This is a genomic window from Pseudomonas sp. Ma2-10, from assembly GCF_054330215.1.
Genome location: NZ_JBTEYL010000013.1, coordinates 1 through 57,671, shown reverse-complemented (window position 1 = coordinate 57,671; position 57,671 = coordinate 1). Strand labels below are relative to the sequence as shown.

Below are 57,671 nucleotides of genomic sequence, written 5' to 3'. Positions count from 1 at the left end.
TCAAGCCCAATATTCGGCCTGTAATAATAGCAAGCTGGTCGAGATCATTATTGATTGTGCCAAACAGGCTCACCTGATCAGGGCAGTCAAATATGCGGATCCAGGACATCTGAAAAAAGTGGAGAGGGATCACCTGGCGATTTTGGCGGCGATGAGCGGCACTGATCGGCAAGCGTTGATCGAAGTGGTGAAAGCACATTTGCCGGACTCTCCCAATGCTTATATTCGTGCTTACGAACAGCGCTATGGGACGCTCCACGACAGTGTTTAGTGAGGTCTGAGAAAACGCAGAGCTAGGGGAGGGGGCCGTTTCGGGGTTCGGTTAAACACTGCGCAGCAACCCTCGTGTACTTGCCTCGACCGCAGATATCTCGCCATCGAGCTCGCTTACGGGCTCATCAAGTGCGTGCAGGTCATTCGTCAAACCGTTATCTGCATCTTCTAGGCCGCCGTCGATTCGATTGGCAACGCTGTAGATTCCAGGCTTCCTTTCGATGGATCAGGCTGCGCAGCGGTCGCCAGAATCTAAAACATCAAAAATGTCCAGCCGATATCAATACGCTGGCACTCATATTAATAACTCACACACAGTGAGACCCTGTCGACAAAAAGCAACTTACCTTTATTTAATTATTAAATAATCAATCGTCAGACGATTTGCGCAAATCGCCCTCTAATAAACAATATTTCGACAGCGCAGGCATTGTTTTCGGGCACTTTCAGGAACAGCTCAATTTGACGTCAAAAAAAAGCTAGACGTTTGATTTCGAATTGTGTCAGTTTTCTTTCGCCTTCATTGGGCGAGTGATAGGACGATCTCGCCAGAGATTGTTGCTGTCTGACAAAAAAACTGTTCCATAGCTAAACAAGGAAGTGTGTTTATGTCGAAAGTAAAAGACAACGCTATTGATAGCGCCGAACAGGCGTTCCAGCCACTGCACGCATTGGCTGCATCCAGTTCTGCGTTCAACCAGATCAATAGCTTCAGCCATCAGTATGATCGGGGCGCTAACCTCATGGTCAATGGCAAACCCTCCTTCTCCGTCGACCAGGCAGCGACACAATTGCTGCGCGATGGCGCGGCCTACCTGGACAGGGACGGCAGCGGCACAATCGAACTCACCTACACGTTCCTGACCTCGGCATCGTCGAGCACCATGAACAAACACGGGATCACCGGGTTCAGCCAGTTCAGCGCTCAGCAGAAAGCCCAGGCCGTGCTGGCCATGCAATCCTGGGCCGACGTGGCCAATGTCACGTTCACCGACAAGGTCACGGGTGGCGACGGTCACATGACCTTCGGCAACTACAGCGGCGGTCAGGATGGTGCGGCGGCCTTCGCCTATCTGCCTGGCACGGGTGCGGGTTACGACGGTACTTCCTGGTACCTGACCAACAGCCGCTACACGCCGAACAAGACGCCGGACCTGAACAATTACGGCCGGCAAACCCTGACCCACGAGATCGGGCACAGCCTGGGCCTGGCCCACCCTGGCGACTACAACGCCGGCGAGGGCGCGCCGACTTACAACGACGCGTCCTACGGGCAAGACACCCGCGGTTACAGCGTCATGAGCTACTGGAGTGAAAGCAATACCAGCCAGAACTTCAGCAAGGGCGGCGTCGAAGCCTATTCGTCCGGTCCGCTGATGGACGATATCGCGGCCATCCAAAAGCTCTACGGCGCCAACACCACCACCCGTACCGGTGACACCACTTATGGCTTCAACTCCAACACCGGGCGCGACTTCCTGAGCGCGTCTTCATCGTCGGACAAGGTTGTGTTTTCCGTATGGGATGCGGGCGGCAAGGATACGCTGGACTTTTCCGGTTTTACTCAAAATCAGAAGATCAACCTCAATGAGGCCTCGTTCTCCGACGTTGGCGGCCTGGTGGGTAACGTGTCCATCGCCAAGGGCGTCACCGTCGAGAACGCTATCGGCGGTTCGGGTAACGACCTGCTGATCGGCAACCGCGCGTCCAACGAACTGAAGGGCGGTGCCGGTAATGACATCCTCTACGGCGCAGGCGGTGCGGACAAATTGTGGGGCGGTTCAGGTTCGGACACTTTCGTGTTCGCGGCCAGCAGCGACTCCAAACCCGGGGCAGTCGACCAAATCCTCGATTTCGTCAGCGGCCTGGACAAGATCGACCTGACCGGCATCACCCACGGTGCGGGCCTGCATTTCGTGAACGCGTTCACCGGTGCGGCAGGCGATGCGGTGTTGACCTCTTCGAGTGGCAATAGCCTGTTGGCGGTGGACTTCTCCGGGCATGGCGTGGCTGATTTCCTGGTCAGCACCGTGGGCCAGGTGGCGTACACCGACATCGCTGCGTGATGTGAGGTGAGAAGGAGGGCGGCGCAGACGCGCTGCGCTCTGCCCCTTGAAAGGAGTAAAGCGCCTCATGATCCATAACGGCTTCACCTACAGAACAACCGCGTGGCTATTGGCGACGTTCATGATGTTTTTTGGAGATTTAGCCATGGCGAGCAGCCTGAAGTTAGCAGACCCCTCGGCACTGACCGGCAAATGGCAGGCGACCCTGACCGTCAAAGATGACTCGCCAGAGTCCCAGGCGTTGCAGGACAAACCGTCCAACGTCTGCGTCATCGACTTTCAACCGAAACAGACGCTGGGTGAGGGCGCCGATTGTCTCAGCGCCTGGCTGGACGGCGAATCTGCGATTGGCTGGTTCCCTGAGCCGGATGGCCTGGCGATCACCGGCAAAGGAGGTTCGAAGATTCTATTTCTTAACCGCCAACGCGACGGATCGTATAAAGCCACATTGAAATCCGATTGGGTCATAACACTTGTGCGCCTGGTGCATTAACACGACTCGAATATAACGTTCGTCATTGCCGACAGAAGAGCAACCCAACTAATCGAAGACACCTTGTCGCCCACGAAACGTTGTTATTAGTTTGTGAACGCTTGCGCAATGCCGATAACCGCCGCTGCGCGGACAGTTAATGGACACGTCGCCAGATAGGGCGAGTAAAAACACCTCAGGAAGAACCCATGAAGATGGCAAAGAGTCCGGCCACCGCACCATTATTCAAAGCGCTGGGCGACTACAAGAGCATCCTGATCAGCGTCGGTTGTTTTACCGCGTTAATTAACGTGCTGATGCTGGTCCCGTCGATTTACATGCTTCAGGTCTACGACCGCGTGCTGTCTTCGCAAAATGAAACCACCTTGGCGATGCTGTCGTTGATGGTGGTCGGGTTCTTTGCTTTCATCGGTTTGCTTGAAATCGTGCGTAGCTTCATCGTTATCCGTATCGGCAGCCAACTGGAGCGCCGTTTCAACCTGCGGGTTTATCAGGCCGCATTCGAGCGCAACCTGTTTCGGGGCGAGGGCAACGCCGGGCAAGCCTTGGGAGACCTGACGCAAATTCGCCAGTTCGTCACGGGCCCTGCACTGTTTGCCTTCTTTGATGCGCCGTGGTTTCCGGTCTACCTGTTCGTGATTTACCTGTTCAATGTCTGGCTCGGCGTGTTTGCGACGGTGGGCACGGTGCTGTTGATAGGCCTTGCTTGCCTCAACGAGGCAATGACAAAAAAGCCCTTGGGCGAAGCCGCAGGGTTTTCCCAGGCATCCAGCCAACTGGCCACCAGTCACCTGCACAACGCCGAAACTGTTCAGGCTATGGGTATGCTCGGGGCGTTGCGTAAACGCTGGTTCGAGGTCCATTCACGTTTCCTTGGCTTGCAGAACCAGGCCAGCGACACCGGTGCCGTCATCAGCTCTCTGAGCAAAACCCTACGCCTGTGCCTGCAATCGCTGGTGCTGGGTCTGGGGGCATTGCTGGTGATCAAGGGTGATATGACGGCCGGGATGATGATCGCCGGTTCCATTCTGATGGGCCGCGTCCTGAGCCCTATCGACCAATTGATCGCCGTGTGGAAGCAGTGGAGCGGTGCCAAGCTCGCTTACCGTCGTCTTGATTCGTTGCTGCAAGCCTTTCCACCAAGTGACGAAGCCATGGCGCTGCCGGCGCCGAAGGGGCAGATCAGCTTCGAACAGGTCAGCGCCGCACCGCCGGGACAACGGGCGGCCACGCTGCATTTGGTCAATTTCAGCCTCTGTGCGGGGGAAGTGCTGGGGGTGCTCGGGGCATCCGGTTCCGGCAAGTCGACCCTGGCCCGGGTGCTGGTCGGTGTCTGGCCCACGCTTGGCGGTACGGTGCGGCTCGACGGCGCGGACATTCATCGCTGGAATCGCGACGATCTTGGCCCCTATATCGGTTATCTGCCACAGGACATCGAGCTGTTCAGCGGCAGCATCGCCGAAAACATCGCCCGGTTCAGCGAGACGGACCCGCAAAAAGTGGTTAAAGCCGCGCAGCAGGCCGGCGTTCACGAACTGATTCTGCGCATGCCGCAAGGCTATGACACCGTGCTCAGCGAAGACGGCGGCGGCTTGTCCGGGGGTCAAAAGCAGCGCGTGGCCCTGGCCCGCGCGTTGTACGGCAACCCGCGACTGGTGGTGCTGGATGAGCCCAATTCCAACCTCGACACCGTGGGCGAAGCAGCATTGGCCAGCGCCATTGCGCAAATGAAAGCCCAAGGTACCAGCGTGATTCTGGTGACCCATCGCTCCTCGGCACTGGCCCAGGCCGACAAGCTACTGGTGCTCAACGAAGGACGCCTGCAAGCATTCGGTGCAAGCCAGGACGTGCTTAAGGCACTCGCTGCCAATCAGGAGCAGCAGCGGGAGAAAACCGCGCAAGCACCGGGCGGGCTCAGCATGAGCCGACAGTATCAGCCCTCGACAAGGAATTCGGGCGTATGAGTAACATCAGCGAAGCCACCATGGAACACGACTACATCGTAGAACGCCCCGAGCGCGACGCGCGTTTCTTCGTCCGCATGGGCTGGATTCTGGCGATCGTCGGCGCTGGCAGTTTCTTCACCTGGGCCAGTCTCGCGCCTCTTGACCAAGGCATTCCCGTGCAAGGCACGGTCGTGGTGTCGGGCAAGCGCAAAGCCGTGCAATCGATGAGCAGCGGCGTGGTCAGCCAGATATTGGTGCGCGAGGGTCAAGGGGTGAAGCAGGGCCAGCCATTGTTCCAGCTCGACCAGACGCAAGTCGCCGCTGACGTGCAATCGCTGCAAGCGCAATACCGCATGGCCTGGGCCAGTCTGGCGCGGTGGCAGAGTGAACGGGACAACCTCAAACAGGTGAGTTTCCCCGCTGAACTGAGCAACAATCCTGACCCGCGTCTGGCCTTGGTGCTGGAAGGTCAACGGCAGTTGTTCAGCAGCCGGCGTGAAGCGTTTTCCCGCGAACAGGCTGCTTTGCGCGCCAGCATCGAAGGCGCCAGCGCGCAACTGGGTGGCATGCGCCGCGCCCGCACGGACTTGACTGCCCAGGCCAGTTCTCTGAAACAACAGCTGAGCAACCTTCAGCCCCTGGCGGATAACGGCTACATCCCGCGCAATCGGTTGATGGAGTACCAGCGTCAGCTGTCGCAGGTTCAACAACAATTGGCAGAAAACACCGGCGACAGCGGCCGTGTGGAGCAGGGCATCCTCGAATCGCGGCTGAAACTGCAACAGCACATCGAGGAATATCAGAAAGAGGTCCGTACCCAACTGGCCGAGGCGCAATTGAAAAGCGTGACGCTGGAAGAGCAACTGACCTCCGCCGGATTCGATCTGCAACACAGCGAGATCCTCGCCACCGCCGATGGTATTGCGGTTGACCTCGGGGTTCACACCGTGGGCGCGGTGGTGCGTCAGGGCGAAACGCTGCTGGAGATCGTGCCTCAGGGGGCGCGACTGGAGGTGGAAGGGCACCTGCCGGTCAATCTGGTCGACAAGGTCGGCACGCACTTGCCAGTGGACATCTTGTTCACCGCATTCAATCAGAGCCGCACGCCGCGCGTGCCCGGCGAAGTCAGCCTGATCTCCGCCGACCAGATGATCGACGAGAAAACCGGTGCGCCGTATTACGTACTGCGCAGTAGCGTCAGCGATCAGGCCATGGAAAAACTCAACGGTCTGGTGATCAAACCTGGCATGCCGGCGCAAATGTTTGTGCGCACCGGTGAACGTTCACTCCTCAACTATTTGTTCAAACCGTTGCTCGACCGGGCAGGTTCCGCGTTGACTGAGGAATAAGGATGTTCTGCTGTATGAATAAGCTTTCGATGCTCGCAGCGACCCTGGCGTTGCTGACCTGCAACAGTGTGCTGGCAATGGGACCGTTCGACATCTACGAACAAGCATTGCGCAATGATCCGGTGTTTCTCGGCGCCATCAAGGAACGCGATGCTGGCCTTGAAAACCGCGTCATTGGCCGCGCCGGGCTGTTGCCCAGGATCGCTTACAACTACAACAAGGGGCGCAACTCCTCCAAGGCCACTGCCCTCGATGAGCGCGGGCAGAACCGGACCGATGACCGTAACTACAGCAGTTACGGTTCGACCCTGACCCTGCAACAACCGCTGCTCGACTACGAGGCTTACGCGTCGTACCGCAAAGGCGTGGCGCAATCGCTGTTTGCCGACGAAGCCTTTCGCGGCAAGAGTCAGGAACTACTCGTTCGGGTGCTGGAGAGTTACACCCAGGCACTGTTCGCTCAAGATCAGATCGACATCGCGCAAGCCAAGAAAAAGGCTTTCGAGCAACAGTTCCAGCAGAACGAACACATGTTCCGTCAGGGCGAGGGCACCCGTACTGACATCCTCGAGGCCGAGTCCCGCTATGAACTGGCCACGGCCGAGGAAATCGAAGCCCGTGATGAGCAGGACGCGTCGTTACGAGCGTTGGGCGCGCTGATTGGCGTGCCGGCGATCAACATTGGGGATTTGGCGCCGCTGGATCAGAGTTTCCAGACGTTCGCCCTGCAGCCGGCCAACTTCGATACCTGGCACGAGAGGGCCGTGGCCAACAACCCGAATCTGGCCTCGCAGCGCCATGCCGTGGAAGTCGCACGTTATGAAGTCGAACGCAACCGCGCCGGACACCTGCCCAAAGTCAGTGCCTACGCCTCGGTGCGGCAGAACGAGTCGGAAAGCGGCAACACCTACAACCAGCGTTACGACACCAACACCATCGGCATCGAAGTCAATGTGCCGCTGTATGCGGGCGGCGGGGTTTCCGCATCGACCCGTCAGGCCAGCCGCACCATGGAGCAGGCTGAGTACGAACTGGACGGCAAGACCCGGGAAACGTTGATTGAACTGCGTCGGCAGTTTAGCGCCTGCCTGTCGGGCGTGAACAAGTTGCGGGCTTATCAGAAAGCCCTGAAGTCTGCCGAAGCGCTGGTGGTTTCGACCAAGCAAAGCATTTTGGGCGGTGAGCGCGTCAACCTCGATGCATTGAATGCAGAACAACAACTATTTACCACCCGCCGGGATTTGGCACAGGCACGCTACGACTACTTGATGGCCTGGACCAAGTTGCATTACTACGCCGGGACGTTGAATGAGCAGGATCTGGCCAAGGTTGACGAGGCGTTCGGCCAGGGTCCGAGGCCCCACTGATTTGAGGGGCTTACAAATAGGGTTTTTCAAGGCACAGGGATTTTGGCAACACAACTAAGGACGGTAGCGGGATGAATAACAAGCACAACAACCTTGCCTTGCTCTGCGCATTGGCCACCCTCGGTACCGCGCAAGCGGCGCCTTACGTGGAAAACGGTAGAGCAGGCGATCCCAATAGTTGGCGCAGCACTGAATTCAATGCCGATTGGGGGCTGGGAGCGGTCAACGCACAAGAGGCCTACGCTGCCGGTTACACCGGTAAAGGCGTGAAGCTGGGGATTTTCGACCAACCGGTCTATGCCGCGCATCCGGAGTTTTCCGGTCCTGACAAAGTGATCACTCTGGTCACCAGCGGCATCCGCGAATACACCGACCCGTACATCCCGGTCAACGCCGGCGATGCGTTTCGCTACGACGGTTCGCCCTCGATCGGTTCCGACGGCAAGCTGGGTGCCCACGGTACCCACGTTGGTGGGATCGCTGCCGGCAGTCGCGATGGAGGCCCGATGCATGGCGTGGCGTTTGGCTCGCAGCTCATCAGTGCGGACAACGGAGATCCGGGCCCGGAAGACGGCATCATTCGCGGCAACGACGGCGCGGTCTACAAGGCCGGTTGGGATGCCTTGATCGCCAGCGGCGCGCGGATCATCAACAACAGTTGGGGCATCGGCATCACCGACCGCTTTGACCTCGGAGGACGTAACCCCGCATACCCGCATTTCACCGTGCAGGACGCGCAATTACAGTTCAACGAGATCCGTCCGTTGCTCGGGACCCAACCGGGCGGAGCCTACGATGGCGCCATCGCGGCGGCCCGCAGCGGTATCGTGACGATCTTCGCGGCCGGCAACGATTACAACCTCAACAACCCGGACGCCATCGCAGGCCTGGGCTATTTCGTCCCGGACATCGCGCCGAACTGGGTCACCGTGGCAGCCTTGCAAAAGAACCCGGACCTCAACAGCCCGGACCTCTACAACATCAGCACCTTCTCATCGCGTTGCGGTTATACCGCAAGCTTTTGTGTGTCCGCACCGGGCAGCAAGATCTACAGCTCGATCATCAGCGGTACCAGTGCCGGCAACCTGACCACCGGCTACGCCAACTACAACGGCACCTCGATGGCGGCGCCGCATGTCGCGGGTTCCATGGCCGTGCTGATGGAACGCTTCCCGTACATGACCGGCGCCCAGGTCGCCAGCGTGTTGCGCACCACGGCCACCGACATCGGTGCGCCAGGTGTCGATTCGCTGTACGGCTGGGGCATGATCAACCTGCGCAAAGGCATCGATGGCCCGGCGATGTTTGTCACCGAGCAAGACATTCCCGAGGCGTGGCGCATTCAGGGTGCCTACGGTTCGAGCCAGTTTGTGGCGGACTTGCCTGGGATCGGCGCGATTATCGACGCCGGCAAACCGACCGAACGCATGTGCAATGACGTGCACTGCGGACTGGACGTCTGGCGCAATGATATTTCCGGCCACGGGGGCCTGACCAAACAGGGCATCGGCACGTTGGTGCTGACCGGCGCCAACACCTACGCCGGCCCGACGCTGGTTAATCAAGGTCGATTGGCAATCAACGGCTCGCTGCTCTCGGCAGTCACCGTCAACGACAGAGGGATCCTGGGCGGTAATGGCCGCATCGGTGCATTGACCGCAAAAAGCGGTGGCACCGTAGCACCAGGCAACTCTATCGGCACCTTGCACGTGGCGGGCGACGTCACCTTCGAGCCGGGCTCGACCTACGCCGTGGAGTTATCGCCGACCCGCAGCGATCAGATCGTGGCGGGCGGTAAAGCCGTGATCGACGGCGCTACCATTAGCCTGTCCCTGGAAAACAGTCCGACCTTGCTGACCCCCCGCGAAGTGAAATCCTTGCTCGGCAACCCATACAACATTCTGCAAGCGGCCGGCGGGATCGAAGGACGTTTCGGCGCCGTGTTACCGGATTATCTGTTTATCGCAGGCACACTCGGCTATTCGGCCAATGGCATCCAACTGGCGGTAGAGCGCACCGCAGCTTCCTTCGCCAGTGTCGGCCAAACCCCGAATCAACGCGCCGTCGCCGCGGCCGCCGAGCAACTGGGCGTCGGCAATGCGCTCTATGAAACCTTGCTGCTTTCGCCGACTGCCGCCGTCGCGCAACAAGCCTTCCAGCAACTCTCCGGTGAGATTCACCCGGCGATCGGCACGCTGCTGATCAACGACAGCCGCTACCTGCGCGATGCCGTCGGCGAACGCCTGCGCGAGCGTGATCTGTTCAACGCTGCGGCACCCACCGATGACCGCAGCAACGCCTGGGTCAAAGTCCTCGGCGCCTGGGGCAAGGGCGATGGCGGGCATGACAACGCCAGTGCCAACAGCTCCATCGGCGGTTTGCTGGCCGGTGTCGACGGCCTGATCACTGAAGATACGCGGCTGGGTTTCGTGACCGGTTACAGCGACAGTTCGTTGAGCATGGGCGATGGCACGCATTCATCAGCCTCCGTCGACAGCTACCACGTGGGCGCCTATCTGGGCCATGAAATCGACGCCCTGCGTTTGAGTGTCGGTGGTGCTTACAGCTGGCACCGCATCGACGTGAAACGTGACCTGCAATTTGGCGACGTCAGCGGCAAACAGAAATCCAAACGCGATGCGACAACCGCACAATTGTTTACCGAAGCGGCGTATCGCCTGGACCTGCAACCGCTGGCGCTGGAACCGTTCGCCAACCTGGCTTACGTGCACCTGAACAGCGACAGCTTCACCGAGAAAGGTGATGCCGCGGCGCTCAAGGGTGGCGAAGACAACCGCGACGCCGTGCTTTCGACCCTCGGCCTGCGGGCGAGCAAAGCGATTACCCTGTCGGACCAACACCAACTGGAACTGTCCGGCACGCTGGGCTGGCAGCACAACCTGAGCAAGACCGGTTCCGAAGATCATCTGGCCTTCGCCAACGGCAATACCGCGTTCAGCGTGCAGAGCGTTTCCCTGGATCGTAACGCCGCCGTTGTGGGTGTGCGGGCCGGTTTGGCGGTGGCGCAGGACGTTCGTTTGAGCCTCGATTACAACGGACTGCTTGGCGCCAACGAGAAAGACCACGGTGTGGGTCTGACGCTCGACTGGCAGTTCTGATTTAACGCAAAGGAAGCAAACCTATGGGACTGTTTGATTACAAAAATGCTGACGGCAAGGCGCTGTACAGCGACGCCATCGCGCTGACGCTGTATGCGTACACGCCAACAAGTAAACCGCTGCCGGCGACCGGTTGGGCGCCGATTGGCGCCGCGCAGCTGGGCTATCAAGGCAAGGTCGGCGCACAAGGCACCTTCTATGGCGAAAAGAACGGTTTCACCAGCGCCGAAGCCGAAGTGCTCGGCAAGTACGACGCGGCGGGCACGCTGATCGGTATCGGCATTGCCTTGCGCGGCACCGGCGGCCTGGGTTACAGCGACACCTTGGGCGACATGAAAAACAACCTGCTGGCTGCTGTCGGCCCAGTGGATTACGCGACGAACTACGCGAAAAACGCCTTCGACAGCTTACTCAACGACGTCGCTGCGTTCGCGATAGCCCATGACATCAGCGCCAGGGACGTACTGGTCAGCGGCCACAGCCTTGGCGGGCTAGGGGTCAACAGCGTCGCCGAACTGAGTGGCAACAACTGGGGCGGTTTCTTCAAGGAGGCCAGCTACATTGCCTTCGCCTCGCCGACCCAAAGCGCCACCGGTAACAACGTGCTGAACATCGGTTACGAGAACGATCCGGTGTTTCGAGTGCTGGACGGCACCACGTTCAGTAGCGGTTCCCTGGGCAAGCACGACGGACATCAGGACTCGGCGACCAACAACATCGTCAACTTCAATGACCAGTACGCGTCCACGTCGCAGAACCTGGTGCCGTTCAGCATCCTCAACCCGCTGACTTGGTCAGCTCACGGTTCGCTGGGTTATGCCGACGGTTTGAATCGGGTGATCGGCTCGGGTTTCTACGACCTCACCGACAAGAACTCGACGCTGATCGTGTCCAACCTGGCGCAAGCGTCCCGGGGCAAGACCTGGGTCGAGGACCTTGGCCGCAGCGGTGAACACCACACCGGCAGCACATTCATCATCGGCACCGACAGCAACGACCTGCTCAAGGGCGGTGCCGGCAATGACTTCATCGAAGGCCGCGATGGCGATGACCGATTCCGCGATGACGGTGGCTATAACATCCTGCTGGGCGGCAAGGGCAGCAACACCTTCGAATTGCAAAAGCCGTTACAGAATTTCAGCGTTGCCAACGACGGGGACGGCACGCTGTACGTGCGTGATGCCTATGGCGGTATCAGCATGACCCGCGACATCGGCGCGCTGGTCAGTAAGGAATCGGGGGCATGGTGGGGGAGCAAGGAGCTGACTTACAGCGTCACCGCCAACGGTTTGCTCAACGGCAATGAACTGACCCAGTACAACCACTCGCTTAACGGTGATGCCTATAGCAACACACTGGTAGCCAGCGTCGACGGCGACTGGTTGTTCGGCAATGCCGGCAACGATCTGCTGCGCAGTGACAAAAGCCACGTGACCTTCGTCGGTGGCGCGGGCAATGACGTGATGCAGGCCTCGGGTGGCAACAACACGTTCCTGTTCAGCGGCGCCTTTGGTTTCGACACGATCAATGGCTACCAGAGCGGCGACAAACTGCTGTTCATGGGGGTTCAGGGCGCGGGGCAGGGTTACGACTACACGCAACACGTTTCGCAGACGGGCCATGACACGGTGCTGAAGGTTGGCGACTTTGCCGTGACCCTGGTGGGGGTGGGACTGGATAACCTTGCGGCTTCAGGCATTACGTTTGCCTAAGGCTGCATGCACTAAATGCTCTGGGGCGCCTCGTGACTGAGGCGTTCTGGTTGTGAGCTATCTCTGACAACTCCAACAAAGAGAGAGGCAATACCAATGGGTGTGTACGACTACAAGAACTTCGGTACAGCCGATTCCAAAGCGTTATTTACCGACGCGATGGCGATCACGCTGTATTCCTATCACAACCTCGATAACGGCTTTGCCACCGGCTATCAACACAACGGCTTCGGCCTTGGCTTGCCGGCGACACTGGTGACCGCACTGATCGGTGGTACCGACTCCCAGGGCGTCATTCCTGGAATCCCTTGGAACCCCGACTCGGAAAAAGCCGCGTTGGACGCGGTGCAGAAAGCCGGCTGGACGCCGATCACCGCCACGCAACTGGGCTATGACGGCAAGGTCGATGCACGGGGAACGTACTTCGGGGAGAAAGCCGGGTACACCAGCGCTCAGGTGGAAATCCTCGGCAAATACGACGCGCAGGGTCATCTCAGCGAAATCGGTATCGCCTTTCGCGGCACCAGCGGCCCACGAGAAAGCCAGATCAGCGACTCCATTGGCGACGTGATCAATGACTTGCTGGCGGCGCTAGGGCCCAAGGATTACGCCAGTAACTACGTCGGCGAAGCCTTCGGCAACCTGCTTGGCGACGTGGCGGCCTTTGCCTGGGCCAATGGACTGTCGGGCAAGGACGTACTGGTCAGCGGTCATAGCCTCGGCGGGTTGGCGGTCAATAGCCTGGCAGATCTGAGCAACAGCAAGTGGGCCGGGTTCTACCAGGATTCCAACTACATCGCCTACGCCTCGCCGACCCAAAGCAACACCGACAAAGTGCTGAACGTCGGTTACGAGAACGACCCGGTGTTCCGCGCCCTCGACGGCTCATCGTTCAACCTGTCATCGGTGGGCGTGCACGATGCCGCCAAGGTCTCGGCAACCGATAACATCGTCAGCTTCAATGACCACTACGCCTCGACAGCATGGAATGTGTTGCCGTTTTCCATCCTCAACATCCCCACCTGGATCTCGCACTTGCCCACCGCCTATGGTGACGGCATGAACCGGGTGATCGAATCGACGTTCTACGACCTCACCAGCAAGGACTCGACGATCATCGTTGCCAATCTGTCAGACCCGACGCGTGCCAACACTTGGGTTCAGGATCTGAATCGCAACGCTGAAACCCACAAGGGCAGCACCTTCATCATCGGCAGTGACGGCAATGACCTGATTCAGGGGGGGCGAGGCAACGACTATCTGGAAGGCCGCGATGGCAACGACACCTTCCGCGACGGTGGCGGTTACAACATCCTCTTGGGGGGCAAGGGCAACAATGTGCTGGACATGCAGCAGTCAGTGAAAAACGTCGACTTCGCCAATGATGGCGCCGGCAACCTGTACATCCGCGACGCCAAGGGCGGCATCAGCATTACCCGCGACATCGGCAGCATTGTGACCAAGGAGCCGGGGTTTCTGTGGGGCCTGTTCAAGGATGACGTGACCCACAGCGTCACTGCCGAAGGCCTTAAGGCAGGCAACAACCTTACCCAGTATGCGCCAACGGTAAAGGGCGGCACCGGCGCCGATACGCTCAAGGCACACGCTGGCGGCGATTGGTTGTTTGGACTGGACGGCAACGACCATTTGATCGGCGGCAAAGGTAACGATGTGTTTGTCGGGGGCGCGGGTAATGACGTGTTGGAGTCGGGAGGCGGAATCAATACGTTCCTGTTTAGCGGCGCGTTTGGTCAGGACCGGGTGATCGGCTACGAGGCCAGCGACAAACTGGTGTTTCTCGGGGTTCAGGGTGTGATGCCAAACGACGACTATCGGGCGCATGCCACGGCGGCGGGGCACGACACGGTGCTGACGTTTGGGGGGGATTCGGTGACGTTGGTCGGGGTTGGGCTGGATAGTTTGTCGGGCGGGGGAATCGTTATCGCCTAGATTTGCGGCTACACAATTAGAAGATCGCCAGCGCCTGCACCGGTCATGGGTGTAGGCGCTGGCGAAGCCTGCGATCTTTTGATTTTGCTATTCAGTCGTCCTGTCGAATCGTGGTCACTTCATCGGCCTTGACCCTCACCTTCGCCCCGGAAATATCTTCGAATTCAAAGAAACCGTCCTTGGTCTTGGTTTTCGGCATGTCCTTGGTCAAATACTGGGTGCCGTTCTGCAGCGTCACAACCGTTGGCGTCGAGCAACCGGCCAGGGCCAGAAAGGCCGCTACCGCCAGGGGCAAGCCCAGAGTCTTGATATTCATAACCACCTCTCATCCTTCAAAAAAACAGCGCGACTGCCACGAACGAAATCAATCGTCACTGTACCTCTATCGCGGTTGGTGCGATGGATTGGCAGAAAGTTCATAGACACTCGAAAAATTACCGATTAACGCCGCCGCTTATCCTTTTCCGTTTGCACCGGGCGGGGCGTAGCTGTTATCTGTACGCATAACCAGTATTCGCTCGCCATGGCCTTTTTTCCTGTGACTGCAAACCCGCTCGACGATCCGTTCTATTACTTGAATAACTTCATGCAAGTGCTTGATTGGCTTGAGCTTCGCTATGCCGATGTGTTGAGTGTCGAAGAGCAACACTTCATCGGCGAGTTCAAGCGGTTGCCCCGTGAGTCCAGGGCGCTGCTGGTCAGGATGGTGATGCGCAAGGGGAATCACTTCCGGGCGAGCAAGCTGCATTACGCCGAAATCGGCGACATCGCCATCGCCGCCGGCCCCTTGCTGACGGTGGGCTGGATCGATGAGCAATCGCCGCTGTCGATCGAAGCGCTGTTCGAGGTATTGCTCAAGGCGGAAATTCTCCAGTGCTTTGGCGCCACCATCGATCAACCCAAAGGAAGAAAGGCCGATTGGCTGCCTGCACTGAATGAACAGTTTCCCCAGACTCACAGCTTCGGCCAGTGGTGCCCGTCGCTGGATGACCGATTGTTCAGCCTGACCATCATGGGTCTGTGCGACCGGCTGCGCTTGATGTTTTTCGGCAATCTTTACCAGGACTGGTCCGAGTTCGTGCTGGCTGACCTGGGCATCTTTACCTATGAAAAAGTCGAGTTCTGCGCCGACTCCCGAGGTCTTCGCAGCCGCGATGACGTGGATGCCTGCCTCTTCCTTCATGAATGTCAGCAGCATTTCGAGGCCGGCGAAGCAGTAGAAGACATTGTCGAACAGATAAAAGGGCTGGCGCTGAGCAATTCCTGGCTGCAAAGACGTCGCGGCAAACTGTTGTTCCAGATCGGTCAACACTGCGAGCGCCTGGCGGATTTCTCTACCGCACTGGCGATTTACCGTGAGTGCGCCTACCCCGGCGCGCGCCTGCGGTTGATTCGCGTATTGGAGCGTTGTGGTGAATACCAACTGGCCATGGACCTGGCCGGCGCGGTGGAGCAATCACCGGAAAGCGCCGCCGAGCAGCAACAGTTGCTGCGTGTGTTGCCCAGGCTGCGGCGTAAGTTGGGCGGGCCGGTGATAAAGCGCGTATCCCCACGGGAGATGCTGCGACTGGACCTGCAACTGCCCAGAACCGACCCTGCGTTGTCGGTGGAATATTACGTTCAGGCGCATTTGGCGCAAGCGTCGGCACCGGTGCATTACGTCGAAAACAGCCTGATCAACTCGTTGTTCGGTCTGCTGTGCTGGCCGGCGATTTTCGCGCCGTTGCCAGGGGCGTTTTTCCACCCGTTCCAGCGTGGGCCGGTGGATCTGCTCAATGAGGACTTTCACGCACGCCGGGCGGAGCTGTTCCAAGGCTGCCTGGCTGAACTCGATGACGGGCGCTACCGCCAGACGATTCGTGAACGCTATGCCACTAAGTGGGGCGTGCAGTCGCCCTTCGTGTTCTGGGGTGTGCTGAGCGAAGAACTGCTGGATCAGGCACTCGCTTGTCTGCCGGCCGAACACCTCAAGCACTGGTTCAATCGACTGCTGTTGGACATCAAGGCCAATCGCGCCGGTATGCCGGACCTGATCCAGTTTTGGCCGCAGGATAAAACCTACCGGATGATCGAAGTCAAAGGGCCCGGTGATCGCCTGCAAGACAATCAATTGCGCTGGCTCGAGTTCTGCCATGAGCACCAGATGCCGATTGCCGTCTGCTACGTGCAATGGGCGGAGCAAAGCGCTTGAGTTACAGCATCGCGGTGCGGGCGCTGTGTGAATTCACCGCCAAGGTCGGTGACCTCGATCTGCGCTTTACGCCGTCGCCAACGGCGCTGGAAGGGATTGTCGGGCACCGTACGGTGGCGTCCCGGCGTAGCGAGGGCTACCAGAGGGAAGTCGCGCTTGAAGGTCTGTATCAAACGTTGAAGGTAAAGGGCCGGGCCGACGGCTACGACCCCACGCAAAATTGCCTGGAAGAAGTCAAAACCTATCGTGGCGATTTGAGCAAGCAACCGGCCAACCACCGTCAGTTGCACTGGGCGCAGGCGAAGATTTATGGCGGGTTGATGTGTCAGAAACTGGAGTTGGCGCAGATCAATCTGGCCCTGGTGTATTTCGACATCGCCAGCGAAAAGGAAACCTGCCTGGTCGAGGCTTTCAGCGCCGCGCAACTGCGGCTGTTCTTCGAACAACATTGCGCCTTGTTCTTGCACTGGGCCGAACAGGAAATGGCTCATCGCGAAGGGCGAAATCGAGCAGCGCAACAACTGGCGTTTCCCCACGCCGACTTTAGACCGGGGCAACGTCATCTGGCGGAATCAGTGTTCAAGGCCGTCAGCACCGGTCGTTGCTTGATGGCCCAGGCGCCCACGGGGATCGGCAAGACCGTCGGCACGCTGTTCCCGATGCTCAAGGCCCTGGCGCCGCAGCAACTGGACAAAGTGTTCTTCCTCACGGCGAAAACCCCTGGGCGGAAACTGGCGCTGGACGCCGCGCAAGTGATCCTCGACAGCGCCGACGCGCCCCCCTTGCGAGTGCTCGAAATGATCGCCCGGGACAAGGCCTGCGAGCACCCGGACAACGCCTGTCACGGTGAATCCTGCCCGCTGGCCCACGGTTTCTATGATCGCTTGCCCGCCGCTCGCCAGGCGGCCAGCAAACTGTCCCTGCTGAACCAGAACGCGTTGCGCAAGGTCGCCCTAGAGCACGACGTCTGTCCCTACTACCTGAGCCAGGAAATGGCCCGCTGGGCAGACGTGGTGGTCGCTGATTACAACTACTATTTCGATTTCAGCGCGCTGCTGTTCGGGCTGGCCCAGGCCAACAACTGGAAAGTCGCGGTGTTGGCCGACGAAGCGCACAACCTGGTGGAGCGCGGCCGGCAGATGTACAGCGCCAGCCTCGACCAATCGACCCTCAGCGGCGTACGAAAAACCGCGCCTGAGGCGTTGAAAAAATCCTTGCAACGGGTCAACCGTGAGTGGAATGCCCTGCATAATCTGCAACTCGGCGCCTATCAGGCCTATGACAAGGCGCCAGAAAAACTGCTCCAGGCGTTGTTAACGTGCAGCGCCAGCATCGGCGCCTACCTGAACGATCATCCGCAAGGCCTGGACGGAGCGTTACAGAACTTCTATTTCGACATGCTGCACTTTTGTCGGGTGGCCGAGCTCTTTGATGAACAGTTCCTGTTCGACATCAGCAAGCGTGACCTCGACCGCCAACGCAACCTGTCGCAGCTGTGCCTGCGCAACGTGGTGCCCGCCGGCTTCATCCGCCCACGCTTGACGGCTGCACGCAGCACCGTGCTGTTTTCCGCGACCCTGAGCCCTCGCCACTACTACGCTGATCTGCTGGGCACGCCGGCGAACACGGTGTGGATAGACGTTGAATCCCCCTTTCAGGCTGATCAACTGCAAGTGCACATCGTCAGCCAGATCTCCACACGGTTCGTCCATCGCTCGTCATCCCTTGCGCCAATCGTCGAGCTGATTGCCCGGCAGTTCAGTCAACGTCCCGGCAACTACCTGGCGTTTTTCAGCAGCTTTGATTATTTGCAGCAAGTGGCGCAGTTGCTGGCCCAGACGCATCCCGACATCAATCTGTGGTCGCAGTCCCGGGGCATGGGGGAAGGGCAGCGACAGGACTTTCTCAATCAGTTCACCGCCGAGAGTCAGGGTGTCGGTTTCGCGGTGTTGGGCGGGGCGTTTGGCGAAGGCATCGACTTGCCGGGCGCGCGACTGATCGGAGCGTTTATCGCCACCCTCGGGTTGGCGCAACTCAACCCCGTCAACGAGCAGCTGAAACAGCGCATGGCAGCAATTTTCGGCGCCGGTTATGACTACACCTACCTGTTTCCCGGTGTGCAGAAAGTGGTGCAGGCGGCGGGGAGGGTGATCCGTACCCAGCAGGATCAAGGGGTGGTGATGTTGATCGATGACCGGTTTGGCGATAGCAAGGTCAAGCAGCTACTGCCGCGCTGGTGGTCGATTGATCCGAGGCGGTGATTGACTACGCGATCTACATGATTGATCCCGATGGCATCATCACCCGCTGGAACGCCGGCGCCAGGCGTTTCAAGGGGTATGAAGAGGCCGAGATTCTCGGTCAGTACTTTTCGCGGTTCTATACCGAAGCCACACAAGCCCAGCAGACCCTGGAGCAAGCCGCCCCGCCCGTGCCCCGACTGTGTGTTGGTGGTGGACGACGACAGCCTGGTGTTGACCAGTACCTGCCTGTTGCTTGAGGACCTTGGGCATCGAGTGACCAGTGCGCTGTCCGGTGCTCAGGCGCTGGCAATGTTCGACAGCGAGCAGGTGATTGATCTGGTCATCACCGACATGTCCATGCCACAGATGAATGGCGCGCAACTGGCGCAGGCTATCCGGATCATTAAGCCGAGCCTGCTGATCATCCTTGCCCCCGGCTTTCTTGTACGCCGGGTACAGGACGTCCTCTTCGAGACGGGCATGGATGGCGATCTCAATTTCCAGCTTGGCCCGTTCAGGCTTTGCGATTGAGCAAGCTGCGCGCCATTCGCGCGATGCCGTCTTCCAGCAACGACCGTGGGCAGCCGAAATTCAGGCGCACGAACTGTTTGCTGTCATCGCCGAAATCCAGACCAGGGCTCAACCCGACCTTGGCCTGTTCAAGGAAGAACTGCTGAGGGTTATCCAGTCCCAGCGCCGAGCAATCGAGCCACGCCAGATACGTGCCTTGCGGGATATTCATGGTCACACCCGGCAGTCGGGTGTTTACCGCGTCCACCAGATAATCCCGATTGCTTTGCAGATACGCCTTTAACCCGGCCAGCCAAGGCCCCCCTTCACTGTAGGCGACACGCGTCGCTTCCATACCCAACGGGTTGACGCTGTCGACCATGCCGCAACGGGCGTGGTTGACGCGCGCGCGCAACACCGAGTCCTGAATAATCATGAACGATGTTTTCAGCCCGGCGATATTGTAGGCCTTGCTCGCCGACATCAATGTGATGGTGCGTTTGGCGACTTCCGGGCTCAGGGAAGCCGTTGGAATGTGCACGCGCCCGTCGAAACACAGCTCGGCATGAATCTCGTCAGAGATAATCCAGGCATCCTGCTCCAGACAGATGTCGGCGACCGCTTGCAGTTCTTCTCGCGGGAAGACTTTGCCCACCGGGTTATGCGGGTTGCTCAGCAGCAGCGCACCGCCACCTGTCAGCGCCCGATTCAAGGCATCGAGAGGCGTAGTGTAAGTGCCGTCCGGCGACGCGTCGAATTCGAGTTCAACCTTGTTCAAACCCCAGTGACCCGGGGCATGGCGCAGCGGCGGGTAGTTCGGAACCTGAACCACAACGTTTTGCTGCGGCTGGACCAGCGCATTCAGCGCCATGTTGAACCCCGACTCCACGCCCGGCAGGAAAATCAGTTCCTCAGGCAATACGCGCCAGGCGTACTTGTTCCAGAGGTCGGCGACGATGGCATCGCGCAAGTCATCCTGGGCCACGCTGTAGCCGAGCATCGGGTGTTCCAGACGTTTCTGCAGGGCCTGGATGATCACCGGCGGTGCGGAGAAGTCCATGTCGGCCACCCACATCGGCAACACGTCGGCCGGATAACGGCTCCATTTGGTACTGCCGGTGTCGTGACGGTCGAACACCTGATCAAAATCGAAAGTCATGCTCAGTCTCATAAAGGGCGGGGTAAATCCGACGGTCATGATAAACGCCAAGTCCCTGTGGGAGCGAGCGCTCACAGGATGTCTGTGATGACTGACGCCTTGGCATCAACCGCCGATCTCTATCGCTCTCGGGTTGATCCGCTGACGCTGCGGTGATTGCTCGCGTTTTCTAATGAGCGTCTATGCTGGGCTAACCGATCCCATACCTCTGCAGCGATCTGCAAGGAGGCAGCAATGGTGCCCGCATTCAGCTCCGAGAAGGCGTTCACACGCAGTCTGCTCGATGTTTTGATCCGTGCCGGACTGATTGCCGTACTGGTGCTGTTCTGCTTTGAGATCTTCAGCCCGTTCCGCGATCTCATGCTGTGGTCACTGATCCTGGCGATCACCCTTTATCCACTGCAAGAGCGGCTCAAGGGGCCGTTGGGTCAGAAAGACGGCCATATTGCGACGCTGATTGTGCTGATCGCTATTGTTGTGCTCATGGTGCCGATCTATCTGTTGGTCACCTCGATTGCCGATTCGGTCGCGCATGCCATGACCACCGTCAAAGAAGGCCGCTTCCATATTCCTCCACCTGCCGATTCAGTCGCTGACTGGCCGTTAGTGGGCAAGCCTGTCTCTGCTTTATGGCTGCAGGCCTCAACCGATCTTCCCGACCTGACAGCAAAGTACCTACCGCAGATAAAGCATTTCAGCGTGAGTTTCCTGGGCAAACTGGCCGGCGTCGGCATGGGGTTCCTCACCTTTATCTTTGCGTTGATCATCGCCGGCATTTTCATGGCCTATGGCGACAGCGGCAGGCGCAGTGCGGTACAGATCGCGACCCGCGTCAGCGATCCGGGCAAGGGGCCGAAAATCGCCGAACTGTGTACCGCAACGATTCGTGCAGTCGCGTTGGGGGTGGTTGGTATCGCTTTTATCCAGATGCTGCTGGTGGGCATCGGATTCGTGCTCATGGGCGTCCCCGGTGCCGGACTGCTTGCCTTGGCGGTGCTGCTGCTCGGCATCATGCAATTGCCGGTGACGCTGATTACGCTGCCCGTGATTGCCTTTGTGTTCGCCACCGAGGGGGCCAGCACGGCGACCATCATCTTCGCCATCTATGTGTTCATTGCCGGCCTGGTGGATAACGTACTCAAGCCCTTGCTGCTGGGGCGCGGTGTCGATGTGCCGATGCCAGTGGTGTTGATCGGTGCTCTGGGCGGCATGTTCACCAGTGGCATCCTCGGGTTATTCATCGGCCCGGTGGTGCTTGCGGTCGGCTATCAGTTGTTCTGGCAATGGGTGGAGGATCAGCCGCAGAACAGACCGGACGTCCCGCCAACGTTATGACGGCTCGAGCTTGCGCCAGCAATCAGCTGACCGGCTCGGCCGTACAACTCATTGTCCCTGAGCCTGGCCTCTGGAAAATGACCCCGTTGCCGTCTTGCCAGAAGCGGTAGCGTCCCTGGTTATCCTTGCCAATGTATTGGGTTCCCGAATCACTCGGCATCTGGCTCAGGGTGATCGAAGTGTTCGCCCATTTCAGGTACACGACACCTGGCCGAGTGTTAAAGAAGGTGGCGGCAATCAGTGCGTTAAACCCAGTACAACGAAAAGCCAATGGACCTTCGGTGAGCCTGTCTGGATCCTTGGTTCTCACAATGGCCGAGCCTTGGCGTAGCTGGTGCGCGCGCTCGGCATAACGTTGGATCGTGCAGGCCTTGGGCTCAGACGTGGACGCACACTGATTACGGGAGTCGATCCAGAACTGCTGGTCGATCAAGACGTTGTCTGGCCGCGGTACTGAACGTTCATCCGTGAGCGCCAGGCGATAAAGACGCGTCAATTCGATATCCATCTGCGCCAGTTGCGAATCGCGACAGATAAGCTTTTCGACGGATGCCCTTGCCGTGGCGCAGTCAAAGCTGGTCTTGAACGAGGCCGCCGTTGCGCAGGTGCTCGTCGCCGCGCAAACGCTGGCAGCGAGCAGACAAGTGAAAAGGGTCGTGACCGTTTTCATGTTGGCTTCACCCGGATCATTACGTGATCCCCGAATCGCCATGGAAGCTATCGATCTGTTGAGCATTGATTCGTTCGCATTGGGTGTATCGCAGTGTAAGTCAGTACTCAAAACTTGCCACTCCGGCGGTGGCCGGGTTGTGGGAGGGGGCACGGGGATGTCTCCCGGAGGGAGAGCAGCCTCTCTCCTTTCTGTGTGGCGCAAGCAATGTTAAAAATTGTTATATCAAAAAATACTTCACATAAGTTGATCATTGATGGATGATCTCCACCAGCCAGTATGACAACCTGATAATCCCGACTGATGGGCTGAATGACAGCGCCTTGCAGGCGCGCAAGCAGTCGCTGCTTTTCTCTGGAGTACCCCATGACTACCTCCACCGCACGTCCGCTGCTGGGCTGCATCGCCGACGATTTCACCGGTGCCACGGACCTGGCAAACATACTGGTGCGCGGCGGAATGCGTACTGTGCAAAGCATCGGAATCCCGAGTGCAGACGTCGCTGCGGGGCTTGACGCCGATGCGATCGTCATTGCCCTGAAATCGCGTACCTCTCCGGTCGCCGAAGCGGTCGAACAATCCCTCGCCGCGTTAGCTTGGCTGCGCGAACAAGGCTGTGAGCAGATATTCTTCAAATATTGCTCGACGTTCGACTCCACCGCGGCTGGCAATATCGGCCAGGTCAGCGAAGCACTGCTGGCCGCACTGGGTAGCGACTTCACCCTGGCTTGTCCGGCGTTCCCGGAGAATGGACGGACGATCTTTCGCGGCCACTTGTTTGTACAGGATCAACTGCTCAGCGCGTCGGGCATGCAGCATCATCCGCTGACGCCGATGACTGATGCCAACCTGGTTCGGGTCCTGCAATCTCAGACCGGCCTGAATGTCGGCCTGTTGCGCTACGACACCATTACCGGCGGCACTGAGCCGGTGCGTGCACGAATCGAGGAGTTGAGGGCTCAAGGTGTCGGCATGGCTATCGCTGATGCCTTGTCGGACAGCGATCTGTATACCCTCGGTACGGCCTGTGCCGACTTGCCGTTGTTGACCGGTGGTTCGGGGCTGGCCCTGGGTTTGCCGGAAAATTTCCGTCGTGCCGGCAAGCTGCGCGACCTCGATGCGTCGAAACTGCCGACGGTGCTCGGCGGGGAAGTGGTGTTGGCCGGCAGTGCTTCGATCGCCACCAATGGGCAAGTGGCGGCCTGGCTCGAAGCCGGCCGGCCGGCGCTGCGGATTGATCCGCTGGCCTTGGCGGCGGGTGAACCGGTGGTGGCGCGAGCCTTGACCTTCGCCCGAGATAGCGAGCAAACCGTATTGATCTACGCCACCAGCGCACCAGATGAGGTCAAGTCGGTGCAACAGCAACTGGGTGTCGAACAGGCTGGAAGCCTGGTGGAAAACGCCTTTGGCGAAATAGCCCAAGGTCTGCGCGAGAGCGGCGTGCGCCGCTTCGTGATCGCCGGCGGAGAAACCTCGGGCGCTGTGGTTCAGGCGTTGGGCGTACAGCTGCTGCAGATCGGCGCGCAGATCGATCCGGGTGTGCCGGCGACCGTCAGCAGTAATGACGAACCTTTGGCGCTGGCACTGAAATCAGGCAACTTCGGTGGCCGCGACTTCTTTAGCAAAGCCTTGAACCAGCTTGCCCAGGCCAAGGGGGCGAAATGAGCTGTGCAATAAGTAACGAAAGCGCCCTGCGCGAAGAAATCTGTGAAGTTGGCCGCAGCCTTTATCAGCGCGGTTACACCGTAGGCAGCGCCGGGAACATTAGCGCACGCCTGGTCGACGGTTGGTTGATCACACCGACTGACGTCTGCCTCGGGCGCCTCGATCCGGCGACTATCGCCAAGGTCAATCTGGCCGGTGAATGGGTGTCCGGTGACAAGCCTTCAAAAACCCTGACATTGCACCGCCAGGTTTACGACCGCAACCCGAGTGTCGGCGGCGTGGTGCATACCCATTCCACTTATCTGGTGGCGTTAACGCTGGCAGGTGTCTGGCAGACGGACGACATTTTGCCGCCGCTGACGCCGTATCAGGTCATGAAAGTCGGGCACGTCCCGTTGATTGGCTACCAGCGACCCGGTTCGCCGAAGGTTGCCGAGCAAGTCGCGCAGTGGGCCAATAGTGTTCGCGGCGTGATGCTCGAACGGCTTGGCCCGGTGGTCTGGGAGAGCTCAGTGTCCAGGGCCAGTTACGCGCTGGAGGAACTTGAGGAAACTGCGCGGCTCTGGCTGATGAGCCATCCCAAACCGGAGCCTCTCGACCAGGCGGCTTTGGACGAGTTACGAGAAACCTTCGGCACGACCTGGTAAAGCGCTGGCTCGGCACCTTGGGTTTGTGCATTACCCTGCTGATCTGGCCGTTTGTCGGACTCTTTATCTCAGGAGCTACCATGCCTCGTTTTGCTGCAAACCTCAGCATGCTCTACCCGGAACATGCGTTTCTGGATCGATTCGCCGCCGCGGCTGCCGATGGTTTCGACGCGGTGGAGTATCTGTTTCCCTACGATTACAGCGCTGAAGAACTCAAACAACGCTTGAGCGACAACGCACTGGTGCAGGCACTGTTCAACGCGCCGCCCGGTGATTGGGCGACGGGCGAGCGGGGCACGGTGTCGTTGCCTGGCCGTGAGAATGAATTTCGTCGCGGTTTTGATCGCGCCCTGGAATACGCCGACGTGCTGGGTAACTCGCGCATCCATGTCATGGCCGGCCTGCTGCCTTCCGAGAGTGATCGGGCACGGCATCACGCCATTTACCTGGAAAACCTGGCCTATGCCACCGCCCGGGCGGCCAAGGTCGGTATCACGGTACTGCTGGAGCCGATCAATACACGAGACATGCCGGGCTTTTTCCTCAACCGGCAGGACCAGGCCCAGGCAATCTGCAAGGAAGTAGGCGCCAGTAACCTGAAGGTTCAGTTCGACTGTTATCACTGCCAAATCGTTGAAGGCGACCTGGCCACCAAGCTGCGTCGGGACTTCGATGGAATCGGCCATATCCAGATTGCCGGCGTGCCGGACCGGCATGAACCGGACCAGGGAGAAGTCAACTATCCCTATCTGTTCGAGTTGATCGACCAGTTGGGTTATGACGGCTGGGTAGGGTGCGAATATCGGCCGCGTGGCAACACGTCTGCCGGCTTGCAGTGGTTGCGCGACTGGAAAGCGCGCCAAGCGTAATAGAGGAGGGCGGCGACGGGCCAGGAGTTCGTCGTTTCATGCCGACGTATTGTCAGACGGCAGCAACAATTCGACTCCCTGCTTGCGAATGCCATCGGCCGCGGCCGGGGTCAACGCGTCGTCACTGAGGATAATGTCGAACTGCTCGAGCCCGGCAATCTTGTACATGCCAAATGTGCCGTATTTTGAACTGCTGGCCACCAGCGCCACTTGCGAGGCTGATTGCATCGCAGCTTGCTTCACCTCCACCTTCAGCGCCGAAGGCGTGGTGAGGCCGCGACGCAAATCCCATGAGCTGGTGGATATGAACGCGATGTCGGTGACGACCTGGCGCAAGGTGGCAACCGCCAGGCCGCCCACGCACGATTGATTGGAGTGATCCAACTGCCCGCCGGTATGAATCACCGTGACATCGGGTGTTTCGATCAGCGCCTGAACAATGCCAAAGTCGTTAGTCACCACCGTCATGCCGGACAGCGTCTTGATATAGGGGACGATTTCCAGCGTGCTGGTTCCCGCATCCAGGTAAACCGTCATATCGGCATGCAGCAGCCGCGCGGCGAGTTTGGCCATGGCCTGCTTCTGTGCCAACTCGACCACCGCCTTGAGCTGATGGCTGGGCTCACTATGGAGCTGGCTGGCGATCCGCACCCCACCCGTTACCGAGTAAGCTCTACCTTCCTGCTCCAGCAGCGCGATATCGCGACGTATGGTCATGTGCGAACAGTCAAACATCTCCATCAACTGATGAACGCTCAGCACCTGATGTTTGCGCAACTGTCGCAGCATTAACTCACGGCGCTGTTCAGGAATCATCGGTGCGCCGCTTTCGGCGGCGATGTCCTTTTGACTAGGCATTCGGGCTCCAGATTAAGGAAAGCTGACGGTCAAACATAGTAGCGAATCTGTAACGGGATCAGTAGCGCGGCGATGTGACGGGGCCTGGGGACAATGACCATCACTCTGGCTTGCGTGGTGCCTGGCACTTAAATTGAGCCGCGTTTAGCGTGGAGAGGGCTTCCTGCTCTTTCGATATGTAGCCAGTGAAGGCACAATGCGCATCCTTTTTTGGCTGGCCTTGCCGGAGGCGCCTCGAAATGATCAAAACGCCGTACTACCTCATCGATAAACAAAAGCTGCTGGCGAACATGCAGAAGATCGCCTATGTGCGCGAACAGTCCGGGGCCAAGGCCCTGCTGGCACTCAAGTGCTTCGCCACTTGGTCGGTGTTCGACCTGATGCAGCAGTACATGGACGGCACCACGTCGTCGTCGCTTTACGAGCTCAAGCTCGGTCGACAGAAGTTCGCTGGCGAGACCCATGCCTACAGCGTGGCCTGGGCCGACGACGAGATCGAGGAGATGCTCGAAAACTGCGACAAGATCATCTTCAACTCCATCGGTCAGTTGCAGCGCTACACCGAGGCTTCGGCCGGCAAGGTGCGCGGCCTGCGGGTCAATCCGCAAGTGAGCAGCTCAGATTATCTGCTGGCCGACCCTGCGCGACCGTTCAGCCGTCTGGGCGAATGGGACCCGGTGAAGATCGAGCAGGTCATCGAGCAGATATCTGGCTTCATGTTCCACAACAACTGCGAGAACGGTGATTTCGGCCTGTTCGACCAGATGCTGTGCACCATCGAAGAACGCTTCGGCGACTTGCTGCACAAGGTCGAGTGGGTCAGCCTCGGTGGCGGGATCCATTTCACGGGTGAAGGCTACGCGTTGGACGAGTTCTGTGCGCGCCTCAAGACCTTCTCGCAAAAATACGGCGTGCAGGTTTATCTGGAACCGGGCGAAGCGGCCATCACTCAGAGCGCGTCGCTGGAAGTCACCGTGCTCGACACCCTCTACAACGGTAAGCACCTGGCGGTTGTGGACAGCTCCATCGAAGCGCATATGCTCGATCTGCTGATCTATCGCCTGAACGCCAAGCTGGCGCCCAGCGAGGGTGAGCACACGTACATGGTGTGCGGCAAATCCTGCCTGGCCGGAGACATTTTCGGTGAATATCAATTTGATCGTCCGCTGGCTATCGGGGATCGGCTGTCGTTCATCGACGCAGCGGGTTACACCATGGTCAAGAAGAACTGGTTCAACGGCCTGAAAATGCCGTCCATCGTAGTGAAACAACTTGACGGTACCGTCGAGGTGGTTCGTGAGTTTGGTTACAACGACTACATGTCCAGCCTTTCGTAAGCTGGCAAAGAAGGAGAGAGAGAAAAATTGAAGAAGAACGTGCTTATCATTGGTGCAGGAGGTGTCGCCAAGGTGGTGGCCCACAAGTGCGCGCAGCACAACGATGAACTCGGTCGTATTGCTATCGCGTCGCGCAACATCTCCAAGTGCCAGGCCATCATCGACAGCGTCACGGCCAAGGGCAGCCTCAAAGTGCCCGCCGATATCCAAGCCTTCTCGCTGAACGCTCTGGATGTCGAAGCGACCAAGGCGCTGATCCGCGAAACCGGATCGCAGATCGTCATCAACGTCGGTTCCGCCTTCCTCAACATGTCGGTGCTGCGTGCCTGTATCGATACCGGCGTTGCCTATCTGGACACCGCCATACACGAAGAACCGGGCAAAATCTGCGAGACGCCGCCCTGGTATGGCAACTACGAGTGGAACCACCTCGAAGAGTGCAAAGAAAAGAACATTACCGCCATTCTCGGCGTGGGCTTCGACCCCGGTGTCGTTAACGCCTATGCAGCACTGGCGCAACAACAGTATTTCGACCGCATTGATTCGATCGACATTCTCGACGTCAACGCCGGTTCCCATGGTAAGTATTTCGCCACCAATTTCGACCCGGAAATCAACTTCCGCGAATTCACCGGACAAGTGTGGAGCTGGCAGAACAGTCAGTGGACCAGCAACACCATGTTCGAAGTCAAACGCACCGACGATCTGCCGGTCGTAGGGGCACAGAACCTGTACTTGACCGGCCACGATGAAGTGCATTCCCTGTCGAAGAACCTCGGCGTGCCCAACGTACGTTTCTGGATGAGCTTTGGCGAGCACTACATCAATGTGTTCACCGTACTCAAGAACCTCGGCCTGCTCTCCGAGCAACCGGTCAAGACCGCCGAAGGCCTGGAAGTCGTACCGCTGAAAGTGGTCAAGGCCGTGCTGCCTGATCCGGGTTCGCTGGCGCCTGGCTACACTGGCAAGACCTGCATCGGTGATTTGGTCAAGGGCACCAAGGATGGCCAGCCGCGCGAGGTGTTCATCTACAACGTGGCCGATCATGAGGACGCTTACGCAGAAACCGACAGCCAAGGCATTTCCTATACCGCTGGCGTGCCGCCCGTGGCCGCAGCCTTGCTGGTCGCCCGGGGCGAGTGGGACGTGCAGCGTATGGTCAATGTCGAGGAGTTGCCGGCTGAGCCGTTCCTCAAGGCGCTGGATGTGATGGGCCTGCCGACCCGTATCAAGGACGAGAATGGAGACCGTCCCTGGAGCTGCAACGCTTGAGGCTCGCAACCTACAGGTGAACTGAGTTCCCCGCTCGCTACGTAAAAACGCCGCTCTTTGAGCGGCGTTTTGGTTTGTGCGTAATCTCTTTCCTATACCAGTGACCTTCCGCTGCCCGACATAAAACGCTGGCGATGGATGCTTGTGGTACCGATAGCAAAGTTCGGGCTCCATCACACTGGCTTAGTCGAACATTCAAGCCGTGTCCAGTTGTGATTTACGGCCACCAATATCTGCGGCACTGCCCTACACATGTATAAGGGCCGAACCTCTTCTAAGACAGGAAAAGTGTTTGGGCACGATAACGTAGGCGCCGGCGTTGAACCGACTCCAATCGCGTGATCTTAGTTGACGTTTTTCGGCTGCGTCAGCTTTTTGATCTATATCACCCCTTGGGAAATACCCTACAAAGCTGCGGGAGCTCGCGGCAATAAAAATTGACCTGCATTCCCTAGACTTATCAGCATGAAGCCAATTGATTGGCAGCCTCAAACAGGACCATTTTGCGACGGCACTCCCGACGTTAACCTCAAATAACCGGCATTTTAGGTTAACGCCTATGACCCCCCCGAACGTGTTGCAGATGCAGTGTGACGTCCTGCGCTTTCGCGCCACGTGAAAGGAAATGCGCTACTAAGAGGCAACAATGCTAAAAGCAATCATCGTAGACGACCATCCGTTCATTCGCTCTTCCGTCAAAATGATCCTCAAGCAGGAAAAATATGAAGTGGTCGCCGAGGCTGGCAACGGCGCGGATGCCATACAGATGGCCCGGCAACACCTGCCGGACCTGATCCTGATGGATATTTCCATGCCTGGCGTGGACGGTCTCGACGCCTTAAACAGGATCGCCCATCTCAAGCTACCCACCAAGGTGCTAGTGCTGACGTCGCTCTCTCCCTCGTTTTACTCGTTGCGCTGCATGAAGGCGGGCGCGGCGGGGTATGTGTCTAAAGGCGATGACCTGTGCGAATTGGTCAAGGCCATCAATGCGATCAAGTCCGGGTATACGTTTTTTCCTGATCTGACCATCAATTCAGCGCGCAGGAATGACGTCGAGGCCGCGGAACTGGCCCTGATCCAAAGCTTGTCCGACCGCGAGCTGTCGATTTTCAAGCAACTGGCCCTGGGTATGGCCAATAAGCAAATCGGCGAGTCCATGTTGCTGAGCAACAAAACCATCAGTACGTATAAGGCCCGGTTGATCGAGAAGCTGAACATCACTTCGCTCGTTCATTTGTCCGCGTTGGCCAAGCGTAACGACGTTATCTGATGTGCCTATGCCTGAGAGGCTTGCTGGCACTTTTGTGTGTGGCTCACATCGGCTGTCGCTGCACCCGCACAGACCTTTCAGCTGTTGGGTCGGTCGGACATCGTTCGTCGAGCTGACGGCACCGCTTGCGGTTCCTGCTCCAGAAGAGGCGCGCCCAATGCGGCTGCCAACTCAAAAAAGGGGCAAGGAATTCTTATAAACTGCCTACCGAAATTCACCTTGAACATGGTCGCAGCCGCTGCGATCACCACCATCGACCTGAAACCCTTTTGTGTGGTCCACGCCGTCATGCTAGCCATCCGATTTGCGATGGGATGGTGATTGCCGGCAATGACAATACGGAGGGGAGGGCTGGCACGGCTTGAGTTTTTGTGGAACTGGCAACCGAAACTGACCCCGATCGCGGATGACAAAGTAGCCCTGAATCGCCCTCAGAAACAACCAGCCTTCATCTAAGACGACGTAGGTAACGTCTGATCCTGCCATATCCGCGCCCGACGATAATGTACCCGGCTAAGAATATATGCTGCTCTGATACCAAAGTGTTAATTACGCGTTTAAATGGGAGTGGCCATTCAGTCGATACACATACACCGTACAGGACCTTGTTGACACCCTCGGGTTGGGCACGGATCGGACCTTGCGGCAGTGCGTTGGATGTTTGTTCTGTTGTAGGAAAATCCCTACATGTTCTTGAGAAAATACTCTCGCTCAGCAGGACTGTGTCCCTACAAGTGAAGTTAAAAAGATGTAACTCTATACGTGGCTTTTCGGCGGACTGGATGGAAAGCGTTCTACTTGCACGAAGTGTTACATGTCGAAAAATCTAACTTTTGCAGGCTAGTACGCACGTTAAAGATGATGATTTAACTCTTAATAATTTTATGGGATGGATATATTTTATGAACAAAAAATTGATGATTGCAGCACTTCTCACGGGTTCAACGTTTGCAGGTATGGCTAATGCCGCTGACGGCACGCTCAACTTTACCGGTGCCGTGACTGATGCTGCTTGCACTATCACTCCTGCCTCTGCCAATCAGACAGTCACTCTGGGTACCATCAGTTCCAGCGCGCTGCCCGCTGCAGGTGACTCTGCTGCGCCGACCGCTTTCGACATTGTTCTCACCGCCTGCCCAGCCACCGCTACCAGCGCCACCGTGAAATTCGACGGCCCGACCGACGCTGACAACAGTTCGTTGTTGGCTCTGACTACTGTCGCTGGCGTGGCGACGGGCGTAGGGATCGGCTTCTATGAAGAGGATGCCAGCACTCCGATTCCGGTGAGTGCCGAGTCATCGAGCAAAGCGCTGTCGACTACCCTTGATACCACTTTCCGCTACATCGCCAAATATGTAGCCACCGGTCCTGTTGTTGCCGGTACTGCCAACGCTGTCAGCGATTTCACCATCATCTACAACTAAATCGGAAAACCGAGCATTAATAACGTTAATGCTCGGTCTTGGCTGGTCGACCAATTAGCGCCGTCATTCTGATCAATCAATCGGAAAAATAGGCGACTCAAGGAGAATGTATTAATGCATTGGTTAAAGTCCATTTGTATTGTAGCCAGCCTCATGGGCTTGGCCCATACCTCGTGGGCAGGAGTGGTAGTTGGCGGAACACGGGTAGTGTATGAGGGAGCGAAAAAAGAAGCGTCGATATCTGTCCGCAACCCTGAAAAAACCACACCGTATCTGATTCAGTCCTGGGTAGAAGAAGCATCCACCACCGAGCCTAAAAAGGCGCCGTTTATTATGACGCCGCCTTTGTTTCGTCTCGATGGCGGGCAAGAAAACGTCTTGCGCATTATCCGTACGGGCGGTCAGATTCCCCAAGACAAGGAGTCGGTGTTCTGGGTAAATATCAAGTCTATTCCCGCCGCAGAGAAAAGCGACTCCAATAAGTTGCAGATTTCGGTCAAAACACGGATTAAACTTTTTTATCGACCAGCGGGTTTAGGCGGCGCTGTCACGGAGGCCTATAAAGCACTGACATTCACTCGCAGCGGGAGCCAGTTGATTGTTAAAAACCCATCTCTCTATCATGTTTCTTTTTATAGCGTAAGTGTCGGCGGTCAAGAAATTAAAGACGCAGGCATGGTTGCACCACAAAGTTCGCTGACGTGGACAGTGCCCGCTGGAGCGACCGGATCCGTACACTGGCAGGCAATTAACGATTATGGTGGGATTTCCGAAGTTGCCAACGCAACTCTCTGATTGACTGCACGCTTTCTATATATTCCTTGTAAGTCTAATTGTTAGTCCGCTGGATCTACTGCCCGCGAGCAGTGGGAGTGGCTTGCGCTTTATAAAGTTGGGTGGAGATAACTCTCATGAGAAAACATTATTCAAAACGGGCGCCACCGCAGGGAACAAGTGTCCGACCCTGTGTTTTCACACCCACTCGTTTGGCTACGTTGATTACGACTCAGTTGATGCTGAGTATGAGCTGGTATCCGGTGCCGGTGTTGGCGCAAGATTATTTCAATCCGTATGCACTTGAACTAAACGGCCCTGGAGAGAATGTCATCGATCTTGAGTATTTCTCCAGCCAGGGCGGGCAACTTCCCGGCACTTACCAAGTTGATGTTTATCTGAATGATAGCCGAATCACACAGCGCGATATCAATTTTGTCGATGATGAAGGTAAGTTGCAGCCCGAATTGACGCCACTACAATTACAGGAAATGGGCGTAAAGCTGGACGCCTTTCCCACGTTGCAACAATTGCCTGCGTCACAAACGATTACTCGTTTACAGGATTATATTCCAGATGCGAGCAGCCGGTTTGACTTCAGCCAGCAGCGCCTGGAACTCAGTATTCCCCAGGCAGCACTAACTAGCGAAGCACGGGGTTATGTAGACCCCAAGTCCTGGGATCAGGGACTTACCGCCGGACTATTGAATTACAGTTTCAGCGGTGCCAATACCAAGCGCGACGGCCGCTCGGGCACAGACGACAGTTACTATCTGAATCTGCGCGGCGGTATCAATTTTGGGGCGTGGCGTTTACGCAACTATTCCACTTACAACGAGAGCAACGGTGTCAGAAACTGGCAAAACGCCAACACCTATGCGCAGCGGGATATTCATTCGTTAAAAGGCCAATTGACCCTGGGGGACAGTTCCACTCCCAGCGATGTGTTTACCAGTGTTCAGTATCGAGGCGCGCAGTTGACTTCGGATGACAACATGTTCCCGGACAGCCTGAAAGGCTTTGCACCGGTTGTGCGGGGTATTGCCCAGAGCAACGCCCAAGTTACCGTACGACAGAACGGCTACATCATCTATCAGTCTTACGTGCCGGCTGGTGCGTTTGTCATTAACGACTTGTACCCCACGTCCGCCAGCGGTGATATGGAGGTCACGATTACCGAAGCCGATGGCACCGAGCGTCGCTCTCTTCAGCCTTTTTCCGCCGTGCCCGTAATGTTGCGCGAGGGTCGACTGAAGTATTCGGCTACTGCAGGTGAGTATCGTTCCAATGCCCGTAAAAGCAGCCAGCCGACCTTCGCCCAAGGTACGTTGATTTACGGTCTGCCCTACGACACCACGCTGTATGGCGGCTTATTGGGCTCTGGTAAATATACGGCCACAAGCCTGGGCGTCGGACATGGGTTTGGTGATTGGGGTTCGATCTCCACCGACGTAACCCAAGCCAGGACCGAGTTGCGTGATGGTTCTCGCCATAACGGTCAATCTTATCGCTTTCAATATGCCAAGGATATTGCGGCCACCGGCACCACGTTCACTCTGGCAGGTTATCGCTATTCCACCAGCGGGTATTACGACTTCCAAGAGGCGAATGAAGTTGACCCAGGCAACTTTAACGACTGGCGCGGGACGTATAACAAGCGCAGCAAGGCCCAGGTCAATATCAGCCAGTCTCTGGGTGGCTATGGTAATTTTTATGTTAATGGTTATCAGCAGGACTTCTGGCGAAAGGCCGGTTATGAACGCAGTGTCAGCGCAGGCTATAACACCAGTTATAAAGGTGTCAGCTATGGTTTGGATTATACCTACACTCAGGCACCCATTTATGAAGGACGTAACAGGAAGGACCAACAGCTGTCTTTCAATGTGCAGGTGCCGTTGGGAAGCGTACTGTCTAACAGCTGGGCGAGCTACAACCTCAGCACCAGTAAACCAGGCATTACCACCCAAGAGGTGGGCCTGAGTGGTACCGCGCTGGCGGATAACAACCTGAACTATAACGTGCAGCAGGGTTATGCCAGCCAGGGCGTCGGCGCCAGCGGCAACACCAACGGCAATTACAAGGGCACCTATGGCGAGGCCAAGGTCGGCTATAACTACGACCGTCACTCCCAACAGCTTAATTATGGGGTGCAGGGGGGGATTGTTGCTCACCCTTACGGCGTTACGTTCTCCCAACAACAGGGCGAGACCATCGCGCTGGTTCGGGCTCCCGGTGCTTCGGGTGTAAAAGTTCAAAACAACACTGGGGTCAAAACCGATTGGCGGGGTTATGCGGTAGTGCCGTTTGTGAGTACCTATCGCAAAAATCGAGTTGCGCTGGACACTGAGTCCCTGGCCGATGACATCGACTTGGAAATCAATACCAAAACAGTGATCCCGACCAAAGGGGCAGTGGTGTTGGCTGATTTCCAGACGCGAGTGGGCAGCCGGGTACTGATGAGCATCAGCTATCAGGGCAAACCGTTACCGTTCGGTGCCATTGCAACACTGGCGCAAGAGGCCGGGGTAACAGAAAATAGCGGGATTGTTGGGCTGGAAGGCCAGGTGTATTTGAGTGGTGTGCCGGATAACGGAACGTTACAGGTGCAGTGGGGTAAAGGCAGTCACCAGAGATGTACGGCGAACTTCACCCTGTCCACGGATGATAACTCATCAGTGCGCATGACAAATACTACTTGCCAGTAAAACAGCAACGAGGGAAATCATGAGTATTAAGTTAAGTGTTATTTTCAAGCTAAGAAAAGTGACAATATGTATCGGGTCGATTGTGGGTGTTTTTTTTTCAAGCGGGGTCTATGCAGCATGCACATTGAAACCAACGGAGCAAACATTTTCGATAAATTTTGGTACGGTGACTGTTCAACGCGATATGCCCGTTGGAAAGCATATCGCTTATCGTTCCTTTGATATTGGAAATGTTGGGGGATGCAATGTGGCGACTAACCTGCAAACAGTACTTGGTATTTATGCTGCGCCGAGTCCTCTTGCCGAAATTTACAACACAAATATTCCCGGGGTCGGTATAACAATGCGTACCGTTAATCGACCGAATCCGTCTTTGTGGCCGATTCCTATTAATACTACTAGGGGACCAATTTATCAGGTTGTCGCTCTTGTTAAAACTGGACCAACCGGCTCAGGAGCGTTGAATTCAGGAAGAATTGTCAGGATTGCTTATCAGAACTTACGTTGGGTTAATCAAGTCGTTCTTGTTGGCACGGCAGTCCAGACTGTGGCCTGCTCGGTGTCTAACACCAACATAATTGTTCCAATGGGGTTGGTGAGCCGAACTGCCTTTACAGGTGTCGGAACACCGGCTAATGAAAGAGCTTTTACAGTGCCTCTGGAATGTGACGCTGGAACTAGAATCAATATCACTATCGATGGATTGGCTGACGGCTCGGGCGTGGCAGGTGTGCTAGCCCTTGACTCATCCGGATCAGATACCGTCGCGACTGGCATTGGACTTCAGGTACTTCATGACGGCAGGCCAGTAACATTAGGGACCTCTATTTCGATAGGTACGGCCGCTAGTGCCGGTGGCTATTCGGTACCCTTGACCGCACGTTATTACCAAAATGCTCCAACAGTGACTGCTGGCGTAGCCAACAGTACCGCAACGTTCACCATGACGTATAACTGAGGGCAACGTTAGCGCGTTGTACATCAATGAGAGCGCCGGCAAAACGGCGAAGGCCAACAGTAACTGCTTTAAATTCGACGTGCAGCCATGGGGGGGGGGACTGCGGTATCAATATCTTTGGTAAGAAACGCGCCTCTCTTGGCCCGGCTTTATGCAGGGTCTTTTTTTGGTGCGCCAGGCATGGCGCGTTGCGCGCAAGCGCAACCAGTTTGGCTGTGGTGGCCACGCTGATGACTTGGAGGTAAAAGCCCTCTACACACCCGGCAAGGGGAAGTGTTAGCCGGAGGCAAGGGTTTCGCGGGTGACTGCGAATCTGAAAGAAGCCCGAGGCAAAATGCTGGACTGACGAACAGGACGCGGATTAGGCGGGGTAGCGGGGGTAAGGTAGCCATAATTGCCAAAGCCCAATACTTGCACGGAACGCTGTGACGTAGATCCGACAGGCATAAGCAGGAAGGTCGCGCGAATTACCCTGGAAGATCTGCACGTTTGCCGCTGTGCTACCGAGTGTCGAGAGGCGACGGGATGAGCGTGCAGAAGTCAGCCGAGGCCGTAGTAAGTGACGGATAACCGCGTCACCAAGGGCCGAACAGGTTATGCCGCCAGGAGGCGTTAGAGTCTCGTTGAATACCGAAATGCAGAAATTTCTCCCAGAGAAGACTGTTACGCCGAGCCCCTGATAGTATCCGAGGATGACGGCTGACAGCGCACAGGTATCAGCGGCGTATGTGACGTGGACGAACGCGGAGCCGGACACGCTGATGGCGCGGATGCTTGCACCCGCCAACCTCAAGCGTGCGTATCAGCGCGTAGTCAGCAACAAGGGCGCACTGGGTGCCGATGGCATGACGGTCGACGACTTGGCGGGTTACGTGAAACTGTTTTTACCGATCAACTGTGACCGTCCGCCAATAACCGGAGTCCCTTAACTCATTGATTAATTAGCGTTTCCGTTTATTTTTTAGCGGTTTACCGGAAAATCAACAGAATATTCAGCCGTTTTTCCGAGTATTAAGTATGCGTACCGCGCCAACCATTAAAGCCACTATTGAATAGAAAAAGCGACACAGCATATTCTCCCCCGTGTGAAGAGGTGGATCAGACACACACAAAAGCACCGTCAGCGACCTCCAAAAAATGCCCGACGTCCGGATCTTGTTACTCACCGAGAACTTCAAAAAGCAACAGAGAAAAACCACCTGGTGCAGTTTTTACGCGTGGGCAGAAAACAACCGGCTACGTCGAGTACAGACGCAGCCAGTTAAATGTACAGGTGATCAATGAAGACACGCTGTTGGTTTGATTCTGTCGACGTGTGGGACGCGGATTGGGCGATATATGTGCGAGAGATGCTGAGCTCAATAGAGATTGTGTCGCAAGGTTATTCGACCAACATCTATCGCGTCGCTGGAAGGTTCAATTGACTAAATAGCGTTAGAAATAGACCAATGAAGAGATTAAAATCTAACATTCGTATTGTACGGATAGAACTGCCTCAAGAAGCCAAAGTGATAGAAGATCTTTATTGCTAGACTTTAATATTGGAATTTATCAATGGCTGATTTGACATGGCTGTAGGGGCATCGTTGCTCCTACAAATACTGAATAGGGTTTCCTCAGCGTTTGTTGAGATTGAGAGGTTATATTGTTTGATTTGGTTTTGAACCAATCTCATCGCTTGATTGGATGAAAATTTCCAAGGGCTTAGCAACGGACTAAGGTATTCGGGCGGAATATCTAATAATGCATCAAGGAAGTAATCCGAACCAATTGATAAATTTATTTTCAATGCGCTGTATTTTTTATGATCTATCACCATTTGTTTTGGTTGGTAAGGATCCCAAGGAGAACACCTGAAAAAATGGCTGTAACCCTTAGGGTTTTCCATCCATGTGTCAAGGACTTTTAGGTTTTCACGAATATGAATATTTAGTAAGCTGGCTGATTGCCTGCTGGGCCTGCTGTTAAGCAGGCTATAAGCAATTACGATTTTGTTTATGGTTGCGTAGAGAATATACACCTCTACACATGGAATGCCGAAGTTGTCTGTAATGACAAGGCCAAGGTTTAAATACTGAAGATTTATCTTATAAAAATTCTCAGCCATTTTTGAACCCGTCGATAAAATTTAGATACTGACTAGCGGTGATAAATGGTATTAGTTCTATCAGTCGACGTAAAATACCAGAGTGCTCTAAGTCGACAAAAACATTACTGTGCTTACCTATGTCGTATGCGGACCATCCATATAACAATCCAAACTCATTCGAAATAAATGCTAATGTTTGCAAATCACGATCTGAATAAAACCCGATGATGCACCCTGTTAATATTAGCGCGCACATCCGTTCGAACGCCGAGCATGAAAATGGACCTATCATCATTAATGCGCGACCTCCAAAGTATTTAAGCGCGCCGCGCTGGGGTGATGATCGCGAAAGAGTTCTACAAGCGAGCCCTCTCGGTTCGCCAGCGCAAAGAAATAACTCGATCAAAAATTTGAGTGCCTTTTGAGTCTTATGATCAGCAAACGTTGTTGATATTTCCAAGCTATTTATAAATTTCTGAAACTTAAGCGCAAGCAAAACAACAATTTGAAGATTTGGCTCATTTAGCCTGCACTTGTGAGTTTGAGTAAAATCGCTGGACAAAACATGGATGTGATAGCGGTCTCCATATGGTAGCTCGTTTAACAAGCACTTATGGATGTCACAAATAGGGTTGGCGAGATATCTCCATCTTTTTTTGTAAACAAGACATTGTTGATCGGCCAAAGAATCGACCAAGCACGCCTTGCATGCAAACTGAGTGGCAGAATATGGAATTATCCATTCAGAATGTGAACGGAAGTGATTCCAAATTTCTTTGGGGTTTGCATTAATTACATTGTGTACAGCTGTGGAGGTTAAAATTTCTTTGGAAAAGTCAGGGTCCTGACTCGGGTAGCACTTAAGCTTGGATCTAGTAAGGGCCTGTATACTTTCGACAGAGATGCAGCGGTGCGAAAGCTTTATTTCGCATCTGTTAATCCATGATGTGAAAGACTCATCATTAACTGGATTCAATATTGAATAAATATGCATTGTTCTGAAGTGTAGCCTTTAAGGGTGGAAATTCATTCGATAGTGGAGCCTGGGCGGGGCCAGTAAGCAGTGCGTGTATGGCATGTTCCTTTAGAAGGTAAAACAGATTTCCAGTGTTACCTGAACATAGTTTGAAAATGGTTTCAGCATGGGATCTGAGATCAATATTTATTGTATGCTTTTCAGAGAGAGTATTTTCAAGGATCCCCATAAAAGATGAAAAACCTACGCCATTTTCCCATTCTTGTATGCAATGAATAGACGTCAGTATATCGTCAGTGCATGTTGCTCCATAAGCACGCTTCGTCGTGCCAATAATTATATTTATAGACATCGGTGTGCGCGCTAAACTTAGGCAGGCGTTTATCAATTGCTGCTTTTTTATCCGCGTAATTACACCCTCTAAAAAGTCATTTAGGATGATGCAGTCAATTTTAGCGTGACGAATTAAGTTTAATATGAAATATGGGATTATTTGATTTTTCGTAGATTGTAGTTTCGCTCCTTGGTAAGTGAATCCGTAATACTCTAGTAATGCTTCCCATGGATTATTTCCATCGCTGAAGGCGCGGGGACTAAGCACTATTGTATTGATCGACCTACGGAGAAGGATGTCTTGGCACATTTTTGTCGCAGTTGAGACGCCACAGCCAGATTCTCCGAGGATAATATGTAATGAGCCTCTTCCAGTGTTTACCGAAAGCATTGAATCTATCGCAGCCACAACATTTTTTACTTGAGGAGTTGGTAAATTGAACTCCTCGTAAATTCGATTAATTTCATTTATTAGATGAGATTGAGGCATTGAATTTCATCGCTTTTTATGGCGCAATAGAGAAACTCCATATTTCGCAGCTAAAAATGGAGCATTATCTATAATGGGGAGAGTGATCTTTTCTAACCCTAACGATATAGCTTCGGCAGCGCATACCTGAATGATTTTTACCACGTTATCCATGACGCCATTCGCGTGCTTGAGTATTGCAGTAGCCAAATCTTGACTGTGCAAGAATGACGGAAGTTTTAATGGAAGAGTGCGTTCATACGCGGCAATAAATGCCCTAAAATCTTCATCCAATTTCCACTTTTCTAACGGCCATTGCAAGTAGCGCCTTTCTAATTGAGGGTCTAGACGGAGAGCTTCGCTGGCCTTGTCTACGCCAAAAGCAAAGACACAAAGATTGTATTGATCGCCGGACAAATTTTTTAGTAATGAAAGATTAATTTTCTGTTGCATTGTCGATAAGGTTACAGCGTCATGAATTTCATCAATGACAATCCCCTTGACATTATTTCGCTCGACGGTACGCGCAAATTCTTTGGAAGCATTATATCCGCTGTACTTTTTGGTTACCTCCATCCCGAATGCCTCCAATAGAAGCTCCCTGAGATTATAGTTATTCGGATTTTGCCTGAAGCTCATAAATACCAATTTTTCGGTTTGATTTTTATTTGATTCTTTTACGCGATTTATGATGCTTGTTTTTCCATAACCTCCGCTGCCCCATACCAACATACATGGTGCTTGAACCTTGTTTTCAGTCCGAAGCATAAAGTGCATGGCATTCATTATTGCTTGGGCGTTGGGGTATTCAATGAATACATCTTGCAGGCATATCATGAGTCGTTCTTCTGTGGAAAGGTCTAATAAGTGGCGTCTGGATTGACGTACGTGGCTTGTGTCTGTTGGTTGATTAGTCATTTTGGTCGAATAGTTGGGGGATTAATGAGAAGTTTACTTCCGGTTCCGAAGCGACCGAATCTTCGCAATTGCTAATATGGACATTCCACACGGCGTTAGGAATTCCATGCTTATTTCTGTCTCTGTGATGCATAACTCCCTCTTGGTGTGCTTTTGCTAATTTGGCACTGCGTGTGTCGCGCTGGCTATTTTTTACCAATGCATTATTGGTCCGAATCTGCCTGAGTGCGTCGTCATCAGTTACTGTGCCGACTGGTATCTGCTTATTGAACTCACGGTCGCAGCGGTAGTCTTCGTAACTTGAAAACTCACTAACTAAAGACACTTGCGGAACTCGCACATACACCCCTTCGATATTGACCCATACTACGGTCAAATCAAACGGATCGAACTTTACAATTACCTTGCCTCTTCCTTGGACTCGATTTAATTTTGGCGTGTAATATCGCCTAGTATTGAGTGTTATTCCATTGTTTCTCACGGGTTTTATTTTTTCTGGTAAGAAATCCAAATAGAGCGTTTGCGGATTTACGACCAATTCGGGCGTTGTTATTTGCTTTTCGCGAAATGCCTGTTCCCATGCATCTTTTGGGGATTTTTTTAACTGAGAATGAACAGTGCCGTGATAGATAAGCACTTGTCCTGCGAACCAGGTGCAAAACTCCTTAAAAGTTAAAGCAGAATGTTTTTCACTGTCATAGTCACCGCGCTGCTGTGTGTTGGAGAAGGTAGTTCCTGGTAGAAAATGCACTGCAGAGGTCATGAAAGTCCCGATCAAACGTTCAATATGACCGCCCATATGCTTTTTGCCAATGATTCGCCACTCGGGATTTATTTTATATTTGCGCAATGTAGCTTCAAGTATCGGAGATCGAAATTCAGATGCGTTATCCATCAACAATCTTTCGGGAAAACCAAAGTATGGATAATGATTTGATTCACTAGCTAACTGAAAATAACCATTGCTTTTAGGGAGGATTGCCATTCCCATTGCTTGCTGAACAGAGATAAGTGAAGGAGCAAACATTGTCAGGTAATAACCTAGGATGACGCGCGTGTGCACGTCTATAATTACTGTGAGCCAAGGTCTTCCTATAACTTGCGTGCGATCATGTTCTGCGCGAAGTATTAAATCTACTCGTGTGTGGTCCATTTGTGCTACTTGAAGAGGGCGGTCTGTAAAGACGATTCCAGGGCGAGATTGATAGATCTGATTCGTCGCATCACTGCCGTGCTTTTTTAGAAATGTTTCTTTTTCATCTATGCTCTTGATTATTTTTTTTACAGTTGCAAGACTTGGGCACATCAACCCAAGTGCATGGCATGCACTTTGTACTTGCCGCCATACATTTGCGTACGAAGCTGATTTTCCGTGATAGTGTTTGTCATAGCATTCTTTAATGACGTGTATAGTTTCAGTATCAGTTCGCATACTCCCTGGTTGAGGGCCGGGATTATTTTTTATTAGTGTGACGGGGCCTAAGTCTGGGCTGTACCTTTTAACGAGTTCATAGAATGCGCTTTTTTTTACGCCTAACAATGCCGCGGCGTCTTTTGCTGTACGTAATTTATTAATAAATAATTCAATAACGGATGACCTTTCGCCCGCTAGTATCATTTGCGAGGCGCTGCGTTCCGTTATGTGAGTTACGTTACGTTTATTGTATTCAGCGCTGTGGCGAGATTGTGGGATAGGTTGGATATTCGCGAGATCGACTACTGATACGGTCCCAATACCATATTCAGTGACCGTAACGGTTCCCTGCGATCCTACCTCCATTACTACGGATAACTTACCATTGGCCACCACAAGGTGACCGCACTCAATTGCGATCCTCAAAAATATCTCCCTTTAGGGCCTTTACCTTTCAAGTTGATGCTCGGCACTAAATGTGTACGGTACGGTCTGTATTCACCGCACCATTGATACCGGTCCCGTCGGCGAAATACTATCGATCGACCGTGCATGATTCCTAGGGTCTAACAAAAAAATGACTCTCATGTCCGAACTCAATAAATACAGGGGTTTGAAGCACGAAAAAGTTTGTGCATTGGCGACGTGAAGAAAGCCTTGATTCGGTACGGTGGATTGCAGAATGATACTCACGCATTTTATGAGGAAGTGGCATTCAAATGGGGCGTAAGAACAAAACACTGTTGCAGACGCTGAAAGCAGCGGTCTTAGCTGAAAGACTTACAGAACTTGCGGGCATCCAACCCAATGGTTATCAATTGTCACGTTGGTATGAACGGAGACTAGGACTTGCCCATGGTTCGCAAGAGAAGCGCTCATGGGACATGTTTTTAAAAGGCCAAATGCCTCAGCATGACAAACTGGCGATAATTATCGATTTAGAGCCGAAATTGCGCGACTTATTGAACCATCCATTCTGGATGATTATGGACGAATCAAGTGCTCACCTTGATATTCACCAAGTGCTCCAGAAGGAGGTATATCCAGCAAATAAATTATATTTGAAAGTTCTTTGGGATGACTTGAGCTTGATGCCTGTACTGGATCGCATCACGTTCCTAGTGGCCATGATAATTTCTCCAAAACCATACGAAATATGGACTGCATACATCACCGATTGGCTAGCTGAGAGCTATGCTCAGCTTATTTTAGAGTCGTTATGGAAGCCCTTCGCTGATTTTTTATTGGAAGTAGTGATGGTGCGGTGTGAAAGCAATCAAGCGTTTTCCCCTACACGATTATGTTCATCTATCAGTGCGGAAAAACTTCAATCGTGGAGCATTGTCTCTGAGGATTATGGGACGTACCAATCCGGCCAGGCTCCCACAGCATGGGCGGCGTGGTGCAGCGCCATCTGGCGCCTCAATTGGTCCGAGCGAGAATTATTTATGAAATATATAAATAATCGCGCCGCATTCCGTTCCGGCGACAAAACATCTCCTGAAAAGAAAATTTATAAACGAGTGCGCGACCTACGATACAAACTCCTACAAAAAAGTCCGAAGCTAACAATCTGCGTTTTAGATCGCTATGTTTAAATTTTTGCCGTGACATTCAATGCATCTATGACCTGTCGTTGAAAATATTTTAATGAGCTAAGTTCATTTTTTACCTTAATATTTTCTTGTTTCAGGTCTGCAATTATTTTGCAGAGCTCGTCTATTAGTTCTGGGTATTCCTTGGTAGTGCCATATTTGTGCAATATTTTTAGCAGGCGAGCGAAATCGTTGTGCTGACTCCATAGACTCGATGAATCCTGAGATTGGAATTGACCATTGTTTATCTCCTCGTTAGATTTAGAGCGTTCCGCGGATTGATTTAGTTCTTTAGATTTTAAAGCTCGTAGGTGTTTAACTATCGTGGTTTTTGAACCGTGATTACCCATTTCTGTACGAACCGCTTCCAGCGTCGCTTTTACACCTTTTTTTTCCAAACTTATTAATGCCCGTTTAACTAAGGCTTCGCTAATAATGGGCTTCATGACCTAATCCACTACAAAATTATAAAAGCAGCTTATCATATGCGCATTTCTGCGCGAGTGGGAATCGATATCCGGGCTGCGTTGATCCCTAGCGTCGTGATAACTAAATTTGCATCTGGTCCAGTTCTGGGTGATGGCTAATGTAATGCATTTTTAGCTGTTGCTGATGGAGTAGTGTAACGCGCATGTTTCAGATTACAGTATCTCCTCTCTTTTTAGGTTCCTCCGTTAACAGGCGTACCCCACGCATGACTGGAATCACCTCTAAGCAGATGAAGCCCTGATCTCGTTTCGAGGCAGCTGTTAACAAATGTACGCTCTTTGATTTGAGGCGCGTAATAGTCATCTCGCGTTTGGGTTTCACCCGTGAGGATCTTAATAGTCACCTTTCAGAGCTAAATGCTAGCAGCCTCGTGCCCAACAGAAGACTCTAGCTGGCAACCTTTCCGCGCTTGCGAACGCCCTAGGCATTTAGAAATCTGTCAGAGATGTTATCGGTGTCGATGCGATTTACCGAGCACTGAAAGACGATGGCTGACCGTGTTGAACGCCAGCGACCCCAACCTGGCCTTGACCCGGGCGGTGACGAGTGCCGCGTCGATTGACGGGGGTAGCAGGAGCGCCCAGCCGCCGTCGGCCAGCGGCCGCGCCAGATGGTCAACGACAAACTGAATCGCCACCGCCGGCGGCAGCGGCGCGTTGCCCAATGCCTGGCCATAACGCAGTTGCAGCCAGGCCGAGCAAATAGGTGAGGGCGCTGCGGTAACTGCGCACGGTGTTGGCCGCGGTGCCGGCGGTGATAAAGGCCGCCGCCGCTTCCTGGGCATTGAGTGCGAGGAAATGTGGGGTCGAGCGGGGTTTCGTCGATCTAGGCCAACTGGTCGGTAATATTGAGTACGGTCATCGGACTGAAATTTCCGTCTTCGGAAATAACGTCGGATAACATTCTATTATCAGACCTAATATAGCGGAGGTAGGCGATGGCAGTAGGGGTGCCGGAAAATGAGGTGTTTGCCGCTGCGGATGCGGTGTTGGCGCGGGGTGAACGGCCGACGGTGGAACGCGTACAACTGGTGTTAGTCAGCAGCGAACCGGCCCTTAGCCGCTTTCAGGTCGGTGACACTGGTGAAGGCGCCTCGGTACAGCGCTCGCCTTTCCAGTTGTGCAAACCAGCCTTCCACTGCGTCAGCCGAGACGCGCGGGTCGGCCTGAAGTGCAATGTGAAACGCGGATGCTTTTCCAGCCACAGTTTGGTTGCAGCAGTTTTGTGGGTCGAACTGTTTTCTAGAATCACATGCAGATCCAGTACAGACTGGTTCAGTTGGCGCTCATAAGCACCGGCCATGCCTTTCAAGCCTAGCTCAATCAGTTGCTGGCTGGTATTCAACAGCGGCTTCATAGAGGTTTCTCCCCTTGACCTGCGTAGTACGTCGCTCCATGAATATTCGAATGTTCAATAGCTGGATTCGTAATCTTTGGTGGGCGCCGAAGGTCTGAGCCATTACGCAAAATGGCTCGCCGACGCTCCTAACTGACGATGCCGAGAGAGTTCGCATAAGCACATGCTGATTCCAGACGTTCAGAGGGATCTACTCCTTACGCACATCACGCTTCAGCGCGGTCACATCTCTGAGCCCTGTCACAAAGTCTCACCGTCCATCCAAATTGCGTTGTACATAGAGGTGAGTTGCTGGGCCAATGGCTTCTGCCCACTCCAGCAAGGCTGGCGGTTGAGAGTCCTGAAACTGGTGGTGATTGGGTGCTAAATGCTCTCGCAGGGTGCTGATACCAGGCGTAGGATCGATACGATGACTGCTAATCACGCGTTGTTGGAAGGTGACTTCCAACCAATCGGCATTCACGCGCAAACGCAAGACATATACCGCTGCACTGTAAGGCCGCGCGACCCTTCGCAGTACAAGGGCCGTGTTCTCACAACAACAAAAGCGAGGAGAAAACATGTCTGGTAATCGTGGTGTCGTGTATCTCGGCGCAGGCAAGGTTGAGGTACAGACCATCCCCTATCCGAAAACGGAAGACCCGCGCGGCAAGCGCATCGACCATGGCGTGATCCTGCGCGTAGTTTCGACCAATATTTGCGGCTCCGACCAGCATATGGTGCGTGGTCGGACCACGGCCCAGGTCGGGCTGGTGCTTGGCCATGAGATCACCGGTGAGGTGATCGAGAAGGGCCGTGACGTGGAAAACCTGCAGATCGGTGACCTGGTCTCGGTGCCGTTCAACGTCGCCTGCGGCCGTTGTCGCAGTTGCAAGGAACAGCACACCGGCGTCTGCCTGACGGTCAACCCTGCGCGCCCCGGCGGTGCCTATGGCTATGTGGACATGGGCGACTGGGTTGGCGGCCAGGCCGAATACGTGCTGGTGCCGTATGCCGACTTCAACCTGCTGAAGCTGCCCGACCGCGACAAGGCGATGGAGAAAATCCGCGACCTGACCTGCCTCTCCGATATCCTGCCGACCGGCTACCACGGTGCGGTGACCGCCGGTGTCGGCCCTGGCAGCACAGTGTATATCGCCGGTGCCGGTCCGGTCGGCCTGGCTGCTGCCGCCTCCGCCCGTCTGCTTGGTGCGGCGGTGGTGATAGTCGGCGACGTCAATCCGCTGCGTCTGGCGCATGCCAAGGCCCAAGGCTTCGAGATCGCCGACCTGACACAGGACACTCCGCTGCACGAGCAAATCGCCGACCTGCTCGGTGAGCCGGAAGTCGATTGTGCGGTCGATGCGGTCGGCTTCGAAGCCCGTGGCCCCGGCCGACGTGCTCAATGCGCTGATGGGCGTGGTGCGGGTCGCCGGCAATATCGGGATCCCCGGTCTGTATGTCACCGAAGATCCGGGCGCGGCCAACAAAGCCGCCAAGCATGGCAGCCTGAACATCCGTTTCGGCCTCGGCTGGGCCAAGTCCCACAGCTTCCACACCGGCCAGACCCCGACGATGAAGTACAACCGTCAGCTGATGCAGGCGATCATGTGGGACCGGATCAACATCGCCAAGGTCGTCGGCGTGCAGGTGATCAGCCTGGACGACGCGCCGCGCGGTTACCATGAGTTCGATGCCGGGGTACCGAAGAAATTCGTCATGGATCCGCACAAGCTGTTTAGCGCCGCCTAAGGAGTAGGTTGGGAAAAGGGCAGCTTTGAGCTGCCCTCTTGTGAGCATTGCTGCGCAAAAGGCTCATCCACTCTCTGAGTCGTGCCCTGCCCGCCGTAGAACTGCGCATCGCCGATTACTGCGAAGTGTTGGTGCGCAGCTCAATCAAGCACTGGCTGGAAAAACATCCGCGTTTGAAACTGCACTTCACACCGACCAGCGCGTCCTGGCTGAATGCCATGGAAGGCTGGTTTGCACAACTGGAAAGACGAGCGCTGTACCGGGGCCTTCACCAGCGTCGCCGACCTGAAAGCGGCGATCCGTTACGCCATGGTAGAAAAGTAGTCGATGTCCCTTCAAGGTCCGTTACTGATGGGAGATAGAGCCGGTGAAACAGACCACCTGCCACTTGCGGATCGCTTGTGCAGAGATCATCCTGAATCCTACCCAAGTTGTGTGTTGGGGCGCGGTCGCCTGCCAGGATTCCTGGCGACTTTCAGTAACCGGCTCGCGGACGTATAGCGGCTGTTTACCCGCTGCGTAGAACACGCAATGGCTCCGAGCGATGATGCGTCACGCGGATATCGACGTCAGGTTCCAGGGAGAGTGCCTCTTTCAGTCGCGTCTTGCCGCCAGCGGGTCAGGCGCCTAACGTTTAGAAGTAGGTACCAGGCAAGGGAAGAGGTCGTATGCGCTGCGTAAATTGCGGAGAATCCCTCCGGGGCCAGCTTCTGTGACGCGTGCGGCGCCAAGCTGTCTCGCAGTTGTACGCTCTGTAGCCACGAGGCGGGCCTGTCCGGCGCACCGCTAACCGATGCGCCGGCTGCGCCATCACCGCCCCCCCGGCCTGTTTCAGGGCGTTCTCCAGCGCCCATTCATTACACGCCCCACACTAACCTTGCCGAGCGCATCCGCGCCGAACAGGCGGCCATGGAAGCCCGGGGCGAGACCGCCGGCGAACGCAAGACCATCACGGCGCTGTTTGCCGACATGGCCGGCTCCACGGCGCTGATCCACGACCTCGATTCGGAACAGGCCCAGCGCCTGATCGAGCCTGTCGTCGCGATGATGATGGAAGCCGTCCACTACTACGAAGGCTACGTGGCCAAGACGCTGGGCGATGGCATCCTCACCCTATTCGGCGCACCCATCGCCCATGAAGACCATCCGCAGCGGGCGCTGTATGCGGCGTAGCGTATGCAGAATAAGCCCGATTGCGGGGCTTATTCATGTGCTGGGATGTTCGCTTATTACTTGGCGAAGTGATCCTTGGTCAGCTTACCACCACCGGACTGAGCAGCAGGGACAGCAGGTTGGACTTGGAGTTAACGCTGCAGCGCTTCTGTGCCGCGCACGCTGGCGCCACGGGCGAAGTGGTCTTTGGTCAGTTTGACCACCACCGGGCTGAGCAGCAGCAGGGACAGCAGGTTAGGGATTGCCATCAGGCCGTTGAGGGTGTCGGCCAGCAGCCAGGCGAAATCCAGCTGGGCGACGGCGCCGAACGGTACGACCAGAACCCAGAATAGACGGAACGGCAGGATCGCCTTGGTGCCGACCATAAACTCCCAGCAACGCTCACCGAAGTAGCTCCAGCCAAGGATGGTGGTAAAGGCGAACACCACCAGGGCGATACTCAAGAGCGCGCCGCCGTAGCCCGGCATGGCCGACTCGAAGGCCGCCGCCGAGAGTGCCGCACCGCTGACACCGCTGGTCCACACGCCGGAGGCGATGATCGCCAGGCCGGTCATGCTGCAGATGACGATGGTGTCGATAAAGGTCCCGAGCATGCCGATCATCCCCGAGCGCACCGGGCTGCTGGTGGTGCCGGCGGCCTGGGCGATACCGGCGGTGCCGAGGCCAGCTTCGTTGGAGAAGATACCGCGGGCTACACCGAAGCGGATGGCCGCCATCACGGCCGCACCGGCAAAGCCACCAGTGGCGGCTGCCGGGGTGAAGGCGTGGGTGAAGATCAGCTCGAAGGCGCCAGGAATCGCTTCGGCGTGCACCACCAGCACCACGATAGCGGCAATGATGTAAGCCACGCACATGAACGGCACCAGCGTCGCGGCAACCTTGCCGATGCGTTTGATGCCACCGAGGATGACCAGGCCAACGACGATCATGGTGACCAGGCCAGTCAGCCACAGCGGGATGTTGAAGGTGCTTTCCAGGGCGTGGGCCATGCTGTTGACCTGGACCATGTTGCCAATGCCGAAGCCGGCCAGGCCGCCGAAGATGGCGAAGGCGGTACCGAGCCACAGCCACTTCTTGCCCAAGCCGTTCTTGATCGCGTACATCGGCCCGCCGACGTGCTCGCCGCGCTCGTCTTTCTCGCGGTAATGCACCGCCAACACCACTTCGCAGTACTTGGTGGCCATGCCGACCAGGGCGGTACACCACATCCAGAACAGCGCGCCAGGGCCACCGAGGAAGATCGCGGTGGCCACACCTGCGATATTGCCGGTACCGACGGTGGCCGCGAGGCAGGTCATCAGCGCCTGGAACGGGCTGATTTCGCCGCTGGCTTCATCGTCTTTCTTGCGACCTTGCCACATCAGTGCGAAGCCCGCGCCGATCTTCGACAGGGGCATAAATTTCAGGCGCAGCATGAGGAACAGGCCGGTGCCGAGGATCAGCGCCAACATCGGCGGCCCCCATACTAGGCCGTTAATGCTATTCACCAGGTTATTGATGGAGTCCATATAGGGTTCCTTATTCTTATAGTAGGACGAGGGGGTATCCTCGTTCGATCGATCGCCGGGTAGGCAGGTCACGACATCAGCGCCTTGCAGGGGCAGTTGCAACCACGCACACAGGAGGGTCGGCCCGGACCGCAAGGCCGCTCCAGTATATGAAGAGGGCGTCAGTTGAATTCACTGTTTGAAAATTGATGTTTAGCTTTTTTTCAGGTAATCAGGCGCTTTGCATGATTAATTCTTGCTGATGCGCAGAAAGGCAGTGTAAACACCAAGTTGTCCATGGCTTGGTAGGACGCACTCGTCCGCAGGGCCGTACGCCGGGTTTAGCAGGCGATGGTGGCGTGGGAGCAGTGGTGCAAATGGTGGCGGGCTGTCGCTACGTTCTGAGTCCGGCCCACGGGTTTGGCCGCCTGTCGGCGAAATCTGCGACAATCGCGGCCCTCACGAATATGTTCGCGGCTGTCACTGCGGTGCTGACCGTCGCAGGGCTCAGCTCAACTATCTCTGTCAACAGCACTTCAACTCACTCGATCAGCAGACGCTGCTCGAAAAGCTGCAAACCAGCCAAAGCATTTTGGGAGAGCTGCCTAGCGTTGATGCTTTCGACGAGCTAAAGCCACAACTACAGGACTTGTTGGGGACACCTCAAGATATCACCGCAGTCATTTCCGACAGCAGTGGAAAGGTACTCTTCGCCCATCCGGCAGCAATGAAAATTCCCGAGCGGTTCCACGTGTTTGCAATCCACCAGGCTTGGCAGTGGCAGAATCAGGAGCGGATGTTTCGCGGCATGACCGCGCAGGTAGCCGTTGCAGGGCAAGAGAAGCCCATGATGGTGATATCGCTCTTGATGTCACCGACAATATGTTCCTCTTCGAAACCCTCATGTGGTGGCTCTGGATAGGGTTGTTGATCTGTGCCCTCGTTTGCGCCGGCTTGGGCTGGGTCGTCGCTCACAGCGGCTTGCGCCCATTGGATCAGGTAACCAAGGCAGCGGTTTCAATCTCCGCTATTTCGCTCAAATAACGTATTCCAATGGCGTTGACTCCACCGGAGCTACGGCAGTTGGTTACCTCTTTCAACGGCATGCTGGCAAGGCTGGACGACGCCTTTGGAAGGCTCTCCAACTATTCTGCCGACATCGCCCATGAACTGCGTACACCAGTCAGCAATCTGATGACCCATACGGAAGTCGTGCTTTCAAAAAAAGGACCACTGACGACTACGAGGAGAATCTGTATGCGAATCTGGAGGACTTGAAACGCATGTCTCGCTTGATCGATGACATGCTGTTCCTGGCCAAGGCGGACAACGGACTGGTCGTTCCTGAGCGCGAGTGGATCGCCCTTGAGGGAGTGGTGGATACCCTGCGTGAGTACTAGCAATATGATGTCGTTCCGTCCAAATTTTTTTGGCTGACACAAACACCCGCAGCTAACGGTGGCTTGCCTGTCAAAAATTAGGTGGGCTAGAACCCAAGTCTTGTACGTCTGACTGACAGCTTTTGATTCATTCCTGCAATAGCTTTCTGAGCTGGTGCGGTGTCTGCCGCTCCGACTAATTCCGCACAAGCCTGCGCCATTGAGACAAGAATGCGGGCTGCGTCGGGAACGTAGGGAAGGTCATTTCCAGCTTCATGACGCTCACGAATGATCTGGTAGCGAATGTTCTCCGGGAGTGTCCACGCACTGATTAAAAACTCCTGAACGGAGTAATCGACGCCTTTGATTTCCACGGTCGCTGAGCGATGTTCCTCACGGAATCCTGCCGTTTCGATCTGCTCACAGCTATCGATAACAGTGTTCATCATTTCTCGAATTTGTTGCCAATCAGTTTTCATTTGAACTCCTTTTCATTGTCGTCTTTCAGCAGGATACGTTGAGCGTGTTTCTGTGGACAGCGTTGAAAGGCAGCTTCTGGCCGAGGCCGTGTAAAAACGTTTTACAACAGGTTTGACAGTCGGAACCGGAACTAAAATCGCGCTCCTACGCAAATTTCTGGCCTGCTTATCAACCAAGCGCTGGCAGATTTTACGTAGCAACGCACACTTCAAAACGGTGCATGCGTTTTTACACAGCCTGGGCCGTTAGCTGCCTGTTGCGAAACACTCTCATCGACCCAAAGAAACCATTTTCACGCGCTAGCCAATGATTAGCGGTGTTCAGAATTTCCTGAGTTTTTAATCCAGCTATCAAGCTCCGTAACCATTTTATTGACTTCACTGCCCTCACGTTCCGAGGGGCGGACAATGGCGTTCCAGGCGATGTCAAGGCCGTCATTCAGGGCTGCCCACGCAAGCTCCCCACGCTCAAGGCTAGGGGCCACCAAGTCCCGTTGCAATATGCTGATTCCGTATCCTGAACGCACGAGTTCAACGATGGCTTCGATCAACTCCACCGTGATCATGCGGCGCGGCAAGATGCTGGCAGGAGCGAAGAACCGGTCATACTCCCAGTCACTGGCGCGATCGGTGGAATACGTCACCAGGTTGTAAGTCTTAAAGTCTTCCGCGTAGATGTTTTTCCTTCCCGCAAGGGGATGATCGGTTGCCATGATCGCAATCAAGTCGTCTCGAAAAAGCGGCAGCTTGGCGACACCGCTAGGCACCATCCCATCATCGATGATGGACACATCAAGCCTGCCTTGCATCAGACTCGCGTAAACGTCGTTACGGGGCACGGTCACCAGTGTGATTTCGATGTCTGGCCGAAGACTTGAGTAATGCTTGATGAACTTTGGAATCCAGCGAAACGGGCCGTAGGAGGTGACACCCATACGGACAAACGCTGTGACTCCACCGGCCATGGACCGGGCTTCGGACTCGGCCTCATTGAGTATGGCAATGATGTCTTTGGCAGCTCGTTCCAGCCGCACGCCGGCAGGGCTGAGCCTGAGCTTTCCCCCTGACCTTTCCGTCAGGTTCACACCTAGTCGTCGCTCGGCTTCGCGTATGCGGTGACTGACGGCAGAGGGTGTTAGCCATAAACGCTCGGCCACCGCCGTAACCGAATCTACTTCCGACAGGGTTTGCAACATCACCAGGTGATCCAGCGTCAGTCTCATGGGCATTGACCTGAAAAAAATTCACAAAATTGCGTAAAATTATGAGCGTGACTTGTTTTTGGTGCCGATGCAATCTGAATCCAGAAGAGCCACCGGAGACCAACAACAATGACTACCCTGCCTTTCACACCTGCGCCAACCCTGGAAAATCTCGTCGATCTTGAGCGTTACCCCATTACCGATCGCGCCAGCCCCGCTTATCTCGCACTGGTCGCTCACAGTCAGTCGTTGCTGGGACAAGAGGGCGTTGCGATCTTCCCGGGTTTTGTTCGAAATCCATCAGTTGTCGCGATGGCGGAGCAGACACTTGCACTGCACTCGCACATGTTTCATTTTCGGGAAAACCACACGGTTTATTTCAAACCTCAGGACGAAAGCGTTGATCTGGAACATCCGCTACGCCGCTTGATGAACACTGCAAAAGACACCGTTGCTTATGCCGATATTCCGGCCGACCATTTGATTCGGCAGATCTATGGATCGGATGAAGTCCTTGCTTTCATCAAAGATGTTCTGGATCTGGACATGCTCTATCGCCATGCCGATCCATTAGCAGCTCTTAACTTGCAGGGCTTCACGGCAGGTCAGGAGTTGGGGTGGCATTTTGATCGTTCCGACTTCAGCGTCACGCTGTCTCTTCAGGCAGCAAGCGCTGGCGGGGATTTTGAGTACGTACGCATGCTGCGCAATGAAAACGACGATTGTTATGACGCAGTCAGAGCGTTCCTCGATGACCCGCAAACGCAGCAAATAGAGGTTCTGCCTCAGGTGCCGGGCACCCTGACATTGTTCCGAGGCCGCTATTCATTGCACCGGGTCACGCCGGTGGAAGGAGACAGATTGAGGCTCAACGCGGTGTTCGCGTACGTGGATCAGCCCAATGTCGAATTCAGTGCCTATGCCCGCCAGTTGTTTTACGGGCGAACCTCCGTTGACCCAACGATTTAAGTTTCGCCCATAACAATACAAGCAATTGATTCACGCCTTCGCTTCACGTGTTTGCGCGCGTACCTGTCCATGCAGAATATGATGGGCTCGTTTGTTTCTGTGCCGCACACAACAGTTCGCTGCCCCCAATATTAATGATTCGGAGCGTCTGATCATGAAAAACAGGAAGAGTTTGCTGGCCTCGTTACTCACCCTTGGGTTGCTCGTTGGTAGTGCTTCAAGCCAGGCTTCGGGATGGTGTGAATCGGGTAAGCCGGTGAAATTTGCCGGACTGAACTGGGAGAGCGGAATGCTCCTCACCGACATCATGATGGTCGTGCTCAAGGACGGCTACGGCTGTGCAACGGATCAGTTGGTGGGTAACACCATCATTCTTGAGACCGCGCTGGCCAGCAACGACATTCAAGTGTTTGGCGAAGAGTGGATGGAGCGCAGCGAAGTCTGGAAAAAGGCTGCGGCAGCCGGGAAGGTCGTCGGGGTTGGCGCGCCGATCATTGGTGCGACCCAAGGCTGGTATGTACCGCGATACGTCGTTGAGGGAGACGCCAAACGTAACCGACCAGCGCAAGCACCAGACCTAAAGACAGTCGCCGACCTGAGCAAGTACGCCAATGTTTTTCGCGATGCGGAGGAGCCGTCCAAAGGCCGCTTCTACAACTGTCCTGCTGGCTGGATTTGTGAGCAGGGCAATACCAAGATGCTCAAAGAGTACGGTCTTGAAAACACCTTCACGAACTTCCGTCCAGGCACCGGTGCCGCACTGGATGCGGCGGTCCTGTCCAGTTATAAACGCGGTGAGCCGGTGCTGTTCTACTACTGGTCACCGACGCCGCTGATGGGGCAGATCGATGCGGTAAAACTGGAGGAAAAGACCGGAGCCAACAAAGACGTCATCACCATGGTTGGACTCTCCAAGGCGTTTCATGAACAGGCTCCCGAGCTGGTCGCGGTACTTGAAAAGGTCAACATTCCCATCGATCTGCTGAATCAGAACCTGGCGAGGATGACCCGCGAACGCATTGAATCGCCAAAGCTGGCCAGGATTTTCCTCAAGGAACATCCGGAAGTCTGGCACGCCTGGGTCGACGAAGGCGCAGCAAAAAAGATCGAGGCATCGCTCTAATCGGCCTCCAGGGCAAGGACGCCCGCCCTCTGTAACGCCCCTCTGAACACACTCTCTTGACTGCTTTCTACACAGAAGCGGCGTCTCTTTGCGTCCGGGAATCATGACCATGATCAAATCACGAGCGGCCGTCGCCTTCGCGGCGGACCAGCCTCTGCAAATTGTCGAAATCGATGTAGCGTCGCCGCAAGCCGGTGAGGTGCTGGTACGCATCGTTGCGACAGGTGTCTGCCACACCGATGCGTTTACCTTGTCTGGCGCCGATCCCGAAGGGATTTTCCCTGTCATTCTTGGCCACGAAGGTGGCGGTATAGTCGAGGCGATAGGTGAGGGCGTAACTTCGCTCGCGGTAGGCGACCACGTCATTCCGCTCTATACCGCCGAATGCGGCCAGTGCAAATACTGCACTTCGGGAAAAACCAACTTGTGCCAGGCGGTGCGTGCCACCCAAGGCAAGGGGTTGATGCCGGACGGTACTTCACGCTTTTCCTACCAGGGGCAGCCGATTTACCACTACATGGGCTGCTCGACCTTTTCCGAATTCACCGTTCTACCGGAAATCTCCCTGGCGAAGATCCCCAAGGATGCCCCGCTGGACAAGGTGTGCCTACTCGGCTGCGGCGTCACCACTGGCATCGGTGCAGTGCTCAATACCGCCAAGGTAGAAGAGGGGGCCACCGTCGCAATCTTCGGTCTCGGTGGCATTGGTCTGGCGGCGATCATCGGTGCCAAGATGGCGAAGGCCGGCCGGATTATTGTGATCGACATCAACCCGGCCAAGTTCGAAATCGCCTGCGAGTTGGGTGCCACCGATTTCGTTAACCCTAAGGAGCAATCCAAACCCATTCAGGACGTCATTATCGAGATGACCGATGGCGGTGTGGACTACTCCTTTGAGTGTGTAGGCAATGTGCATTTGATGCGCGCGGCGCTGGAGTGCTGTCACAAGGGATGGGGCGAGTCGACCATAATCGGCGTGGCCGGCGCAGGCCAGGAAATCTCCACTCGTCCATTCCAGCTGGTCACCGGGCGCATCTGGCGTGGCTCGGCCTTCGGCGGAGTCAAGGGCCGCACGGAGTTGGCGAGCTATGTCGAGAAGGCGCAGAACGGTGAAATTCCGCTGGATACCTTCATCACCCATAACCTGCCGCTGGAAGACATTAACCAAGCCTTCGAGTTGATGCACGCAGGCAAAAGCATCCGAACTGTCATTCATTTCGATCGCTAAGTCAGCAGATCTGGCGATGAATCGCCAGGGCGAACCTGCCCTGGTAAAACTGCAACGCAAACCCACCTCGTTTCTATCAAAGAGAGCTATAAAATGAGTGTCTTTACTCACGTTACAGTCGGCACCAATGACCTGAACAAAGCCCGCAGTTTCTATGACAACGTATTGGGCAAACTTGGCCAAAAACGTATCGCAGATCTCGGAGACAATGGTTCTATCTGGGGTGAGAACGCACCGTCTTTCTTCGTTCTGAAGCCGGCTAACGGCGCACCTGCCAGCGTTGGCAATGGTGTCACCGTCAGTTTCGAGGCGCCAACCCGTGCCGCAATTGACGCTTTCCATGCCGCAGCATTGGCCGCTGGCGGTACGTGTGAAGGCTTGCCAGGGCCACGTGGCTGGGCACCGAATGCCTATGCTGCATATGCCCGTGATCTGGACGGTAACAAACTGGCCGCCTATTGCTTCAAACCAGCTTAAGCCTGGTACGAGGCCAGCTTTGGTCCGGCTGGCCTCACCAATCTTTTTTAGCTTCTGCGGATTCGTAAATGCATAAAAGAATGATTTGCCCGCGTAGCTGACAGTGGTTGAACAGCACATGCAGCACTACGGTGTGATCTTCCGGTCGGTATAGAAAAGTGTCTTTGCCATAACTGGGCAGTTTCTGACCGCCATCCATTTAGCAAATACCCCCGTTGAATGTCAGCTATTGGCCGATTTCTGCCTGTGGCGACCGACCGCTTTGGGTCCAGGCTGTGTGAAAACGCCAGTGATCGTCTAACCTTCTGATCGTCTAGATCGTGGCGGGGGCGATCATAAAGCGATTCATTGAGGGTGAGGCTCGGACGCAAGTCACCTTGCTGCCGGAGTGTCTGGACGATTACGTAGCCGAAGAAAATCCAGTGCGCGTGGTCGATGTTTTCGTCGATGAACTCGACCTGGGCGCACTTGGTTTTGAGGGCGTCGATCCTGCCGCAACGGGTCGTCCGGCCTACCACCCTGCGTATTTCGGCCCATCGTGACCGCCCGTTTCGGTACATCGTGACCGACCATTTCGCTAACGCGTGACCGCTCATTTCGCTAACAACGTGACCGATTT

40 protein-coding genes and 10 pseudogenes (1 of these 50 running past the window's edge) are annotated in these 57,671 nt (G+C 55.3%); 35 read left to right on the top strand and 15 right to left on the bottom strand.

The genetic code is table 11. The features are described 5' to 3' along the window. From ACXPVS_RS16795 to ACXPVS_RS16755, 9 genes are all read left to right on the top strand, one after another. On the top strand, nucleotides 1-271 hold the end of the coding sequence (locus tag ACXPVS_RS16795) for a GntR family transcriptional regulator (protein WP_458510923.1). It extends 383 nt beyond the left edge of the window; the window shows 271 of its 654 coding nt (coding positions 384-654); the start codon falls outside the window, past its left edge; it ends in the stop codon at nucleotides 269-271. A 610-nt stretch (nucleotides 272-881) separates the two neighbouring features. Next, nucleotides 882-2,339: a serralysin family metalloprotease gene (locus tag ACXPVS_RS16790; protein WP_458510922.1), complete on the top strand. Its 1,458-nt coding sequence runs from the start codon at nucleotides 882-884 to the stop codon at nucleotides 2,337-2,339. Between the two features lie 67 nt (nucleotides 2,340-2,406). Next, the gene (locus ACXPVS_RS16785; RefSeq protein ID WP_458510921.1) at nucleotides 2,407-2,832 is read left to right on the top strand and encodes an AprI/Inh family metalloprotease inhibitor; all 426 of its coding nucleotides are present in this window, start codon (nucleotides 2,407-2,409) and stop codon (nucleotides 2,830-2,832) included. Between the two features lie 188 nt (nucleotides 2,833-3,020). Then, entirely contained in the window at nucleotides 3,021-4,796 is a 1,776-nt protein-coding gene (locus tag ACXPVS_RS16780; RefSeq protein ID WP_458510920.1) for a type I secretion system permease/ATPase, read from the top strand. After that, entirely contained in the window at nucleotides 4,793-6,127 is a 1,335-nt protein-coding gene (locus tag ACXPVS_RS16775; protein WP_458510919.1) for an HlyD family type I secretion periplasmic adaptor subunit, read from the top strand. The genes ACXPVS_RS16780 and ACXPVS_RS16775 overlap by 4 nt, the downstream gene beginning before the upstream one ends. Nucleotides 6,128-6,129: 2 nt before the next feature. Next, nucleotides 6,130-7,494 carry a TolC family outer membrane protein gene (locus tag ACXPVS_RS16770; protein ID WP_458510918.1) on the top strand — a complete coding sequence of 455 codons (1,365 nt, stop codon included), beginning with the start codon at nucleotides 6,130-6,132 and terminating at the stop codon, nucleotides 7,492-7,494. A gap of 71 nt (nucleotides 7,495-7,565) precedes the next feature. Next, nucleotides 7,566-10,613, top strand: a complete 3,048-nt coding sequence (locus tag ACXPVS_RS16765) for an autotransporter domain-containing protein (RefSeq protein WP_458510917.1) — start codon at nucleotides 7,566-7,568, stop codon at nucleotides 10,611-10,613. 23 nt (nucleotides 10,614-10,636) lie between these two features. After that, nucleotides 10,637-12,325 carry a polyurethane esterase gene (locus ACXPVS_RS16760; RefSeq protein ID WP_458510916.1) on the top strand — a complete coding sequence of 563 codons (1,689 nt, stop codon included), beginning with the start codon at nucleotides 10,637-10,639 and terminating at the stop codon, nucleotides 12,323-12,325. 96 nt (nucleotides 12,326-12,421) lie between these two features. After that, on the top strand, nucleotides 12,422-14,275 hold the full coding sequence (locus tag ACXPVS_RS16755) for a polyurethane esterase (RefSeq protein WP_458510915.1): 1,854 nt from the start codon (nucleotides 12,422-12,424) through the stop codon (nucleotides 14,273-14,275). Between the two features lie 91 nt (nucleotides 14,276-14,366). Here the strand turns inward: ACXPVS_RS16755 and ACXPVS_RS16750 are convergent, their stop codons facing one another. Further along, the gene (locus ACXPVS_RS16750) at nucleotides 14,367-14,591 is read right to left on the bottom strand and encodes a YgdI/YgdR family lipoprotein (protein WP_458510914.1); all 225 of its coding nucleotides are present in this window, start codon (nucleotides 14,589-14,591) and stop codon (nucleotides 14,367-14,369) included. Between the two features lie 207 nt (nucleotides 14,592-14,798). On the opposite strand from ACXPVS_RS16750, the gene ACXPVS_RS16745 reads away from it, so the two are divergent. The 3 genes and pseudogenes from ACXPVS_RS16745 to ACXPVS_RS16735 form a co-directional block, all read left to right on the top strand. After that, nucleotides 14,799-16,466 carry a VRR-NUC domain-containing protein gene (locus ACXPVS_RS16745; protein WP_458510913.1) on the top strand — a complete coding sequence of 556 codons (1,668 nt, stop codon included), beginning with the start codon at nucleotides 14,799-14,801 and terminating at the stop codon, nucleotides 16,464-16,466. Then, complete coding sequence (locus ACXPVS_RS16740; RefSeq protein ID WP_458510912.1) at nucleotides 16,463-18,727, top strand: ATP-dependent DNA helicase; 2,265 nt, start codon at nucleotides 16,463-16,465, stop codon at nucleotides 18,725-18,727. Before ACXPVS_RS16745 ends, ACXPVS_RS16740 begins: the two co-directional genes overlap by 4 nt. Then, nucleotides 18,718-19,159: pseudogene (locus tag ACXPVS_RS16735) on the top strand (response regulator); the annotation flags it as partial. The gene ACXPVS_RS16740 and the pseudogene ACXPVS_RS16735, both read left to right, overlap by 10 nt. On the opposite strand, the pseudogene ACXPVS_RS16730 reads toward ACXPVS_RS16735, so the two are convergent. Together ACXPVS_RS16730 and ACXPVS_RS16725 are read right to left on the bottom strand one after the other, a co-directional pair. Beyond that, a pseudogene (locus tag ACXPVS_RS16730) lies at nucleotides 19,133-19,219 on the bottom strand (hemerythrin domain-containing protein); the annotation flags it as partial. The pseudogenes ACXPVS_RS16735 and ACXPVS_RS16730 sit on opposite strands and share 27 nt — an antisense overlap. A gap of 4 nt (nucleotides 19,220-19,223) precedes the next feature. After that, entirely contained in the window at nucleotides 19,224-20,378 is a 1,155-nt protein-coding gene (locus ACXPVS_RS16725) for a MalY/PatB family protein (protein WP_458510911.1), read from the bottom strand. Nucleotides 20,379-20,612: 234 nt separating this feature from the next. Here ACXPVS_RS16725 and ACXPVS_RS16720 point away from each other — a divergent pair, with 234 nt between their 5' ends. Further along, the gene (locus ACXPVS_RS16720; RefSeq protein WP_458510910.1) at nucleotides 20,613-21,713 is read left to right on the top strand and encodes an AI-2E family transporter; all 1,101 of its coding nucleotides are present in this window, start codon (nucleotides 20,613-20,615) and stop codon (nucleotides 21,711-21,713) included. A gap of 22 nt (nucleotides 21,714-21,735) precedes the next feature. On the opposite strand, the gene ACXPVS_RS16715 is transcribed toward ACXPVS_RS16720, so the two are convergent. Next, on the bottom strand, nucleotides 21,736-22,383 hold the full coding sequence (locus ACXPVS_RS16715) for an MliC family protein (protein ID WP_458510909.1): 648 nt from the start codon (nucleotides 22,381-22,383) through the stop codon (nucleotides 21,736-21,738). A gap of 366 nt (nucleotides 22,384-22,749) precedes the next feature. On the opposite strand from ACXPVS_RS16715, the gene otnK reads away from it, so the two are divergent. The 3 genes from otnK to otnI all read left to right on the top strand — a co-directional run bounded on the left by otnK (nucleotide 22,750) and on the right by otnI (nucleotide 25,564). Further along, nucleotides 22,750-24,048 carry a 3-oxo-tetronate kinase gene (gene otnK / locus ACXPVS_RS16710; protein WP_458510908.1) on the top strand — a complete coding sequence of 433 codons (1,299 nt, stop codon included), beginning with the start codon at nucleotides 22,750-22,752 and terminating at the stop codon, nucleotides 24,046-24,048. Between the two features lie 8 nt (nucleotides 24,049-24,056). Further along, complete coding sequence (otnC, locus tag ACXPVS_RS16705; protein WP_458510993.1) at nucleotides 24,057-24,695, top strand: 3-oxo-tetronate 4-phosphate decarboxylase; 639 nt, start codon at nucleotides 24,057-24,059, stop codon at nucleotides 24,693-24,695. Nucleotides 24,696-24,775: 80 nt separating this feature from the next. Further along, complete coding sequence (gene otnI, locus ACXPVS_RS16700) at nucleotides 24,776-25,564, top strand: 2-oxo-tetronate isomerase (protein ID WP_458510907.1); 789 nt, start codon at nucleotides 24,776-24,778, stop codon at nucleotides 25,562-25,564. Between the two features lie 36 nt (nucleotides 25,565-25,600). Here otnI and ACXPVS_RS16695 read toward each other — a convergent pair whose 3' ends face one another. Beyond that, a complete protein-coding gene (locus ACXPVS_RS16695; RefSeq protein WP_458510906.1) occupies nucleotides 25,601-26,422 on the bottom strand; it encodes a DeoR/GlpR family DNA-binding transcription regulator in 822 nt (273 codons plus the stop codon). Between the two features lie 239 nt (nucleotides 26,423-26,661). Between ACXPVS_RS16695 and ACXPVS_RS16690 the strand changes: the two genes are divergently transcribed. The 8 genes and pseudogenes from ACXPVS_RS16690 to ACXPVS_RS16655 all read left to right on the top strand — a co-directional run. After that, nucleotides 26,662-27,759, top strand: a complete 1,098-nt coding sequence (locus ACXPVS_RS16690) for a carboxynorspermidine decarboxylase (RefSeq protein WP_140682909.1) — start codon at nucleotides 26,662-26,664, stop codon at nucleotides 27,757-27,759. Between the two features lie 27 nt (nucleotides 27,760-27,786). Beyond that, on the top strand, nucleotides 27,787-29,031 hold the full coding sequence (locus ACXPVS_RS16685) for a saccharopine dehydrogenase family protein (protein WP_458510905.1): 1,245 nt from the start codon (nucleotides 27,787-27,789) through the stop codon (nucleotides 29,029-29,031). Between the two features lie 646 nt (nucleotides 29,032-29,677). Beyond that, nucleotides 29,678-30,304 (top strand): response regulator, encoded by a 627-nt coding sequence (locus ACXPVS_RS16680; RefSeq protein ID WP_458510904.1) that lies wholly within the window; start codon nucleotides 29,678-29,680, stop codon nucleotides 30,302-30,304. 902 nt (nucleotides 30,305-31,206) lie between these two features. Beyond that, nucleotides 31,207-31,728, top strand: a complete 522-nt coding sequence (locus ACXPVS_RS16675; protein ID WP_458510903.1) for a fimbrial protein — start codon at nucleotides 31,207-31,209, stop codon at nucleotides 31,726-31,728. A gap of 114 nt (nucleotides 31,729-31,842) precedes the next feature. Next, the gene (locus ACXPVS_RS16670; RefSeq protein WP_458510902.1) at nucleotides 31,843-32,523 is read left to right on the top strand and encodes a fimbrial biogenesis chaperone; all 681 of its coding nucleotides are present in this window, start codon (nucleotides 31,843-31,845) and stop codon (nucleotides 32,521-32,523) included. Nucleotides 32,524-32,741: 218 nt separating this feature from the next. Next, on the top strand, nucleotides 32,742-35,207 hold the full coding sequence (locus ACXPVS_RS16665; protein WP_458510901.1) for a fimbria/pilus outer membrane usher protein: 2,466 nt from the start codon (nucleotides 32,742-32,744) through the stop codon (nucleotides 35,205-35,207). A gap of 19 nt (nucleotides 35,208-35,226) precedes the next feature. Beyond that, nucleotides 35,227-36,165 carry a fimbrial protein gene (locus tag ACXPVS_RS16660; RefSeq protein ID WP_458510900.1) on the top strand — a complete coding sequence of 313 codons (939 nt, stop codon included), beginning with the start codon at nucleotides 35,227-35,229 and terminating at the stop codon, nucleotides 36,163-36,165. A 596-nt stretch (nucleotides 36,166-36,761) separates the two neighbouring features. After that, nucleotides 36,762-37,055 (top strand): annotated as a pseudogene (locus ACXPVS_RS16655) (group II intron reverse transcriptase/maturase); the annotation flags it as partial. 638 nt (nucleotides 37,056-37,693) lie between these two features. Here ACXPVS_RS16655 and ACXPVS_RS16650 read toward each other — a convergent pair. From ACXPVS_RS16650 to ACXPVS_RS16635, 4 genes are all read right to left on the bottom strand, one after another. Beyond that, nucleotides 37,694-38,272, bottom strand: coding sequence for a hypothetical protein (locus ACXPVS_RS16650; protein ID WP_452626578.1), 579 nt, complete (start codon nucleotides 38,270-38,272; stop codon nucleotides 37,694-37,696). 944 nt (nucleotides 38,273-39,216) lie between these two features. Then, entirely contained in the window at nucleotides 39,217-40,053 is an 837-nt protein-coding gene (locus tag ACXPVS_RS16645) for a hypothetical protein (protein WP_458510899.1), read from the bottom strand. A 6-nt stretch (nucleotides 40,054-40,059) separates the two neighbouring features. Continuing rightward, on the bottom strand, nucleotides 40,060-40,869 hold the full coding sequence (locus ACXPVS_RS16640; RefSeq protein ID WP_218473725.1) for a TniB family NTP-binding protein: 810 nt from the start codon (nucleotides 40,867-40,869) through the stop codon (nucleotides 40,060-40,062). Between the two features lie 73 nt (nucleotides 40,870-40,942). Then, complete coding sequence (locus ACXPVS_RS16635) at nucleotides 40,943-42,790, bottom strand: Mu transposase C-terminal domain-containing protein (protein ID WP_458510898.1); 1,848 nt, start codon at nucleotides 42,788-42,790, stop codon at nucleotides 40,943-40,945. A 293-nt stretch (nucleotides 42,791-43,083) separates the two neighbouring features. Between ACXPVS_RS16635 and ACXPVS_RS16630 the strand changes: the two genes are divergently transcribed. Further along, the gene (locus ACXPVS_RS16630; RefSeq protein WP_458510897.1) at nucleotides 43,084-43,962 is read left to right on the top strand and encodes a hypothetical protein; all 879 of its coding nucleotides are present in this window, start codon (nucleotides 43,084-43,086) and stop codon (nucleotides 43,960-43,962) included. Here ACXPVS_RS16630 and ACXPVS_RS16625 read toward each other — a convergent pair. Together ACXPVS_RS16625 and ACXPVS_RS16620 are read right to left on the bottom strand one after the other, a co-directional pair. Further along, a complete protein-coding gene (locus ACXPVS_RS16625; protein ID WP_218473720.1) occupies nucleotides 43,959-44,405 on the bottom strand; it encodes a DNA-binding protein in 447 nt (148 codons plus the stop codon). The genes ACXPVS_RS16630 and ACXPVS_RS16625 overlap by 4 nt on opposite strands. Before the next feature lie 500 nt (nucleotides 44,406-44,905). Next, a pseudogene (locus ACXPVS_RS16620) lies at nucleotides 44,906-45,273 on the bottom strand (integrase); the annotation flags it as partial. 112 nt (nucleotides 45,274-45,385) lie between these two features. Here ACXPVS_RS16620 and ACXPVS_RS16615 point away from each other — a divergent pair. Next, nucleotides 45,386-45,502 (top strand): annotated as a pseudogene (locus ACXPVS_RS16615) (DNA-binding protein); the annotation flags it as partial. Here ACXPVS_RS16615 and ACXPVS_RS16610 read toward each other — a convergent pair. Beyond that, a pseudogene (locus tag ACXPVS_RS16610) lies at nucleotides 45,494-45,714 on the bottom strand (transposase); the annotation flags it as partial. The pseudogenes ACXPVS_RS16615 and ACXPVS_RS16610 sit on opposite strands and share 9 nt — an antisense overlap. A gap of 650 nt (nucleotides 45,715-46,364) precedes the next feature. On the opposite strand from ACXPVS_RS16610, the pseudogene fdhA reads away from it, so the two are divergent. The 3 genes and pseudogenes from fdhA (at nucleotide 46,365) to ACXPVS_RS16595 (ending at nucleotide 48,708) form a co-directional block, all read left to right on the top strand. Next, nucleotides 46,365-47,535, top strand: a pseudogene (gene fdhA / locus ACXPVS_RS16605) (formaldehyde dehydrogenase, glutathione-independent). A gap of 143 nt (nucleotides 47,536-47,678) precedes the next feature. Continuing rightward, a pseudogene (locus ACXPVS_RS16600) lies at nucleotides 47,679-47,838 on the top strand (transposase); the annotation flags it as partial. 606 nt (nucleotides 47,839-48,444) lie between these two features. Beyond that, the gene (locus ACXPVS_RS16595; RefSeq protein WP_458510896.1) at nucleotides 48,445-48,708 is read left to right on the top strand and encodes an adenylate/guanylate cyclase domain-containing protein; all 264 of its coding nucleotides are present in this window, start codon (nucleotides 48,445-48,447) and stop codon (nucleotides 48,706-48,708) included. Between the two features lie 131 nt (nucleotides 48,709-48,839). Here the strand turns inward: ACXPVS_RS16595 and ACXPVS_RS16590 are convergent, their stop codons facing one another. Beyond that, a complete protein-coding gene (locus ACXPVS_RS16590; protein WP_458510895.1) occupies nucleotides 48,840-50,216 on the bottom strand; it encodes an alanine/glycine:cation symporter family protein in 1,377 nt (458 codons plus the stop codon). A gap of 446 nt (nucleotides 50,217-50,662) precedes the next feature. Here ACXPVS_RS16590 and ACXPVS_RS16585 point away from each other — a divergent pair. Then, nucleotides 50,663-51,592 (top strand): annotated as a pseudogene (locus ACXPVS_RS16585) (histidine kinase dimerization/phospho-acceptor domain-containing protein); the annotation flags it as partial. An 89-nt stretch (nucleotides 51,593-51,681) separates the two neighbouring features. Here ACXPVS_RS16585 and ACXPVS_RS16580 read toward each other — a convergent pair. After that, on the bottom strand, nucleotides 51,682-52,053 hold the full coding sequence (locus tag ACXPVS_RS16580; RefSeq protein WP_458510894.1) for a hypothetical protein: 372 nt from the start codon (nucleotides 52,051-52,053) through the stop codon (nucleotides 51,682-51,684). 311 nt (nucleotides 52,054-52,364) lie between these two features. Further along, the gene (locus ACXPVS_RS16575; RefSeq protein WP_458510893.1) at nucleotides 52,365-53,276 is read right to left on the bottom strand and encodes a LysR family transcriptional regulator; all 912 of its coding nucleotides are present in this window, start codon (nucleotides 53,274-53,276) and stop codon (nucleotides 52,365-52,367) included. A 108-nt stretch (nucleotides 53,277-53,384) separates the two neighbouring features. On the opposite strand from ACXPVS_RS16575, the gene ACXPVS_RS16570 reads away from it, so the two are divergent. The 5 genes and pseudogenes from ACXPVS_RS16570 to ACXPVS_RS16550 form a co-directional block, all read left to right on the top strand. After that, on the top strand, nucleotides 53,385-54,224 hold the full coding sequence (locus tag ACXPVS_RS16570) for a HalD/BesD family halogenase (RefSeq protein WP_458510892.1): 840 nt from the start codon (nucleotides 53,385-53,387) through the stop codon (nucleotides 54,222-54,224). Between the two features lie 154 nt (nucleotides 54,225-54,378). Next, nucleotides 54,379-55,347 carry an ABC transporter substrate-binding protein gene (locus ACXPVS_RS16565; protein WP_458510992.1) on the top strand — a complete coding sequence of 323 codons (969 nt, stop codon included), beginning with the start codon at nucleotides 54,379-54,381 and terminating at the stop codon, nucleotides 55,345-55,347. A 109-nt stretch (nucleotides 55,348-55,456) separates the two neighbouring features. Continuing rightward, a complete protein-coding gene (locus ACXPVS_RS16560; protein ID WP_458510891.1) occupies nucleotides 55,457-56,575 on the top strand; it encodes an S-(hydroxymethyl)glutathione dehydrogenase/class III alcohol dehydrogenase in 1,119 nt (372 codons plus the stop codon). Nucleotides 56,576-56,668: 93 nt separating this feature from the next. After that, nucleotides 56,669-57,052, top strand: coding sequence for a VOC family protein (locus ACXPVS_RS16555; protein WP_390956595.1), 384 nt, complete (start codon nucleotides 56,669-56,671; stop codon nucleotides 57,050-57,052). Nucleotides 57,053-57,387: 335 nt separating this feature from the next. Next, nucleotides 57,388-57,576: pseudogene (locus ACXPVS_RS16550) on the top strand (IS5/IS1182 family transposase); the annotation flags it as partial. Nucleotides 57,577-57,671 lie beyond the last annotated feature (95 nt).

What these genes read in the sequence shown, in the direction of transcription:
- ACXPVS_RS16770 (WP_458510918.1), top strand. Translation starts at nt 6,130, where the DNA reads ATGTTCTGCTGTATGAATAAGCTTTCGATGCTCGCAGCGACCCTGGCG.
- ACXPVS_RS16790 (WP_458510922.1), top strand. Translation starts at nt 882, where the DNA reads ATGTCGAAAGTAAAAGACAACGCTATTGATAGCGCCGAACAGGCGTTC.
- ACXPVS_RS16780 (WP_458510920.1), top strand. Translation starts at nt 3,021, where the DNA reads ATGAAGATGGCAAAGAGTCCGGCCACCGCACCATTATTCAAAGCGCTG.
- ACXPVS_RS16765 (WP_458510917.1), top strand. Translation starts at nt 7,566, where the DNA reads ATGAATAACAAGCACAACAACCTTGCCTTGCTCTGCGCATTGGCCACC.
- otnI (WP_458510907.1), top strand. Translation starts at nt 24,776, where the DNA reads ATGCCTCGTTTTGCTGCAAACCTCAGCATGCTCTACCCGGAACATGCG.
- ACXPVS_RS16755 (WP_458510915.1), top strand. Translation starts at nt 12,422, where the DNA reads ATGGGTGTGTACGACTACAAGAACTTCGGTACAGCCGATTCCAAAGCG.
- ACXPVS_RS16690 (WP_140682909.1), top strand. Translation starts at nt 26,662, where the DNA reads ATGATCAAAACGCCGTACTACCTCATCGATAAACAAAAGCTGCTGGCG.
- ACXPVS_RS16555 (WP_390956595.1), top strand. Translation starts at nt 56,669, where the DNA reads ATGAGTGTCTTTACTCACGTTACAGTCGGCACCAATGACCTGAACAAA.
- ACXPVS_RS16580 (WP_458510894.1), bottom strand. Translation starts at nt 52,053, where the DNA reads ATGAAAACTGATTGGCAACAAATTCGAGAAATGATGAACACTGTTATC.
- ACXPVS_RS16640 (WP_218473725.1), bottom strand. Translation starts at nt 40,869, where the DNA reads ATGATATGCCTGCAAGATGTATTCATTGAATACCCCAACGCCCAAGCA.
- ACXPVS_RS16715 (WP_458510909.1), bottom strand. Translation starts at nt 22,383, where the DNA reads ATGAAAACGGTCACGACCCTTTTCACTTGTCTGCTCGCTGCCAGCGTT.
- ACXPVS_RS16590 (WP_458510895.1), bottom strand. Translation starts at nt 50,216, where the DNA reads ATGGACTCCATCAATAACCTGGTGAATAGCATTAACGGCCTAGTATGG.
- ACXPVS_RS16785 (WP_458510921.1), top strand. Translation starts at nt 2,407, where the DNA reads ATGATCCATAACGGCTTCACCTACAGAACAACCGCGTGGCTATTGGCG.
- ACXPVS_RS16720 (WP_458510910.1), top strand. Translation starts at nt 20,613, where the DNA reads ATGGTGCCCGCATTCAGCTCCGAGAAGGCGTTCACACGCAGTCTGCTC.
- ACXPVS_RS16665 (WP_458510901.1), top strand. Translation starts at nt 32,742, where the DNA reads ATGCTGAGTATGAGCTGGTATCCGGTGCCGGTGTTGGCGCAAGATTAT.
- ACXPVS_RS16625 (WP_218473720.1), bottom strand. Translation starts at nt 44,405, where the DNA reads ATGAAGCCCATTATTAGCGAAGCCTTAGTTAAACGGGCATTAATAAGT.
- ACXPVS_RS16750 (WP_458510914.1), bottom strand. Translation starts at nt 14,591, where the DNA reads ATGAATATCAAGACTCTGGGCTTGCCCCTGGCGGTAGCGGCCTTTCTG.
- ACXPVS_RS16680 (WP_458510904.1), top strand. Translation starts at nt 29,678, where the DNA reads ATGCTAAAAGCAATCATCGTAGACGACCATCCGTTCATTCGCTCTTCC.
- ACXPVS_RS16675 (WP_458510903.1), top strand. Translation starts at nt 31,207, where the DNA reads ATGAACAAAAAATTGATGATTGCAGCACTTCTCACGGGTTCAACGTTT.
- ACXPVS_RS16745 (WP_458510913.1), top strand. Translation starts at nt 14,799, where the DNA reads ATGGCCTTTTTTCCTGTGACTGCAAACCCGCTCGACGATCCGTTCTAT.
- ACXPVS_RS16565 (WP_458510992.1), top strand. Translation starts at nt 54,379, where the DNA reads ATGAAAAACAGGAAGAGTTTGCTGGCCTCGTTACTCACCCTTGGGTTG.
- ACXPVS_RS16575 (WP_458510893.1), bottom strand. Translation starts at nt 53,276, where the DNA reads ATGAGACTGACGCTGGATCACCTGGTGATGTTGCAAACCCTGTCGGAA.
- otnK (WP_458510908.1), top strand. Translation starts at nt 22,750, where the DNA reads ATGACTACCTCCACCGCACGTCCGCTGCTGGGCTGCATCGCCGACGAT.
- ACXPVS_RS16560 (WP_458510891.1), top strand. Translation starts at nt 55,457, where the DNA reads ATGATCAAATCACGAGCGGCCGTCGCCTTCGCGGCGGACCAGCCTCTG.
- ACXPVS_RS16760 (WP_458510916.1), top strand. Translation starts at nt 10,637, where the DNA reads ATGGGACTGTTTGATTACAAAAATGCTGACGGCAAGGCGCTGTACAGC.
- ACXPVS_RS16695 (WP_458510906.1), bottom strand. Translation starts at nt 26,422, where the DNA reads ATGCCTAGTCAAAAGGACATCGCCGCCGAAAGCGGCGCACCGATGATT.
- ACXPVS_RS16645 (WP_458510899.1), bottom strand. Translation starts at nt 40,053, where the DNA reads ATGCCTCAATCTCATCTAATAAATGAAATTAATCGAATTTACGAGGAG.
- ACXPVS_RS16775 (WP_458510919.1), top strand. Translation starts at nt 4,793, where the DNA reads ATGAGTAACATCAGCGAAGCCACCATGGAACACGACTACATCGTAGAA.
- ACXPVS_RS16570 (WP_458510892.1), top strand. Translation starts at nt 53,385, where the DNA reads ATGACTACCCTGCCTTTCACACCTGCGCCAACCCTGGAAAATCTCGTC.
- ACXPVS_RS16595 (WP_458510896.1), top strand. Translation starts at nt 48,445, where the DNA reads ATGGAAGCCCGGGGCGAGACCGCCGGCGAACGCAAGACCATCACGGCG.
- ACXPVS_RS16650 (WP_452626578.1), bottom strand. Translation starts at nt 38,272, where the DNA reads ATGGCTGAGAATTTTTATAAGATAAATCTTCAGTATTTAAACCTTGGC.
- ACXPVS_RS16725 (WP_458510911.1), bottom strand. Translation starts at nt 20,378, where the DNA reads ATGACTTTCGATTTTGATCAGGTGTTCGACCGTCACGACACCGGCAGT.
- ACXPVS_RS16630 (WP_458510897.1), top strand. Translation starts at nt 43,084, where the DNA reads ATGGGGCGTAAGAACAAAACACTGTTGCAGACGCTGAAAGCAGCGGTC.
- ACXPVS_RS16670 (WP_458510902.1), top strand. Translation starts at nt 31,843, where the DNA reads ATGCATTGGTTAAAGTCCATTTGTATTGTAGCCAGCCTCATGGGCTTG.
- ACXPVS_RS16660 (WP_458510900.1), top strand. Translation starts at nt 35,227, where the DNA reads ATGAGTATTAAGTTAAGTGTTATTTTCAAGCTAAGAAAAGTGACAATA.